53 protein-coding genes and 3 pseudogenes (1 of these 56 only partly in view) are annotated in these 55,659 nt (G+C 67.9%); 27 read left to right on the top strand and 29 right to left on the bottom strand.

Translation table 11 applies throughout. The annotated features are described in order from the left end of the window. Positions 1–395: 395 nt before the first annotated feature. Both QP609_RS11635 and QP609_RS11630 read left to right on the top strand, forming a co-directional pair. Positions 396–812: a host attachment family protein gene (locus QP609_RS11635; RefSeq protein WP_014037377.1), complete on the top strand. Its 417-nt coding sequence runs from the start codon at positions 396–398 to the stop codon at positions 810–812. 5 nt (positions 813–817) lie between these two features. Beyond that, complete coding sequence (locus QP609_RS11630; RefSeq protein WP_197621094.1) at positions 818–1,141, top strand: thioredoxin family protein; 324 nt, start codon at positions 818–820, stop codon at positions 1,139–1,141. A gap of 59 nt (positions 1,142–1,200) precedes the next feature. Here QP609_RS11630 and QP609_RS11625 read toward each other — a convergent pair whose 3' ends face one another. Further along, on the bottom strand, positions 1,201–1,446 hold the full coding sequence (locus QP609_RS11625) for a hypothetical protein (RefSeq protein ID WP_046430922.1): 246 nt from the start codon (positions 1,444–1,446) through the stop codon (positions 1,201–1,203). Positions 1,447–1,905: 459 nt separating this feature from the next. Between QP609_RS11625 and QP609_RS11620 the strand changes: the two genes are divergently transcribed. Next, complete coding sequence (locus QP609_RS11620) at positions 1,906–4,257, top strand: GH92 family glycosyl hydrolase (protein WP_180835232.1); 2,352 nt, start codon at positions 1,906–1,908, stop codon at positions 4,255–4,257. 143 nt (positions 4,258–4,400) lie between these two features. On the opposite strand, the gene QP609_RS11615 is transcribed toward QP609_RS11620, so the two are convergent. Together QP609_RS11615 and QP609_RS11610 are read right to left on the bottom strand one after the other, a co-directional pair. Continuing rightward, entirely contained in the window at positions 4,401–5,774 is a 1,374-nt protein-coding gene (locus QP609_RS11615; protein ID WP_169411121.1) for a sensor histidine kinase, read from the bottom strand. Beyond that, positions 5,767–6,441: a response regulator gene (locus tag QP609_RS11610; RefSeq protein ID WP_032962610.1), complete on the bottom strand. Its 675-nt coding sequence runs from the start codon at positions 6,439–6,441 to the stop codon at positions 5,767–5,769. The genes QP609_RS11615 and QP609_RS11610 overlap by 8 nt, the downstream gene beginning before the upstream one ends. A gap of 62 nt (positions 6,442–6,503) precedes the next feature. Between QP609_RS11610 and QP609_RS11605 the strand changes: the two genes are divergently transcribed. Genes QP609_RS11605 through QP609_RS11595 form a run of 3 tightly spaced genes read left to right on the top strand, consistent with a single transcriptional unit; the run spans position 6,504 to position 11,994 of the window. After that, a complete protein-coding gene (locus QP609_RS11605; protein ID WP_197621093.1) occupies positions 6,504–7,751 on the top strand; it encodes a TolC family protein in 1,248 nt (415 codons plus the stop codon). Next, positions 7,748–8,920: an efflux RND transporter periplasmic adaptor subunit gene (locus QP609_RS11600; protein ID WP_289213778.1), complete on the top strand. Its 1,173-nt coding sequence runs from the start codon at positions 7,748–7,750 to the stop codon at positions 8,918–8,920. Before QP609_RS11605 ends, QP609_RS11600 begins: the two co-directional genes overlap by 4 nt. Then, positions 8,917–11,994 (top strand): CusA/CzcA family heavy metal efflux RND transporter, encoded by a 3,078-nt coding sequence (locus tag QP609_RS11595; RefSeq protein WP_197621091.1) that lies wholly within the window; start codon positions 8,917–8,919, stop codon positions 11,992–11,994. Before QP609_RS11600 ends, QP609_RS11595 begins: the two co-directional genes overlap by 4 nt. A 117-nt stretch (positions 11,995–12,111) precedes the next feature. On the opposite strand, the pseudogene QP609_RS11590 reads toward QP609_RS11595, so the two are convergent. The 4 genes and pseudogenes from QP609_RS11590 to QP609_RS11575 all read right to left on the bottom strand — a co-directional run. Next, positions 12,112–12,198: pseudogene (locus QP609_RS11590) on the bottom strand (3-ketoacyl-ACP reductase); the annotation flags it as partial. A 160-nt stretch (positions 12,199–12,358) separates the two neighbouring features. Then, positions 12,359–12,436, bottom strand: a pseudogene (locus QP609_RS11585) (3-ketoacyl-ACP reductase); the annotation flags it as partial. A 415-nt stretch (positions 12,437–12,851) separates the two neighbouring features. Then, positions 12,852–12,938: pseudogene (locus tag QP609_RS11580) on the bottom strand (3-ketoacyl-ACP reductase); the annotation flags it as partial. 160 nt (positions 12,939–13,098) lie between these two features. Then, positions 13,099–13,842, bottom strand: coding sequence for an SDR family oxidoreductase (locus QP609_RS11575; protein ID WP_053495180.1), 744 nt, complete (start codon positions 13,840–13,842; stop codon positions 13,099–13,101). A 106-nt stretch (positions 13,843–13,948) separates the two neighbouring features. On the opposite strand from QP609_RS11575, the gene QP609_RS11570 reads away from it, so the two are divergent. Next, the gene (locus tag QP609_RS11570; RefSeq protein ID WP_289213777.1) at positions 13,949–14,902 is read left to right on the top strand and encodes a LysR family transcriptional regulator; all 954 of its coding nucleotides are present in this window, start codon (positions 13,949–13,951) and stop codon (positions 14,900–14,902) included. A gap of 65 nt (positions 14,903–14,967) precedes the next feature. Here QP609_RS11570 and QP609_RS11565 read toward each other — a convergent pair whose 3' ends face one another. The 8 genes from QP609_RS11565 to dkgB all read right to left on the bottom strand — a co-directional run bounded on the left by QP609_RS11565 (position 14,968) and on the right by dkgB (position 21,529). Beyond that, positions 14,968–16,335 (bottom strand): heavy metal sensor histidine kinase, encoded by a 1,368-nt coding sequence (locus tag QP609_RS11565; RefSeq protein ID WP_197621839.1) that lies wholly within the window; start codon positions 16,333–16,335, stop codon positions 14,968–14,970. Further along, the gene (locus tag QP609_RS11560; protein ID WP_046430894.1) at positions 16,332–17,030 is read right to left on the bottom strand and encodes a heavy metal response regulator transcription factor; all 699 of its coding nucleotides are present in this window, start codon (positions 17,028–17,030) and stop codon (positions 16,332–16,334) included. Before QP609_RS11560 ends, QP609_RS11565 begins: the two co-directional genes overlap by 4 nt. A 45-nt stretch (positions 17,031–17,075) precedes the next feature. Continuing rightward, positions 17,076–17,960 carry a copper homeostasis membrane protein CopD gene (copD, locus tag QP609_RS11555; protein ID WP_197621838.1) on the bottom strand — a complete coding sequence of 295 codons (885 nt, stop codon included), beginning with the start codon at positions 17,958–17,960 and terminating at the stop codon, positions 17,076–17,078. A gap of 10 nt (positions 17,961–17,970) precedes the next feature. After that, a complete protein-coding gene (gene copC / locus QP609_RS11550) occupies positions 17,971–18,348 on the bottom strand; it encodes a copper homeostasis periplasmic binding protein CopC (RefSeq protein WP_032962626.1) in 378 nt (125 codons plus the stop codon). 113 nt (positions 18,349–18,461) lie between these two features. Continuing rightward, entirely contained in the window at positions 18,462–18,785 is a 324-nt protein-coding gene (locus QP609_RS11545) for an adenylate cyclase (protein ID WP_169411111.1), read from the bottom strand. After that, positions 18,782–19,720, bottom strand: coding sequence for a cyclase family protein (locus tag QP609_RS11540; protein ID WP_126412369.1), 939 nt, complete (start codon positions 19,718–19,720; stop codon positions 18,782–18,784). Before QP609_RS11540 ends, QP609_RS11545 begins: the two co-directional genes overlap by 4 nt. Before the next feature lie 19 nt (positions 19,721–19,739). Then, complete coding sequence (locus QP609_RS11535) at positions 19,740–20,714, bottom strand: TIGR03571 family LLM class oxidoreductase (RefSeq protein WP_111206309.1); 975 nt, start codon at positions 20,712–20,714, stop codon at positions 19,740–19,742. Positions 20,715–20,725: 11 nt separating this feature from the next. Then, positions 20,726–21,529 (bottom strand): 2,5-didehydrogluconate reductase DkgB, encoded by an 804-nt coding sequence (gene dkgB, locus QP609_RS11530; RefSeq protein ID WP_164077987.1) that lies wholly within the window; start codon positions 21,527–21,529, stop codon positions 20,726–20,728. A gap of 118 nt (positions 21,530–21,647) precedes the next feature. Here dkgB and QP609_RS11525 point away from each other — a divergent pair, with 118 nt between their 5' ends. Beyond that, complete coding sequence (locus QP609_RS11525; RefSeq protein ID WP_289213776.1) at positions 21,648–22,550, top strand: LysR family transcriptional regulator; 903 nt, start codon at positions 21,648–21,650, stop codon at positions 22,548–22,550. Positions 22,551–22,613: 63 nt separating this feature from the next. Here the strand turns inward: QP609_RS11525 and QP609_RS11520 are convergent, their stop codons facing one another. Next, positions 22,614–23,090, bottom strand: a complete 477-nt coding sequence (locus QP609_RS11520) for a MerC domain-containing protein (protein ID WP_289213775.1) — start codon at positions 23,088–23,090, stop codon at positions 22,614–22,616. A gap of 32 nt (positions 23,091–23,122) precedes the next feature. On the opposite strand from QP609_RS11520, the gene QP609_RS11515 reads away from it, so the two are divergent. The 8 genes from QP609_RS11515 to QP609_RS11480 all read left to right on the top strand — a co-directional run bounded on the left by QP609_RS11515 (position 23,123) and on the right by QP609_RS11480 (position 29,746). Beyond that, complete coding sequence (locus QP609_RS11515; protein ID WP_197621633.1) at positions 23,123–23,656, top strand: DUF2796 domain-containing protein; 534 nt, start codon at positions 23,123–23,125, stop codon at positions 23,654–23,656. Further along, positions 23,653–24,348 (top strand): ATP-binding cassette domain-containing protein, encoded by a 696-nt coding sequence (locus QP609_RS11510; RefSeq protein WP_197621632.1) that lies wholly within the window; start codon positions 23,653–23,655, stop codon positions 24,346–24,348. Before QP609_RS11515 ends, QP609_RS11510 begins: the two co-directional genes overlap by 4 nt. Next, positions 24,341–25,594, top strand: coding sequence for an ABC transporter permease (locus QP609_RS11505; protein ID WP_197621631.1), 1,254 nt, complete (start codon positions 24,341–24,343; stop codon positions 25,592–25,594). Before QP609_RS11510 ends, QP609_RS11505 begins: the two co-directional genes overlap by 8 nt. Before the next feature lie 2 nt (positions 25,595–25,596). After that, entirely contained in the window at positions 25,597–26,148 is a 552-nt protein-coding gene (locus tag QP609_RS11500) for a DUF3299 domain-containing protein (RefSeq protein ID WP_142234811.1), read from the top strand. Further along, positions 26,138–26,755: a DUF3299 domain-containing protein gene (locus QP609_RS11495; protein ID WP_197621630.1), complete on the top strand. Its 618-nt coding sequence runs from the start codon at positions 26,138–26,140 to the stop codon at positions 26,753–26,755. Before QP609_RS11500 ends, QP609_RS11495 begins: the two co-directional genes overlap by 11 nt. After that, a complete protein-coding gene (locus QP609_RS11490; protein WP_197621629.1) occupies positions 26,755–27,501 on the top strand; it encodes a hypothetical protein in 747 nt (248 codons plus the stop codon). Before QP609_RS11495 ends, QP609_RS11490 begins: the two co-directional genes overlap by 1 nt. 150 nt (positions 27,502–27,651) lie before the next feature. Next, positions 27,652–29,184, top strand: coding sequence for an MFS transporter (locus QP609_RS11485; protein WP_197621628.1), 1,533 nt, complete (start codon positions 27,652–27,654; stop codon positions 29,182–29,184). Positions 29,185–29,188: 4 nt separating this feature from the next. After that, positions 29,189–29,746 (top strand): TetR family transcriptional regulator, encoded by a 558-nt coding sequence (locus QP609_RS11480; protein ID WP_032962647.1) that lies wholly within the window; start codon positions 29,189–29,191, stop codon positions 29,744–29,746. Between the two features lie 317 nt (positions 29,747–30,063). Here QP609_RS11480 and QP609_RS11475 read toward each other — a convergent pair whose 3' ends face one another. After that, positions 30,064–30,945: an AraC family transcriptional regulator gene (locus QP609_RS11475; RefSeq protein ID WP_046430865.1), complete on the bottom strand. Its 882-nt coding sequence runs from the start codon at positions 30,943–30,945 to the stop codon at positions 30,064–30,066. A gap of 106 nt (positions 30,946–31,051) precedes the next feature. On the opposite strand from QP609_RS11475, the gene QP609_RS11470 reads away from it, so the two are divergent. Then, on the top strand, positions 31,052–31,588 hold the full coding sequence (locus QP609_RS11470; RefSeq protein ID WP_197621627.1) for a peroxidase-related enzyme: 537 nt from the start codon (positions 31,052–31,054) through the stop codon (positions 31,586–31,588). 39 nt (positions 31,589–31,627) lie between these two features. On the opposite strand, the gene fdhD is transcribed toward QP609_RS11470, so the two are convergent. Next, entirely contained in the window at positions 31,628–32,476 is an 849-nt protein-coding gene (gene fdhD, locus QP609_RS11465; protein ID WP_032962653.1) for a formate dehydrogenase accessory sulfurtransferase FdhD, read from the bottom strand. A gap of 244 nt (positions 32,477–32,720) precedes the next feature. Between fdhD and QP609_RS11460 the strand changes: the two genes are divergently transcribed. Both QP609_RS11460 and QP609_RS11455 read left to right on the top strand, forming a co-directional pair. Further along, positions 32,721–35,006: an FdhF/YdeP family oxidoreductase gene (locus QP609_RS11460; RefSeq protein WP_197621626.1), complete on the top strand. Its 2,286-nt coding sequence runs from the start codon at positions 32,721–32,723 to the stop codon at positions 35,004–35,006. A gap of 481 nt (positions 35,007–35,487) precedes the next feature. After that, positions 35,488–36,027: a DUF411 domain-containing protein gene (locus QP609_RS11455; protein ID WP_014647305.1), complete on the top strand. Its 540-nt coding sequence runs from the start codon at positions 35,488–35,490 to the stop codon at positions 36,025–36,027. Positions 36,028–36,143: 116 nt separating this feature from the next. Here QP609_RS11455 and blaL1 read toward each other — a convergent pair whose 3' ends face one another. Further along, entirely contained in the window at positions 36,144–37,013 is an 870-nt protein-coding gene (blaL1, locus tag QP609_RS11450; protein ID WP_197621625.1) for a L1 family subclass B3 metallo-beta-lactamase, read from the bottom strand. A 203-nt stretch (positions 37,014–37,216) separates the two neighbouring features. Here blaL1 and QP609_RS11445 point away from each other — a divergent pair, with 203 nt between their 5' ends. Continuing rightward, a complete protein-coding gene (locus QP609_RS11445) occupies positions 37,217–37,483 on the top strand; it encodes a hypothetical protein (RefSeq protein ID WP_014647303.1) in 267 nt (88 codons plus the stop codon). 9 nt (positions 37,484–37,492) lie between these two features. Then, positions 37,493–38,671, top strand: a complete 1,179-nt coding sequence (locus QP609_RS11440) for a low temperature requirement protein A (RefSeq protein ID WP_197621624.1) — start codon at positions 37,493–37,495, stop codon at positions 38,669–38,671. On the opposite strand, the gene QP609_RS11435 is transcribed toward QP609_RS11440, so the two are convergent. Genes QP609_RS11435 through QP609_RS11425 form a run of 3 tightly spaced genes read right to left on the bottom strand, consistent with a single transcriptional unit; the run spans position 38,668 to position 42,809 of the window. Continuing rightward, the gene (locus QP609_RS11435) at positions 38,668–40,095 is read right to left on the bottom strand and encodes a hypothetical protein (RefSeq protein WP_164077892.1); all 1,428 of its coding nucleotides are present in this window, start codon (positions 40,093–40,095) and stop codon (positions 38,668–38,670) included. The two genes, QP609_RS11440 and QP609_RS11435, sit on opposite strands and share 4 nt — an antisense overlap. 16 nt (positions 40,096–40,111) lie before the next feature. Continuing rightward, positions 40,112–41,599 (bottom strand): DUF6384 family protein, encoded by a 1,488-nt coding sequence (locus QP609_RS11430; RefSeq protein WP_197621623.1) that lies wholly within the window; start codon positions 41,597–41,599, stop codon positions 40,112–40,114. Between the two features lie 13 nt (positions 41,600–41,612). Further along, positions 41,613–42,809, bottom strand: a complete 1,197-nt coding sequence (locus tag QP609_RS11425; protein WP_046430850.1) for a hypothetical protein — start codon at positions 42,807–42,809, stop codon at positions 41,613–41,615. 245 nt (positions 42,810–43,054) lie between these two features. Between QP609_RS11425 and QP609_RS11420 the strand changes: the two genes are divergently transcribed. Continuing rightward, positions 43,055–43,546 carry an EamA family transporter gene (locus tag QP609_RS11420; protein WP_153643306.1) on the top strand — a complete coding sequence of 164 codons (492 nt, stop codon included), beginning with the start codon at positions 43,055–43,057 and terminating at the stop codon, positions 43,544–43,546. A 31-nt stretch (positions 43,547–43,577) separates the two neighbouring features. Further along, positions 43,578–43,970, top strand: coding sequence for a DUF3224 domain-containing protein (locus QP609_RS11415; protein ID WP_197621622.1), 393 nt, complete (start codon positions 43,578–43,580; stop codon positions 43,968–43,970). On the opposite strand, the gene QP609_RS11410 is transcribed toward QP609_RS11415, so the two are convergent. The 7 genes from QP609_RS11410 to QP609_RS11380 all read right to left on the bottom strand — a co-directional run bounded on the left by QP609_RS11410 (position 43,967) and on the right by QP609_RS11380 (position 50,946). Next, complete coding sequence (locus QP609_RS11410) at positions 43,967–44,482, bottom strand: DUF1697 domain-containing protein (RefSeq protein ID WP_014647296.1); 516 nt, start codon at positions 44,480–44,482, stop codon at positions 43,967–43,969. The genes QP609_RS11415 and QP609_RS11410 overlap by 4 nt on opposite strands. After that, positions 44,479–45,120 carry a response regulator transcription factor gene (locus QP609_RS11405; protein ID WP_014647295.1) on the bottom strand — a complete coding sequence of 214 codons (642 nt, stop codon included), beginning with the start codon at positions 45,118–45,120 and terminating at the stop codon, positions 44,479–44,481. Before QP609_RS11405 ends, QP609_RS11410 begins: the two co-directional genes overlap by 4 nt. Next, complete coding sequence (locus QP609_RS11400; protein WP_126412333.1) at positions 45,113–46,168, bottom strand: ATP-binding protein; 1,056 nt, start codon at positions 46,166–46,168, stop codon at positions 45,113–45,115. Before QP609_RS11400 ends, QP609_RS11405 begins: the two co-directional genes overlap by 8 nt. A gap of 294 nt (positions 46,169–46,462) precedes the next feature. Beyond that, a complete protein-coding gene (locus QP609_RS11395; RefSeq protein ID WP_005416700.1) occupies positions 46,463–47,200 on the bottom strand; it encodes an MgtC/SapB family protein in 738 nt (245 codons plus the stop codon). A 30-nt stretch (positions 47,201–47,230) separates the two neighbouring features. Beyond that, on the bottom strand, positions 47,231–49,990 hold the full coding sequence (gene mgtA / locus QP609_RS11390) for a magnesium-translocating P-type ATPase (protein WP_049439576.1): 2,760 nt from the start codon (positions 49,988–49,990) through the stop codon (positions 47,231–47,233). 63 nt (positions 49,991–50,053) lie between these two features. Beyond that, positions 50,054–50,353, bottom strand: coding sequence for a hypothetical protein (locus QP609_RS11385; RefSeq protein WP_005413574.1), 300 nt, complete (start codon positions 50,351–50,353; stop codon positions 50,054–50,056). Between the two features lie 293 nt (positions 50,354–50,646). Beyond that, a complete protein-coding gene (locus QP609_RS11380) occupies positions 50,647–50,946 on the bottom strand; it encodes a hypothetical protein (protein WP_014647292.1) in 300 nt (99 codons plus the stop codon). Positions 50,947–51,292: 346 nt separating this feature from the next. Between QP609_RS11380 and QP609_RS11375 the strand changes: the two genes are divergently transcribed. The 4 genes from QP609_RS11375 to QP609_RS11360 form a co-directional block, all read left to right on the top strand. Then, complete coding sequence (locus tag QP609_RS11375; RefSeq protein WP_197621808.1) at positions 51,293–52,027, top strand: CS1 fimbrial subunit B flags: Precursor; 735 nt, start codon at positions 51,293–51,295, stop codon at positions 52,025–52,027. Between the two features lie 125 nt (positions 52,028–52,152). After that, positions 52,153–52,653 (top strand): CS1 type fimbrial major subunit, encoded by a 501-nt coding sequence (locus QP609_RS11370; RefSeq protein WP_046430838.1) that lies wholly within the window; start codon positions 52,153–52,155, stop codon positions 52,651–52,653. A 58-nt stretch (positions 52,654–52,711) separates the two neighbouring features. Further along, the gene (locus QP609_RS11365; protein WP_197621809.1) at positions 52,712–55,216 is read left to right on the top strand and encodes a TcfC E-set like domain-containing protein; all 2,505 of its coding nucleotides are present in this window, start codon (positions 52,712–52,714) and stop codon (positions 55,214–55,216) included. Between the two features lie 23 nt (positions 55,217–55,239). After that, positions 55,240–55,659: the 5' portion of a hypothetical protein gene (locus tag QP609_RS11360; RefSeq protein WP_197621810.1), read on the top strand. 792 nt of this gene lie beyond the right edge of the window; the window shows 420 of its 1,212 coding nt (coding positions 1–420); its start codon is at positions 55,240–55,242; its stop codon lies beyond the right edge, outside the window.

Raw genomic sequence — 55,659 nt, 5'->3', positions numbered from 1 at the left:
ACGCAGCAACGGGATCACAGCGCTCGCGCAATCAGCGGCCGGCGGTCACAGCAGCGTGGGGAGTGCAGGCCGAGGGCCTGCGGGCGTCATCCGCCAGGATCCAGCGCGAGGCGGTGGAACGGCAGGGCGGGAGCTATCGTGGCAAGCGAAGCGCCGGTCGGCAGTGCTTCCCACGTAACAGGTGCGCCCGTCACGTAGTGGGTCGTGTCGATCATCCGTTCATCATAGCGGCATCGGCGTGAGCATGCAGCGAAGCGGACTGATCTGCACGCTGTGTTCCATCGCGCCTGTTCATCCGCGCGCCATGCAATGACAAGTGTTGAACGAACTCTGGCCGCAGCGCTCACGCGACGCTGTCTACGGTAGCGCTGAACGCAATCGAGAAGGAGCATCGCATGACCCGTCGCATTCCCGAAGGCACGTTGATCATCGTCGCCGATGGCGGTTCGGCCCGCGTGTTCACCAACGTCGGCAGCGAACATCAGCTGGCGTTGAAGCAGGAAGGTGAGCTGCGCCTGCAGGACATCAGCGAGCAGGGCGTCTCCGGTCAGGGCCCGGCTGGCGCGGTGCCGAAGGACATGTCCATTTCGCAGCTCAACGAGGCGACGTTTGCCAAGCAGGTAGCGGAGCAGTTGAACGAAGATGCGCTCAACAACCGCTATGCACACCTGGTGCTGGTGGCAGACCCGACCACGCTGGGCCGTATCCGCCCGCTGCTGCACAAGGAGGTCCAGGCGCGCCTGCTGGGCGATATCGCCAAGGACCTGACCAACGCCCCGCTGGCGGATATCCAGAAAGCGCTGGCGGCGTAACCGGCATGCCGTTCATGCGTGACTACCCGGCGGCGGAGCCTGCGGGCGCGGACGTGGAAGCTCAGGCGGGCTGGCAGCTGCTGGAGTTCGGTGCACCCTGGTGTGGCCATTGCCAGGCTGCGCAGCCCGCACTCCAGGCGTTTGTGGACGCCCACGATCTTGTGCATTGGAAGATCGAGGATGGCAAGGGAAAGCCGCTGGGGCGTGCGTTCAAGGTAAAACTGTGGCCCACCGTGGTGCTGCTGCATGACGGCCAGGAAGTGGCGCGCGTGGTGAGGCCGGTCGACAGCGCCGACCTCGCCACCTTGCAGGGCGCATTGCCACATTGAGGGCAGCGATCGCTGCGTGCGGTGCGCACGGCGTCGAGCAGGCTCGGCTGCATCGCGGTCTAGTGATAGGTCACCTTCTCCGCTTCCGCACGCAGCTTCTGCAACAGGCACCGCCCATGCTGGCTCAGCATGACCATCGCGTTGGCGATCTGCCTGGCGTCGTAGCCCATTGGCGCGGGAGGTTTCGGCTCGGGGCCGTACTGTTCGCCGATGAGGATGGCCATGCCTTCTGCACTGTTGAGGGCATGTTCGATGCGCTGGAAGAGCGACTCCATGGCCGGGCTGAGCGGACGCGTGTGTTTCATGCGGGAATTCCTTGGGTGCGAGGGCCACCGCAAGGGTGGCGGGCGATGCGTGCTTGGAACCCGGAGAGACTGAAGAAGAACTCCGATGGCCAGACGGCCACACGCAGCGCCCGCCATAGTCATGACAGGCAGATCTTCAGTTTCATCCGGGGGTTCCAATCCCGGCAGCGGGATGTCCGCCGCGGCGCAATCCTGGGCAGATCGAGGCGCTGCGCACCAATTGATGGTTTGTCTCGCTTTGTCCCGTTCGGAAGGCGCGGTCTTTCAGAAGTGCATGTCTGGACATCCATTGCCGTATCGGCACCGATCGGGAAGCGGGAGACCGGAAGGCTATGAGGTGATTCGTCGCGCGGCCATGCAATTACGTGCAAAGCATCGTGCCGGTTCCGGCGGCCGCACTGCAGCATGCGACAGGGCAGGGCCGGTGCTAGGATCCGACTACCACCTGAATCGATCCAAATGCCGATGCCCACGCTGGACCGTCGTCTCCTGATCGCTTTCGTCGCGACCGCCATGCTTGCCTCCGGGGCGGTGCTGGCGGCTCCGTCGAAATCCGCCGCCGAACGCGCCTATGGCTCGGTCGACCCGTTCATCGGTACCGGCGGGGAAGGCCATACCTACCCGGGGGCGACGGTGCCGTTCGGCATGGTCCAGCTCAGCCCGGACACGCGCATCCAGCCGCGCGAAAAGGCCTATGGCTGGGCGGCGGGCTACCGTTACGACGACAGCAGCATCGTCGGTTTCTCGCACACGCATTTTTCCGGCACCGGGCATTCGGACCTGGGCGACATCCTGCTGATGCCGTTCACCGGCAACCCCGGGCTGGAGCGCGGCGATCCGGAGAAGCCGCGCAGCGGTTACGCCTCACGGTTCCGCCACGCTGACGAGAAGGCCGAGCCGGGCTACTACGCGGTCACCCTGGACGACTACAAGGTGCGTGCCGAGCTGACCACCAGTGCGCGCGTGGGCGTGCACCGCTATGCCTTCCCCAAAGGTGCCGACGCCAAGGTGCTGCTGGACATGCGTACCAGCATGTACGACTACCCGGGCAAGGTGCTGTGGTCGCGGGTGCGGGTGCGCGCCGATGGCACGGTGACCGGCTTCCGCGAGACGCGCGGCTGGGCGCCGGGCCGCCAGCTGTTCTTCGCGATGCGTTTCTCGCGGCCGCTGGCTGGCCATGAACTGCATAACACCGAGCAGGACATCGTCTACAAGGGCTTCCCGCCGCCGGGCGAGAAGGACCCGGCGCAGCGCGCACAGATCGAGGGTCGCCAGCTGGTCGGCACGTTCGCATTCGGCAAGCTCGACGCACCGCTGGTGGTGAAGGTAGCCATCTCGCCGGTCAGTGAGGCCGGTGCCATCGCCAACCTCGACGCGGAAGTGGCCGACTTCGACTTCGATCGGGTGCGTACGCAGGCGAAGCAGGACTGGACGCAGGCGCTGTCGGTACTCGATATCGATGCCCCCGAGCATGCGCGGCGCAGTGCCTATACCGCGCTGTACCACACGATGCTGGGGCCGACGCTGTTCATGGACGCCGATGGCCAGTACCGCGGTTCGGACAACGCGGTGCACAAGGCCGACGGCTTCACGCACTATTCGACGTTCTCGCTGTGGGACACCTACCGCGCGCTGCACCCGCTGCTGACGCTGGTGCAGCCTGAGAAGCGCAACAGCGACTTCGTCAATTCGATGCTGGCCCACCATGAGCACAGTCCGTACGGCATGCTGCCGGTGTGGTCGTTCCATGGCCTGGAAGACTGGTGCATGATCGGCTACCACGCCGTGCCGGTGATCGCCGATGCCTACGTGAAGGGCATTCGTGGCTTCGACGCCGACAAGGCATTGAAGGCGATGGTCGAGACCGCCAACTACGGCCCGTATGACGGTATCGCGCAGTACCGTGAGCTGGGCTATGTGCCGATCGACGAGGAAGGCGAAGCGGCCAGCAAGACGCTGGAGTACGCCTTTGATGACTGGACCATCGCACGCATGGCGCAGGCGATGGGCAAGGCCGATATCGCGGCCACCTTCGACAAACGCGCGGGTAACTGGCGCAACGCGTTCGACAAGGACACCGGCTTCATGCGCGCGCGCAAGCGCGATGGCAGCTTCCGTACGCCGTTCGACCCCAGCGCCAGCGGTTACGGCACCGACTACACCGAGGGCAACGCCTGGCAGTACTCGTGGTACGTGCCGCAGGACGTTGCCGGCCTGGCGGCAGCGCACGGGGGCAGCGACAAGCTGCTCGCGCGCCTGGACGAGGTGTTCAACGCCAAGGTGGACCCATCGATCTTCGAGCACATGGAAGACATCACCGGCCTGATCGGCTGGTATGCGCACGGCAACGAGCCCAGCCACCACGTGGCCTACCTCTATTCGTACGCGGGCCAGCCATGGCGCACCCAGGCGCGGTTGAAGCAGATCATGGACACCCAGTATGCCGACCGCCCCGATGGCCTGGCCGGCAATGATGACGTTGGCCAGATGTCGGCCTGGTATGTGTTCACCGCGCTGGGCTTCTACCCGGTGGCGCCGGGCTCGGGCGAGTACATCCTGGGCCGTCCGTTCCTGCCGAAGACCGCGATGCGTCTTCCGAACGGCAAGACGTTCACCATCGTGGCCGAGGGCCTGGATGACAAGCACACCTATGTGGGCAGCGTGAGCCTCAACGGCAAGCCGTTGCAGCGCACCTTCCTGCGCCATGACGAGATCCTGGCCGGCGGCGAACTGCGCTTCAGCATGCAGGCCGAGCCGAACAAGGACTGGCCGGGGCAGGACGCGCAGGCGCCGTACTCGATGAGCCGGTGATGCGCACGTGGTAGGTGCCGACCTTGGCCGGCACGCTTCACGGGTGACCTGGAACCTGTAGAGCCGAACCCATGCTCGGCTGCTTTTGGCACGGTGCCTGAGCCGAGCATGGGCTCGGCTCTACAAGGGCAATTCGACAAAGGTCAACGGAAACGCAACCCGACGCGCGCGCCACCGAGCGGCGCCGTTTCGATCATCAATATGGCGCCATGCCGCTGCGCGATCTCGGCCACGATCGCCAGCCCCAGCCCGCAGCCGTCGCCCTCGCTGCTGGCCCGGTAGAACCGTTCCGTGACGCGCGCGCGCTCGGCTTCGGCGATACCTGTACCGTCATCGTCCACCCACACCTGCACGCCCTCGGCATCCCGCTGTAGTCCCAGGGTGATCACACCGGGCACGGCGCCGTAGCGCAGCGCGTTGTCCAGCAGGTTGCCCAGCGCCTCGCGCAGCAACTGCGGATCACCCTGTACCTTCACGCCGTCGTCGGGTCCGTCGTAACCCAGGTCCACGCCCGCCACCAACGCACGGTCGGCGTAGCGCTCGACCACGCCCCGCGCCAGCGCGGCCAGGTCCAGCGACTGCAGCGGCAGTACGCTGCCATGGGGATCTTCCGAACGGCTGAGCATCAGCAGCTGGTTGACCAGGTGCTGCAGCCGCGCCAACCCGGCCAGCGTGCCGGACAGCGCCAGCTGCTGGGCCTGCGGATCCTGTTGGCGGAGTGAGCTCTCCAGCTCCACCTGCATTGCCGCCAGCGGCGTGCGCAGCTGGTGCGCCGCATTGCTGACGAAGCGCCGTTGCGCGGCCTGCATCGCGTCCAGCCGTTGCAGCAGTGCGTTGTAGGCTTCGACCGCCGGCCACAGTTCGCGTGGGGCTTCCTGCGCGGGCTCCAGTGGCGCCAGCGGGTCCGGACGCGGGCTGGCCAGCCGCCGCGCCACCTGGTTGGCATGGCGTGCAGCCGCGCCGGTACCGGACCAGGCCAGCCACGCGGCCAGCGCCAGGATCGCGGCCTGGAACGGGATGCTGGCCAGCAGCAGCTTGCGCTCCAGCCGGTGCCGCTTGCGCAGCGTCTCGGCCACGCGCAGGCGGATATCATGGCCCGGCCCAGCGCTGACCACGACCTCGACCATGCGCACCGGCTGCCCACGCAGGCGCGCGTCGTAGTAGACGGCATCGTCGCTGCCGGCAGCGATCGCGGGGCGGGGCAGCGCTTCGGGCAGGTCCCCATACAGGCGCCCGCCCGCAGCGTCGACCACTTCGCCATGCACTTCGTCAGCGGTATCCCAGGTGAACATGCGCGACACCGCGGGCGTGATCTCGATCGAGGCACGCCCGTCCTGCACCTTCACCAGCTCGGACAACGACATCGCCGAGTCCAGCAACCAGCGGTCATAGACCTGGCCGGCATAGAAGCGGGCCAACGCGAATGAACCGATCGCGCTGCACAGCAGCAGCACCAGCAGGGGCAGCCACAGGCGGCGCAGCAGCAGGCCACGCAGGCTGTGCACACGCTCAGTCACCACCGGCTTCCAGCCGATAGCCCAGGCCACGCAGCATGCGGATGCCGACGCCGGCGCGCGCCTGTTCCAGCTTGCGGCGCAGGCGGCTGACATGCACTTCGATCACTGACAGGTTGGCCTCGTGATCCCAGCTGTACAGCGCGTCGAACAGGCGCTGCTTGGTGACGGTGCGGCCAGGATGCTGCATCAGTGCCTCGACCAGCGACAGCTCGCGCGCGGTCAGTTCGATGCGCTGGCCTTCCACCTGCACTTCATTGCGGATGCTGTCGAAGCACAACCGGCCCAACCGCTTCTGCGCCGGTGCGTCGCTGCGGCGACGCGACAGCGCACGCAGGCGGGCTTCCAGCTCACCGAGTGCAAATGGCTTGGCGAGATAGTCGTCGCCACCGCGGTCAAGGCCGAGGATGCGGTCCTCCACGCCATCGCGCGCCGTGAGGATCAGCACCGGCAGTGTGACGCCGTCGTTGCGCAGGCGCGAGAGCAGGTCGAGGCCATCGACGTCGGGCAATGAAAGATCGAGCACCATCACGTCATACGGCGCGCTGGCCAGTGCAGCCGGCGCGTGCAGCCCGCGCGAAAGGTGGTCGCACAGATGGCCGGCGCCCTGCAGGGCGCGGATCAGTCCATCGGCCAGGGCGGCGTCGTCTTCGATCAGCAGGATTCGCATTGCAAGCTTCGTGCAAGGTTGGGGCAAGTTTGGCGCAAGTGCGTCACCTTACCGTGACGTGCATGAATTTCTCCCGTCGTCTTGCGGCCCTGCTGGCCGCCCTTTCGTGCGCGCCTGCGACTTCGGCGCTGTCCTTGCAGGATGCACAGCGTGCAATGGAAGCGCACAACCCGGACCTGCGCGCGGCGGCATTGGAACTGCGTGGGGTGCAGGGCGATGCGCTGACCGCTGCGTTGCGGCCAGCGGCCGAGCTGTCGATCGGCAGCAGCAAGATCAGCCCGAAGCACGGCATCGGCCCGGGGCGCTGGCAGGACAAGCGGGTGGACAGCACGCTTGGCCTGGGCTGGACCTGGGAGCGCGGCGGCAAGCGCGCATTGCGCATCCGCCAGGCGGACGCGCTGCTGGAAGTGGCCGGGCTGGACATGCTCGATACCCGGCGCCGGCAGCAGGTGGCACTGCATGAAGCCTATTTCGGCCTGAAGGGCGCGCAGGAGCGGGCGCAGATTGCCGAGGCCAACCGCCAGAGTTCGGCCGAACAGATGGCGGCGGCCGACAAGCAGGTGGCCACCGGGGCGATGGCGCCGGTGGATCGCGCGCGGATGGCGGTGGACCATCTGGCGGTGGCCGATGCGGCGCGCGAGGCGGCCCTGGATCTGCGTGACGCGCGGCATGCGCTGGGCCTGCTGCTCGGCAGCGATGACAGCCGCGACCTCAGTGCCGATGACCCCTGGCCGGATGCCAGCAGCTTGGCCAAGGTGCGCGCGTTCGATCCGCAGCAGCGTGCCGATCTGCGCGCGGCACGCTCGCGCCTGGCCGCCGCCGACGCTGGCGTGGCCCTGGCACGTAGCGAGCGCCACCGCGACATCCAGCTGGGTGTGGAGGCCGAGCGCGAGCCCACCGATATCAGCGGTGTCACCTGGGGCGTGTCGTTGACCATTCCGCTGGGCGGCCCGTCGCGCGCACGCGGCGCGATCCAGCGTGCCGAGGCCGACCGGGACAGCGCCGCGCTGGAACTGCAGCTGCTGCAGCGCGAAGCACACGCTGAACTGGACCAGCTGCAGGCCAGCGTGCAGTCCGCCGCGCAGCGCCGCAGCGATTACGAGGGGCTGCAGTCCGACGCTGCGCGCAAGGCGGTGGAGGGCATCGAACTGGCCTATCGCCGTGGCGCCGCCAGCCTGACCGATCTGCTCGACGCGCGCCGCAGCTGGCGCGAGTTCGAGGCCGCGCTGATTGATGCGCGTGCCGACCATGCCATTGCCTTGGCGCGCTGGGAAGCGGCCACATCCGTTGCTGAAGGAGAGTCCCGATGAAGTCCACCGTCGCCCATCGCCCGCGGGCGCGACATGCCATGCTGCCGGCCCTGCTGGCGCTGGCCCTGCTGGGCGGCTGCGGTCGCGAACCGGCGTCGTATACCGAGGATGCGCCGCAGGTCAGTGCCGGCCAGATCCTGTTTCCGGCCGGCAGCCGCCAGCTGGATGTGCTGCGCAGCGAGCTGGTGACCGCCGGTGCCAGCGCCAGCCTGCAGCTGCCGGGCCGGGTGGTCTGGGACGAGACCCGCTCCAGCGCGCTGCGCACCCCGCTGGCGGGGCAGGTGGCGCGCATCGAGGCACAACCGGGGCAGAAGGTGAAGGCCGGCCAGGTGATCGCCTGGATCACCTCGCCCGAGTTCGGCCAGGCGCAGGCGGAGGGCGTGCGTGGCCGTGCCGAGCTGCAGCTGGCACGCCGGGAACTGGACCGCACCCGCGAACTGCACGCGGCAGGGGTGGCGTCGGGCCGTGAACTGGACGAGGCCGAGGCCAGCTTCGCCGGCAGCCAGGCCGATCACGCGCGCGCGACCGCCTTCGCCAGGGCGTATGGCAACGGCCAGCACGTCGACCAACGGCTGCCGCTGCGCGCACCCATTGATGGCGTGCTGGTGGAGCGGCGGATGAGCCCGGGCATGGCAGTCAGCCCCGACAGCGAACAGCCGCTGGCGATGATTGGCGATCCTGACCGCCTGTGGTTGCTGCTGGATGTACCGGAGAGCCTGGCCGGACGCCTGAAGGCGGGCATGCAGGTGAGCGTGCCCGGCGCCGATGGGCAGCCGCAGCAGGCGAGCCTGCAGCACGTGGATGACTTCGTCGACAGCGAACGCCGCGTGGTGCAGGCGCGCGCCGAACTGGACAACCGTGCGCGCGGTTTCAAGGCGGGCCAGTACGTGCGTGCGCAGGTGGCAGTGCCGGCCGGGGGGGGGGTCTCGCTGCCCGATGCTGCGGTACTGCTCATCGACGGCAAGCAGGTGGTGTTCGTGGAGGAGGCCAAGGGCCGCTTCGCGCGCCGCGCCGTGCGTGCCGAGGAACTGGGCGATGGCCGCCTGTGGGTGCGCGAGGGCCTGGCCCAGGGCGCCAGGGTGGTGGTCGAAGGGGGCCTGTTGCTGCAGCAGCTGGTCGACAGTGCGCCCGCAGCCGCCAGCACCGGGACGGGGCATGCCGCGCCATGATCGATCGCCTGATTGCCTATTGCCTGCGCCAGCCGCTGATGGTGATGCTGGCGCTGCTGCTGTTCATCGGCGCAGGCATTGCCGCGTTCCGCGTGCTGCCGGTGGAAGCCTTTCCGGATGTGTCCGACACCCAGGTGACGGTGGTATCGCTGCACCCGGGCCGGGCCGCCGAGGAGGTGGAGCGCGAGGTGACGATGCCGCTGGAAGTGGCACTGTCCGGCATCCCGCATTCGGTGCGGGTGTTCTCGCATACGCAATTCGGCCTGTCGATGATCATCCTGACCTTCGACGACAAGGCCGACGATTACTTCGCGCGCCAGCAGGTGCTGGAACGCCTGCAGGGCGTGGAGCTGCCCGAAGGGGTGACGCCGGAGCTGGAGGCGATGAGCTCGGCGGTGGGCGAAATCTACCGGTACGTGCTGAAAGGCCCGCACCTGACGCCGACCCAGCTGCGCACCGTGCAGGAATGGACGATGGAGCGCAGCCTGCGCACCGTGCCGGGCGTAGCCGATGTGATCAGTTTCGGCGGCTTCGCGCGTACGTTCCAGGTCAAGCCGGACCTGGACAAGCTGCGTGACCGCGGCATCAGCCTGGGTGAGTTCGCCGAGGCGCTGGAGAAGGGCAGCTCGAACGCAGGCGGCGGCTACGTGGAACGTGGCCAGCAGCAGTTCCTGATCCGCGGCGTGGGACTGATGCGTTCGCCGGCCGACATCGGCAACGTGGTCGTGGCGCAGCGCAGTGGCACGCCGATCCTGGTGCGCGACCTGGCTGGCATCGCCGATACCGGCCTGCCCCGGCAGGGCCTGGTCGGCCAGGATGACAACGACGATGCGGTGTTCGGCATGGTGCTGATGCGCAAGGGCGAGAACCCGTCCGACGTGCTCGACGCCCTGCATGCGCGCATCGCCGAGATCGAAGCGAACCAGCTGCCGGCCGGGGTCAGCATCGAGCCGTTCTACGACCGCTCGTGGCTGGTCTCGACCACGCTGAAAACCGTCTTCAGCAACCTGCTGGAAGGCGCGGTGCTGGTGTTCCTGGTGCTGTGGCTGTTCCTGTACAACGCCCGTGCCGCGCTGATCGTGGCGGCGATGATGCCGCTTGCGCTGCTGTCGACCTTCCTTGGCCTGCATCTGTGGGGCGTGCCGGCCAACCTGCTGTCGTTGGGTGCGATGGACTTCGGCATCATCATCGATGGCGCGGTGATCGTGACCGAGCACATCGTCTCGCGATTGTCGAAGCTGCCACCTGCGGCCGACCGTAAGACACGGTTCTCGACCATTCTTTCGGCAGCGTCGGAAGTGGGCCGGCCGACGTTCTTCTCGATGCTGATCATCATCGCCGCGCACATCCCGATCTTCACCCTGCAGCGCCAGGAAGGCCGCATGTTCGCGCCGATGGCGTACTCGGTGACCTCGGCATTGATCGGCGCGCTGATCCTGGCGCTGACCGTGGTGCCGTTGTTCTGCTACTGGTGGCTGCGGCGCGACCGCATGCGCGACGGCAATCCGCTGATGGACCGCCTGACCGGCTGGTACAGGCCGGTCCTGGAGCGCGCACTGGCCCGCCCGCGTGCGGTAGTGCTGACCGCGGTTGCGCTGCTGGTCGGCACGCTGGCATTGGGCACGCGGCTGGGTTCGGAGTTCCTGCCCGAGCTGGACGAAGGATCGATCTGGCTGACGGCCACGCTCGACCCGAGCACCAGCCTGGGCGAAGCGCAGCAGCAGTCGCGGCGCATCCGTGAGCTGGTCGGCACGTTCCCGCAGGTATCGATGGTGGTGGCCAAGCTGGGACGCCCGGAAGACGGCTCCGATGCCAAGGGCGCCAACCAGATCGAGGCGCTGGTGGCGTTGAAGCCGGAGAAGGAATGGCCGAAAGGCGTGGACAAGCGACAGCTGGTGAGCGATCTGCAGCGCACGCTGGAGCAGCGCATTCCGGGCCCCGAGTTCTCGATTTCGCAGCCGGTGCGCGACAACATCCTGGAGAGCATCTCGCAGATCAAGGGCCAGGTGGTGATCAAGGTCAGCGGCTCGGATCTGGACGTGTTGAACCAGCAGGCGCAGGCGATCCTCGGCCAGGTACGCGGCGTGGAGGGCGTGGAGAGCGCCTTCATCGACCGCGACGGGTCATTGCCGCAGCTGCAGATCGAGATCGACCGCGACCGCGCCGCGCGCTATGGCCTGAACGTACGCGACGTCGACGAAGTGATCGAGACCGCACTGGGCGGGCGCCAGGTCGGCGAGCTGTGGGAGGGTGACCGCAGGTTCCCCATCACCCTGCGCCTGGACGATGCCGATCGTGACCTGCAGCGGCTGCGTACGGTGCCGGTTGGCATCGGCGATGGCCACACGGTGACGCTGTCCGACGTGGCCGACTTCCGCATGGCCAGCGGCGCGATCAACATCTCGCGCGAGAACGCACAGCGGGTGAAGGCGGTGAGCATCTTCATCGCCGGCCGCGACATGGGCAGCGTGGTGGCTGACATGCGCAAGCGCGTGGATGCCAGCGTACAGCTGCCGGAAGGCTATCGGCTGGAGTGGTCCGGCGAGTTCGAGAACCAGCAGCGTGCGATGAAGCGGCTGGGCTGGGTGATTCCGCTGTCGGTGCTGATCATCTTCGTGCTGCTGTTCGATGCCTTCAAGGACATCAGCAGCGCCGCGCTGATCCTGGCCAACGTGCCACTGGCGATGATCGGCGGCATCCTGGCCCTGTGGCTGACCGGCATTCCGCTGTCGGTGTCGGCGGCAATCGGCTTCATTGCATTGTTCGGGCAAGCGGTGCTGAACGGCGTGGTGATGCTCAGCCGCTTCGCCCAGTTGCGCGAGCAGGGCATGGACCTGCTGCAGTCGGTGGTGCAGGGTTCGCTGCAGCGCCTGCGCACGGTGCTGATGACCGCACTATTGGCGATGTTCGGCCTGCTGCCGATGGCCACCTCGCACGCGATCGGTGCCGAGACCCAGAAGCCGCTGGCGGTGGTGGTGATCGGTGGTCTGCTGTCGGCGATGCTGCTGACCCTGCTGGTGTTGCCGACGCTGTACTACTGGGTGCATCGCCGCCGCGAGGCGCGCATCGCGTGACCTACCTGTAGAGCCGAGCCCACGCTCGGCTGCTTCTGGCCTTTGCGCGAAGAGCAGCCGAGCATGGGCTCGGCTCTACAAGGGCGTCGCGCCATGCGTGGATGCCACCTGTGCGATCTATACCATCCCGCCGTTGGCGCGCAGCACCTGGCCGTTGATCCATCCGCCATCGGCACCTGCCAGGAACCCCACCGCACCGGCGATGTACTACTGGGTGCATCGCCGCCGCGAGGCGCGCATCGCCTGACCTACCTGTAGAGCCGAGCCCACGCTCGGCTGCTTCTGGCCTTTGCGCGAAGAGCAGCCGAGCATGGGCTCGGCTCTACAAGGGCGTCGCGCCATGCGTGGATGCCACCTGTGCGATCTACACCATTCCGCCGTTGGCGCGCAGCACCTGGCCGTTGATCCATCCGCCATCGGCACCTGCCAGGAACCCCACTGCACCGGTGATGTACTACTGGGTGCATCGCCGCCGCGAGGCGCGCATCGCGTGACCTACCTGTAGAGCCGAGCCCACGCTCGGCTGCTTCTGGCCTTTGCGCGAAGAGCAGCCGAGCATGGGCTCGGCTCTACAAGGGCGTCGCGCCATGCGTGGATGCCACCTGTGCGGTCTACACCATTCCGCCGTTGGCGCGCAGCACCTGGCCGTTGATCCATCCGCCATCGGCACCGCCAGGAACCCCACTGCACCGGTGATGTACTACTGGGTGCATCGCCGCCGCGAGGCGCGCATCGCGTGACCTACCTGTAGAGCCGAGCCCACGCTCGGCTGCTTCTGGCCTTTGCGCGAAGAGCAGCCGAGCATGGGCTCGGCTCTACAAGGGCGTCGCGCCATGTGTGGATGCCACCTGTGCGATCTACACCATTCCGCCGTTGGCGCGCAGCACCTGGCCGTTGATCCATCCGCCATCGGCACCTGCCAGGAACCCCACCGCGCCGGCGATGTACTACTGGGTGCATCGCCGCCGCGAGGCGCGCATCGCCTGACCTACCTGTAGAGCCGAGCCCACGCTCGGCTGCTTCTGGCCTTTGCGCGAAGAGCAGCCGAGCATGGGCTCGGCTCTACAAGGGCGTCGCGCCATGCGTGGATGCCACCTGTGCGATCTACACCATTCCGCCGTTGGCGCGCAGCACCTGGCCGTTGATCCATCCGCCATCGGCACCTGCCAGGAACCCCACCGCGCCGGCGATGTCCTCCGGCATGCCCAGCCGCTCCAGGGGGTTCATCTTCGCCAACCGCTCGATCAGCTCGGGCGATTTTCCATCCAGGAACAGATCGGTGGCGGTCGGTCCGGGCGCCACGGCGTTCACGGTGATGTTGCGCCCGCGCAGCTCCTTGCTGAGGATTGCGCCCATCGTCTCCACCGCCGCCTTGCTGGCCGCATACACGCTGTAGTTCTCCAGCCGGATGCCGACCACGCTGGTGGACAGGGTGATCAGCCGGCCACCGTCGCGCACCCGTCGCGCGCTTTCGCGCAGCACGTTGAAGGCGCCCCTGAGGTTGATGCCGATCACCCGCTCGAACAGGGCGTCGTCGGTATCGGCCAGTGGTGCCAGCTGCAGCACCCCGGCGCTGTTGACCACCACGTCGATGCCGCCGAAACGGGCTTCGATGGCGTCGAAGAGCTGGCGCACCGCCTGCGGATCGGACACATCGGCCTGCAGCGCGATGGCCTGCGCGCCGGCGGCGCTCAGTTCGGCCGCCAAGGCTTCGGCGTCGTCGCGGCGGCCCGCATAGTTGATCGCGACCGCGTGGCCATCGGCGGCGAGCCGACGCGAGATGGCGGCACCGATGCCACGGGATCCGCCGGTGACCAAGGCGACAGAGCGGGCGGGGGAGAGGGTCATGGTGGCTTCCACGGGGACACGCCGAAGTGGCGCAGCGCCATCTTCGCGAAATCGCGCTTTCGGATAATCCTGCATAATCCGCCAACATCATCCGGATAGCCGAACAATGGACCGCTTCACGGCCATGCGCGCCTTCGTCCGTATCGTCGAGCGCCGCAGCTTCACCCGGGCCTCCGAGGACCTGGGCCTGCCGCGGGCCACGGTGACCGACGCCATCAAGGCGCTGGAACAGCGGCTGGGCGTGCGCCTGCTGCACCGGACCACGCGGCTGGTGGTGCCGACGCTGGAAGGCGAGGCCTTCTATGGCCGTTGCCTGCGCCTGATCGCCGACATGGACGACGCCGAGGCCGCCTTCCGTGACGCGCCGCCGCGCGGCCCCTTGCGCATTGAGGTGCATGGCACGCTGGGCCGGCACCTGCTGTTTCCCCACCTGCCGGATTTCCTGCAGCGCTACCCGGAGATCGAACTGGAGGTCAGCGAAGGCGACCGCTATGTCGATCTGCTGCGCGAAGGCGTGGATGCGGCGCTGCGGGTGGGGACGCTGGCCGACAGCGATCTGGCGGCGCGCCGGTTGGCGATGCTGCGCGAGGTCACGGTGGCCGCGCCGGGCTACCTGCAGGCCAAGGGCGTGCCAGGCAGCATCGAGTCCCTGCTGGGCGGCCATGAAATGGTGGGCTATCGCTCCAGCGCCACCGGCCAGCTGATTCCGCTGGAGTTCCAGCAGGGCGGGCAGGTGCGCTACGTGCCGCTGCCGGTGCGGGTGCGTGTGTCCGGTGCGGATGCGTTCCTCGGCGCCGCGCTGGCGGGCCTGGGCATCATCCAGGCTCCGCGCTACCGGATGGACCCGTATATCGCGCGCGGGCAGCTGGTGGAGCTGTTGCCGGACGCGCCGCCGACCCCAAGCCCGTTGAGCCTGGTCTACCCGCGCAACCGCACGCCGTCCCCACGCTTGCGGGTGTTCATCGACTGGGTGGCCGGGGTGTTCGAGCAGGCCGCGGTTGCCGGCCAGCGGCCGGCACTACCGAAGCAGCACGCGAAGCCGTCCGACCGCACGCGGTAGTGCCGGCCGCTGGCCGACAGCTGCAATGCGCTTCATGCACCGGGGGTGCCGGCCGGCGGCCGGCACTACCGGGCTGCGGCGCCCGGCAGCACCAGCTCGAACACGGTGCCGGTGTCATCGGACGCAACACTCACGCTGCCGCCATGCGCCTGTGCAATCGCGCGGGTGATCGCCAGGCCCAGCCCCGCACCTTCGTGTCGGCCACGCTCGCCGCGGTAGAACCGATCGAACAGGCGCGGCAGCGCTTCGGCGGAAATCGGCGTGCCGACGTTGTGCACGCTGACCCTGCACGCGCCATCGGCCTCGGCCAGCCGTACCCGCACCTCGCTGCCGGCAGCGGCGTGCTTCAACGCGTTGGACAGCAGGTTGGCAATCGCCCGGTGCAGCATCAGGCGGTTGCCTTCCACGCTCGCCACACCTTCGCGGCGCAGGGTCAACTGCCGGTCCTCGGCCAGCAGCTCGTAGAACTCGAGCAGCGAATCCACCACCCCATCCAGCGCCACCGGCTCGCGCGAAGGCAGCGCGCCCGGTGCTTCGGCCTGCGCCAGGTACAGCAGGTCGCCCACGGTCTGTGCCAGCTGCTGCAGTTCCTCGGCACACGACGCCAGCGTCTCGCGGTAGGCCTCGTTGCTGCGCGGGTGCGCCAGCACCACCTGCACCTGGGTGAGCATATTGGTGATGGGCGTGCGCAGCTCGTGGGCGAGATCACCGGAGAATTCGGTCAGCCGCGCGAAGTCCTGCTGCAGGCGTGCCAGCATGCCGTTGAGGGTCTGCGCCAGCTGCTCCAGTTCGGTCGGTGCACTGCGCGCGCTCAGGCGGCGCTGCAGCCGGCCAGCGGTGATCTGCCTTGCCTCATCGGCCAGCGTGCGCAGCGGCCGCAGCGTGCGCCGCACCACGTAGCCGCCGAGCAGGCTGCTGGCCACCGCGGCGCCGATGATGGCGATTGCCAGCAGGTGGCGGAAGCGCTCCAGGAAGTCGGCGTGACGGTTGTCATCAATGGCCAGCAGGGTCACCAGCTGGCTGCCGTCGGCCAGCGTCTGGCGCAGGTGCAGGGCATGCATGCAGCGACCATCGGTGAGGATCCAGTCGTGCCGCCGTGGCGCGGCGTCGATGGGCTGGCTGCGTGCATGCTCGCGCAGCAGTGCCGGCGCAGTGGAGAACAGTACGGTTCCGCTCCCATCAACAATGTGGAAGGCGATATCCGGATGATGGCCGAGCGCCTCTGCCAACCGCGGTCCGCGCGCGGCGGCAGGCCCATTGTCAGCGAGGTCGCGGATCAACGCGACCTTGTTTTCCAGTTCGATGAAGTCCTGGGCAACAAGATCATGGCGGGCGCTGACATAGATCGCCACGCCCAATGCGGCCAGCACCAGCGTGGCCACGATGGCGAACAGCAGTGTCAGCCGTACCGCGATGGAACGACGCAGGCTCATCCGCTGTGCACGGCACCGTCGTCCGGCGCCTCCAGCACATAGCCCATGCCGCGCACGGTGACGATCAGCTTGGCATCGAAGTCATCGTCGATCTTCGCGCGCAGGCGGCGGATCGCCACGTCGATCACGTTGGTGTCGCTGTCGAAGTTCATGTCCCACACCTGCGAGGCGATCAGCGAGCGTGGCAGCACTTCGCCCTGGCGACGCGCCAGCAGCTCCAGCAGGGTGTATTCCTTCTGGCTGAGGGCGATGCGCTGGCCGCCGCGTTCGACCCGGCGGCGCAGGGTATCCACCACCAGGTCGGCGATGATGATGCGCTCGGCCTGCGGCTGTGCCTGGCCGCGACGCAGCAGGGTGCGCACCCGCGCCAGCAGCTCGGCGAAGGCGAACGGCTTGGCCAGGTAGTCATCGGCGCCCAGTTCCAGGCCCTGCACGCGGTCGGCGATGCTGCTGCGCGCGGTCAGGAACAGCACCGGTGTCTGCCACCCTCCGGCGCGCAACCGCGACAGCACGTTCCAGCCATCCAGGCCGGGCAGCATCACATCGAGAATGATCAGTTGGTACTCGCCGCTGCCGGCCAGGTGCAGCCCGTCGACGCCGTTGCAGGCGAGATCGACCACGTAGCCGGCCTCGATCAGGCCCTGGCGCAGGTAGTTGCCGGTCTTGGGTTCGTCTTCGACGATCAGCAGTTTCATGATGCGCCCATCATCGCAGCTTGCACGTGGGCTGGCTGCGCAGGCTCACGCCAACGGGTCCTGAGTACCAAGCACCGCCACGCAGGCCAGCACCAGCACGGCCAGCACCGACTCGCAGGCCAGGCTGTGGCGCAGGGAACGCAGCGGCCGCGGTTGCCAGCCGTCGTGGATGGAGGTGGCCAAGGCCGGTACCAATCGCCAGCGATGCAGCGCCGCCAACCCCAGCATGCCGACCACCAGGGCCAGCTTGAGCAGCAGCCAGCGCCCATGCGCGGTACCGGTCAGGGTCTGCACGGAACCGCCGAGATCGACATAGGTATAGGTGCCGGTCATTGCCAGCAGGGCGACGATGACCGTGCCCGGCAGGGCGAAGCTGTGCGCGGCCCGCCACAACTCGTAGGTGCGCTCGCGCAGGCGCAGGCCCTGTGGACGCAGCGCCAACTGCAGGATGGCGGCGATCGCGCCGACCCAGGCACCGGCGGCCAGCAGGTGCACGATGCCGGCCAGCAGCCGCAAGGTGCCGCCGAACCCATCGCCCGCAGCGGCGTGGCCGTTCCAGGACAGGCTGGCCAACGCCGTGGCAGACAAAGCGAGCAGGGCCACGCGGCGCAGGCCCGGCAGCGGCGTGGCGAATGCCAGCAGGGGCAGCATCGCCAGCACCGCCACGGTACGCAGCAGGCCGGCTTTACCCACCGGCGTACCGGTGAGGAACCAGTGCGCCGTTGCAGGGTCGATGTCGGCCGGTGCGATGCCGAGCACACCGGTCAAGCGGGTGATGGCATCGGTGACCACCACGGCCACCGCGATCAGGGCGAGCGCCAGCGAGACGCCGCGCGGCAGCCCCGGACGGACGAACAGCATCCGCCCGAACAGCAGCATCAGCACCAGGTACAGTGCCAGCCGCAGCGCATACGGCGAGAGCTCGGCCACGACGGCAGCCTTACTTCACGGTGAAACGGTACGTGCCAGTGATCGGGTGGCTGTCCTGGCCCACCGCGCGCCACTGCAGTGCGTAGCTGCCTGCCGGCAAGGGCTTGGCGAAGCGTGCGCGCAGGGTGTGGCCATCTTCGGAGAGCTCCTGCGCAGTGGTGGGCATGGCCATCTTCATGCGGCCATGGTCCATGCTCAGTTCGATGCGGGTGGCACGCGGCATCACCTTCTCGCTGAACTGCAGCTCGATCTGGCTGGCCGGCGCCACGGTCGCGTCGGCGGCCGGCGTCGAGCGCACCAGGCTGGGATGGGCCAGGGCCAGCGGCGCAACCGCGAGGCCGGAGACGAGGACAACAAGGGCGGTGGAGCGGAGCAGGGGACGGGCCATGCGTGGGATACCTGTGGAAGACATGGCCCACAGGGTGGAGGGCAGCGCCTTTCGCTGCCCTGACCCCTGCATTACCGATCTGTAATGTTTCGTCCGCCGGCCGCTGGCCGGCATCACAGCGCTGCCAGCGGCCCTTGCATGCGATGGAAACTGCCATCGGTGGCGGTGAACCAGGCCAGCGAATGCCCGCCCGCGAAGTCATCGACATGCACGACCGTGGCGCCATCGGCTTCCTGCCACGAAATGGCATAGACCCCGTCGCTGATCCGCTGCCACTCACAGGCGGCTTCGCCCTGCGCACCGGCATAGGCGCCAGAGACGATGGCGTACTGCACGTGGCGGCCATCGGCGCTGTAGACATTGTCGGCGGCCAGGCCGTCATAGCTGACGCGGAAGCGGCGGCCGGCGAACACGGGAAGGTCAGCGGCGGTGTTCATCGGATTGCCACCGGGTTGATGTTGACCTGGGTCGAACCGACGTACAGCGGCTGGCCGAGCACGAACAGGAATTCCCAGGCCTTGTCGCGCACCAGGGCACGGCTGTCGATCAGCTCCAGGTTGTAGATGCCACGCTTGGCCAGCATGTACTGGTTGATCGGGAACTCCTCGGCACCGTTCGGGTTCGGGTAGACCTCCGAGGCCCAGGTGTCGCCACCGAAGGCGACGATGCCCTGGTCGGCCAGCCACTTCGCCGCCTCCATGCCGATACCCGGTTCCACTTCCAGGAACTGTTTGTCGTCCTTGCCGATCAGTTCCAGCCAGCCGGTGTTGAACAGCACCACGTCGCCCTTGCGCAGGCGCAGCCCCTGCTTCTTCAGCACGGCCTGGATGTCGGCCACGGTGAACTCGGTGCCGCCGGGCACGATCGCCTTGCCGTAGTACGTGGTCATGTCCAGCACGACGCCACGGGTGACCATCGGCGGCACCTTCTCGACGCCAAGCTTGCGCACCCCGTCCACGGTGACGAAGTCGGCGGCCTTGTTGCCGTTGTAGTAGACGTTGTCGATGCCGATATGGCCGATGCCGTTGAGCTGGGTGCCAACGCCGGTCCAGGCGTTCACCAGTTCATCGTTGAAGGTGAACTTGTTGGGGCCCAGCGACTTGCCAGCCTGCTGGCCGACCTGCACGTTGTACAGGCGGAAGCTGCGGTGGCGGAACGCGGGCAGGTTCTTGTCCACCGGCACCGCCAGCGGATAGGTCTTGCCGGTCCTGACCAGCGAGACCGCGTGCTTGACCACGTCGGCGGTCAGCAGGTTGGCCGCGCCAATCTCGTCGTTGGCGCCGTAGGCAGAGGGGTACCAGTCCTCGGCGGTGGCCTGGAAGGACAGCGGCAGGGTGGCCAGCGCTAGCGCGGCCAGGGTCTTCATCTTCATGGCAAAGCTCCGGTAATTGTCAGGCCGTCGCGGGGGCGGCAAGCGGGGCATGCGGCGCAGCGGCGCCGGCGTGGGCCGGGAAGTGCGGCAGCACGTACTCGGCGATTTCGTGGAAGGTTTCGGCCAACGGCCGTTCGTTGCGGCGGAACTGCAGGCCGATGTGGTCGACACCGGCCGCCCGCATGGCGTGCAACTCGGCCAGCAGGGCGTTGCGGCCGCCGCGCAGGCCAAAGCGCCAGCGCTGCAGAGGAGCATCGGCATCGGCCACCAGGTCCAGGTGGATGAAGCTGGCATAGGGCTTGTTGCCGGCCACGGCGCGCCAGGCCGCCACGCGTTGTACATGGTCCTGCGGCGTGCCCGGGTAGGCCAGGCAGCCATCCATGTGCTGGCCGATCCACGCCGGTTGCTGCTGGGCCAGGCCTGCCACGAACAGCGGCAGGGCCGGGCCATCCGCGGGCAGCACGTCCAAGCCCTGCGGCAGGTGCGCGGCGGCGCCTTCGCGCAGCAGTGCGATCTGCTCGCGGAAGCGGCTGCCACGGCTGTCGAAGTCGCGGCCGAACAGCGGGTACTCCACCGGGCGGTCGCCACTGGCCACGCCCAGCAGCAGGCGGTCACCGCTCAGCCGCTGCACGCTGCGTGCCGACTTCAGGGTCAGCAACGGCTCGCGGATCGGCAGCACCACCGCGCCGGTACCCAGCAGGATGTGCTCGGTGATGCCGGCCAGGTAGCCGAGGTAACTGAACACCTCGAACACCTGTGCGGCATCGCCGAAGGCCGGGTCGTACACCGGCACGTCGCGTACCCACAGCGCACGGAAGCCAAGGCGGTCGGCCAGCCGTGCCAGCTCCGCATGGCGCTGCAGGTCCGGTTCGCCGGGCAGGCGTCGCGCGGCGTGTCGTGCCTGTTCGCCCAGCGGTGTCCAGTCATTGTCCAGCGGTGCTTCGATGCCGATGCTGAAACCACCGGCCTGCAGCCGCGTCAACGCATTGCCCATGGCGAGGCTCCTCAGTCCCAGGCCGGGGCCAGGCCCGGCGGATCGACTTCGCGGCCGTTGCGGTCAAGCGCGGCGATCGCGGCCATGTCATCGGCATCCAGGTGCAGGTCCTGGGCAAGCAGGTTGCTGGCCAGGTTCTCGCGCTTGGTCGAGGACGGGATGACCGAGTAACCCCGCTGCAGCGCCCACGCCAGCGCGACCTGGGCGACGGTGGCCTGGTGCTTGTCGGCGATGGCGGCCAGCACCGGGTCCTTCAGCACCTTGCCGTAGGCCAGGGTCATGTAGGAGGTGACGGTGATGCCTTGTTCCTGCAGGAAGGCAGTCAGTGCCGGGTTCTGCAGGTAGGGGCTCAGTTCGATCTGGTTGGTGGCGATCTCGCCGGCGCCGACCACCTCGATGGCCTGCCGGGTCAGTTCGATGTTGAAGTTGGACACACCGATCTGACGGGTCAGGCCCAGCGATTTGGCTTCGGCCAGCGCGGTCATGTACTCGCGCAGTTCAACGCCATTGCCCGGCGCCGGCCAGTGGATCAGCAGCAGGTCGACGTACCCGGTGCGCAGCTTGGCCAGGCTGTCGCGCAGGCTCGGGATCAGCTTGTCGGCGGCGTAGTTGTCCACCCAGATCTTGGTGGTCAGGAACAGCTCGTCGCGCGGGACGCCGGATTCGGCGATGGCCTGGCCGACCTCGGCTTCGTTGCCGTAGATCTGCGCGGTATCGATCGCACGGTAGCCGACGTCGAGGGCGTTGCGCACCGAATCGATGACGGTCTGGCCGGTCAGGCGGAAGGTGCCGACGCCAAAGGAAGGAACGCTCATGATGGACTCCAGGGACTTCGTTGAGAGCCGGTGGGCTCGGGACAGGGCGAAGTGTGGGCGCTTTACATTTGTTGATTAAGCCGTGTATACGGGAAACGCTTTTGCGCCGAGGTAAAAAATGAAAACCACCCTGGATGAGCTGAAGGCCTTCGTGGCCGTGGTCGACAGCGGTTCGATCACCGCCGCGGCCGAAGAGCTGGAGCTGACCATCTCCGCCACCAGCCGCACCTTGGCGCGGCTGGAGGACAAGCTGCAGACCACGCTGCTGCGGCGGACCACGCGGCGGCTGGAGCTGACCGAGGAGGGAGCCGCATTCCTGGAGTACGCGCGCACGATCCTGGCCACGGTGGACGAGGCCGAGGAACAGATGGCCGCGCGGCGGCTGCAGCCGGTCGGGCGCCTGCGCGTAGACGCCGCCACGCCGTTCATGCTGCACGTCATCGTGCCGTTGCTGGAGGGCTTCCGCGAGCGCTACCCGCAGGTGGAGCTGGAGCTGAATTCCAATGAAGGCATCACCGACCTGATCGAGAAGCGCACCGACGTAGCGTTCCGCATTGGCGTGCTGCGCGATTCCACCCTGCATGCGCGGCCCATCGGCCACAGCCGCATCCGCGTGGTGGCCAGCCCCGAGTACCTGCGCCGGCGTGGCACGCCCACGCGGGTGGAGCAGCTGCGCGAGCACGACCTGCTTGGCTTCACCCAGCCCAGTTCGTTGAACGAATGGCCGCTGCAGGATGCCGATGGCGGCCCTTTCGTGATTGAGCCGGCGATTGCTTCGTCCAGTGGCGAGACACTGCGGCAGATGGCGGTGACCGGGCTGGGCATCGCCTGCCTGTCCGACTTCCTGACCCGACAGGACCGGCGTGACGGACGCCTGGTGCAGTTGTTCGCCAGGCAGACGCAGGAGGTGCGCCAGCCGATCAACGCGGTGTACTACCGCAACACCGCGCTGGCCGCGCGCATCACCTGTTTCGTCGACCACGTGACGCAGACGCTCGGCCAGCGTCCGTTTGACGAATAAGGCGGGGTAGCGCCGGCCGATGGCCGGCTGCCGGGTCCCGGGGCTGCCGGCCAGCGGCCGGCACTACCGGCGGTTGTGCAGCGCGCGGCGGTTGCCGATGTGCGCGCATGCCAGCAGCACGCCACCACCAGCTGTCGCCACGCCATGCCAGAGCAGTGATTCCTTCAGCGGCAGGTACAGCGAGGCCGGCAACAGCAGGAGGGCGCCGACGCAGGCCAGCCTTGCAGGTCGCCAGCGCCCATGCCGGTGAGCCCCGGCCAAGGTGCTCGCCAAGGCCAGCGACGAGGCCAGCAGCGCAAACACCCATTCCCAGCGCGACATCATCAGCAGCACCGTCATCGCGCCATGGCCGGGGTGCTGGAACGAGCGCAGCGCCATCATCGCTGCCGGCACGAAGGCCAACAGCAGGGGCAGGGCGATGCAATGGGCGGCGCAGGCCAGGGACAGCCAGGCCCCGGCTAGATCGAAGCGGGGGTGCCAGCGTGCCGAAGCTGGCGGCTGGGCCAGGGCCCTTGCAGGCGTCGTGGGGATGCGGTCCATAATGTTACATAGTAACAATAGGAGCCTCTCCCATGAAGCGTTCTGCTGCTCTTTTCCTGCTGCTGGCTGCCAGCGCTGCACAGGCCCATGATGTCCGCCAGCTCGGTGCGCACGTACACGGCCAGGCCACCGTTGATCTTGCGCTTGACCAGCAGACGCTGGAATTCGCCCTGCAGGCGCCCGGCATCGGCATCCTTGATTTCGAGCGGCCGCCGGCCAATGCAGCCGAGCAGGCCGCGCTGGCGCGTGCGACTGCGCTGCTGCAAAGCGGCAGCTGGGTCACCTTGCCCAACGCCGCGGGCTGCCGCCTTATCGCGAACGATGCCAGGGCCGAGGGCTTCGATGCGATGGCTGCCGCGCCGCCGCCCGGTCAGCATCGCCACGCAGGGTTCAGCGCAACGCTGCGGTACCAGTGCGCCAAGCCTGCCGGGTTGCGGGCCATCGTGGTGCGCTTGCCCGTGCTGTTCCCGGGCCTGCATGAAGTGATCGTCAACAGCGCCACCGCGCACGGCCAGAACCGCAGCGTGTTGACCGCGGACAATCTGCGCGTGGTGCTGGCGCCGTGAGCATGCGACCGGTGATCGCGCTGGATGGCGTGCAGTTCGGCTATGGCCGGCGGCTGGTGCTGGACGTGCCGCGGCTATGGATCGAGCAGGGCAGCAGCGTGCTGCTGCGCGGAATCAGTGGCGGTGGCAAGAGCACGCTGCTGGGCCTGCTGGCGGGCGTGCTGCTGCCCGGCAACGGCCGCATCGAGGTCGCCGGCCACGCGCTGCAGGCGATGCGTGGTGCCGCGCGGGACCGCTTCCGCGCCGACCACCTGGGCGTGATCTTCCAGCAGTTCAACCTGCTGCCGTTTCTCAGCGTGCGCGACAACATCGCACTGGGCCTGCGCTTCTCGCGCCTGCGCAGTGCGCGCATCAGCGGGCCGTTGAATGCCGAGATCGCGCGACTGCTGCAGGCCCTGCAGCTGGACCCCGGGCTGATGCAGCGCCGCGCCGGCACGCTCAGCGTCGGCCAGCAGCAACGCGTGGCGGCGGCACGCGCGCTGATCGGCCGCCCGGCGTTGCTGCTGGCTGATGAGCCGACCTCGGCGCTCGACCGCGACGCGGCGACCGCCTTCCTGCAGCTGATGTCCGCGCAGTGCGAGGCGGCCGGCACCACGGTGCTGGTGGTCAGCCATGACGACAGCCTGCAGTCGTTGTTCGACCGCACGATCGCCTTGTCCGAGATCAACCAGGCAGGTGCCGACCATGCTTGAGCTTGCCTGGACCAGCCTGCGCAGCCGCGCGTTTAGCGTGGGCCTGACCGTGCTGGTCATCACCCTCAGCGTGGTGCTGTTGCTGGGTGTCGAGCGCGTACGCACGCAGGCGCACGAGGGTTTCGCCAGCACGGTGTCGGGCACGGACCTGATTGTCGGTGCGCGTTCGGGGCCGGTGAACCTGCTGCTGTACGCGGTGTTCCATATCGGCGACCCGACCAACAACGTGTCCTGGCAGTCCTACCAGGCGCTGTCCGCAATGCCGCAGGTGAAGTGGGCGGTGCCGCTGTCGCTGGGCGATTCCTGGCGCGGCTACCGGGTAGTGGGTACCACTGGCGGCTACTTTGAACACTATCGTTATGGTTCCGGTCATGCGCTTTCCTTTGCACAGGGGCGGCCCTTTGATGATCTGTATGACGCGGTGATCGGTGCGGAGGTGGCACGCGCGCAGAAGGTCGGCCTCGGCGACGAGATCGTGCTGGCGCACGGCACCGGCGCGGTCACGCTGGCCACGCATGCCGACAAGCCGTTCCGGGTCTCCGGCATCCTGCAGCGCACCGGCACGCCAGTGGATTCGTCGCTGCTGGTCTCGCTGCCGGCGATCGAGGCCATCCACGTCGACTGGCGCTCGGGTGTGCAGCTGCGCAGCCAGAGCGTCAGTGCCGAGCAGGCGCGCCACCTCGATCTGACCCCGACCAGCATCACCGCTTTCATGCTCGGCCTTAACTCGCGCATCGCCACCTTTTCGGTGCAGCGCAGGATCAACGAGTATCCCGAAGAGGCGATGCTGGCGATCCTGCCCGGGGTGACGCTGCAGCAGCTGTGGCAGTCGCTGGGCACGGCCGAGCGCGCACTGCAGCTGATCAGCGCGATGGTGGTGCTGCTGGGCATGGTCTCGCTGGTGGCGTTGCTGGTCTCGACGCTGCAGCAGCGGCGGCGCGAGATGGCGATCCTGCGTGCGACCGGCGCGCGGCCGGGTTACATCGCCGGCCTGCTGGTAGTGGAAGCGGTGGCAACCAGTGCCGTGGCCTGCGTGCTGGCGTTGGGGCTGCTGGTGGCCGCCAGCATGGCCGGACGCGGCTGGGCCCTGGCCACGTTCGGCCTGTCCATCACCCATGTCTGGCCGGATGGCCGCGAGCTGGCCTGGGTGGCGGGTGTGTTGGCGATCAGCGCGGTGGCCGGGCTGGTGCCGGCGTTGCTGGCCTACCGGCGCACCTTGGCCGATGGTCTGTCGCCGGGAGGCTGAGCATGCGCTGGATGCTGTCATTGCCGATGGTGCTTGCGCTGGCAGCCTGCGAGCGGCCGGTGGATACCGGTGTGCAGGCGTTGCCACCTTCGCCGGTTGTCGACCACGCTGGCGCTGCGGATGCGGCGGAGCAGGAACTGGACTGGTTGCAGATGATGCCCAAGGACGAGCTGGCCGCGCTGGAGCGCGGAGAGGGCCCGGAGGTGGAGCACAACGGCAACCGGCGCATGCCGCAGTTCGGCACGTTCCGTACCGTGGATACGGTGCTGCAGCGTCCGGTGCGCCTGCCCGGCTACGTGGTGCCGCTGGCCACTGCGCAGGATGGGCGCCTGACCGAATTCCTGTTCGTGCCGTACTACGGCGCCTGCATCCACGTACCACCGCCGCCACCGAACCAGATCGTGCACGTGGTGCTGCCGCGCCCGATCGCCATGCCGGACATGTACTCGCCGTTCTTCCTGGCCGGCACCCTGCGTGACGAGCGGCTGGATGATGATCTGGCCGGTTCCGCCTACACCATGCGCGATGCTCAGCTGAGGCCCTATGAACCGTAGCGCTGTGTTGCTGCTTGGATGCGTCTGGTTGGCAGGCTGCACGTCACCGGGCGGTGATGCCGTGGTGGCCACGCCGCGCGACAAGCCGTTGCCCTCCGCCGCGCCCGAAACGCCTATCGACCGCTGGGACGCGCTGCGGCCGGACGAAGTGACCTATCAGCGCCCGCCCCCGCAGATCGGCTTGTCACGCAATGGCATGGACGGGGTGGGCGGCCTGATCGACGACACCGGCTCGGGCACGCCACCGGGGCAGGAAATCGACCATTCCAGCCCGGATCGCGCCAAGCAGTTCGGCTCTTCGCGCGTGGTCGACGCTGTCGACGGTCGCGCGGTGGATCTGGATGGCTACGTGGTACCGCTGGGCACCAATGATGCCGGGCTGGTCGATGAGCTGCTGTTCGTGCCGTTCTACGGTGCGTGCATCCACGTGCCGCCGCCGCCACCGAACCAGATCATCCATGTGACCCTGGCCACGCCGATCGCGCTGGGCGATCTTTGGGACCCGTACCGGTTGGCCGGCCGCCTGCAGGTGAAGCGCTTCGACGCGGACATCGCCAGCGCGTCCTACGATGCCGCAGCGGCCACGCTGACGGCGATCCGCAACTGATGCGCCGGTGCTGGATCCTGGCTGCCGCGGCGCTGCTGGGCGCAATCGTGCTCCTGGCGTGGTGGCAGCGGCAGCGCGCACCCACCGCGCCGCCGGTGGTCGCGTTTCCAGCACCGGCGTCCGACGCCAGCCAGCGCATCGAACAGCGTTTGGGTGACGACCACGCGTTCCGCAACGACGTGCTGTTCCTGCTTGCGGCAACAGTGCGCGACCGCTGCCAGCCAGCGCAGGCGGGGCTGCTGGCGCGCATGGCCAATCGTGCATCGCTGCCGGTGCTGGCGGGAGTCAGCGCGGTGACCCAGCAGGATCCATCGCTGGACCGGCCGATCTACCAGTACATCCAGCATCGCGCCGATGCGACGCGGTGCGGGCAGCCGCTGCAGATGCCGTTGGCCGCTGGGCGCAGCATGGCGTTGGACATCGAACAGTACGCGCGCACCTTCCCGGACAGCTACTTCGACCCGCAGCGCAGCAGTGAACCCCGGGATTTTGGTGGACGGTCGTTGCAGCAGCGCGCTGGCAACGCCTGCAACAGCGTGGTGTATTCGGTGCTGCCGCTGGGTGGCACCGACTGGCGGTGCAGCAGCCTGCGCGCGAATGCCCGCGCGCAGGTGCGCGGCCTGTGCGAGGACGAGCTGCGGCGCCAGCACGGGGCAACGGGCGGGGAGCTGGACATGGCCGTGGGGCAGGGCATGCAGGCGGCGGTGGTAGCGGCGATTGCTGCGCTGCCGGAAGACTGCCGGTGATGATCCCGGACACCAGCCAAGACCCGGCATGAGGGGCACGGCAACATGAACATTGCCCGGACCGCAATCTGAGCCGCTGTCGCCGCCCTGATAACTATACAGGACATCCTGTATAGTTATGATCGTAATCCACCCCCATCAGGTTCTCCCATGGCTTTGTCCCAGCCCTTGGCCGGTGCTCCGGCCCTGTCGCGTGCCCGTCGCTGGGCACTGCTGTTCACCGTTGCCGCCGGCCTGCTGCTGGTCACGCTCGACAACTCCGTGCTCTACACCGCCCTGCCCACGCTGACCGAAGAACTCTCGGCCAGTGCCGGCCAGGCGCTGTGGATCATCAACGCCTATCCGCTGGTGATGGCCGGCCTGCTGCTGGGCGCGGGTACGCTGGGCGACCGCATCGGCCACCGCCGCATGTTCCTGATCGGCCTGGTGGTGTTCGGCGTGGCATCGTTGGCAGCGGCGTTCGCCGACACCGCAGGGCAGCTGATTGCCGCGCGCGCCTTGCTGGCGGTCGGCGCGGCCGCGATGATGCCGGCCACGCTGGCGCTGATCGGCCTGAGCTTCCACGAAGCGCGCGAACGCAACATCGCCATCGCGATCTGGGGTTCGGTGGCGATCGTCGGTGCGGCACTTGGCCCGATCATCGGTGGCTGGCTGCTGCAGCATTTCTGGTGGGGCTCGGTGTTCCTGATCAACGTGCCGGTGGTGGTGGTCGCGTTCGTGGCCACGCTGCTGCTGGCACCGGAAGGCCAGCGCGACCCCTCGCGACCGTGGGACCTGATTTCGTCGCTGCTGGCTCTGGCTGCACTGTCCGGCCTGGTGCTGGCGATCAAGTCACTGATCGCTACGCCGCCGTCGTATGCGCTGGGTGCAGGCGCGCTGCTGCTGGCCGCCATCAGTGGTGCGGCGTTCGCGCGCCGCCAGCAGCAGCTGCCGCACCCGCTGCTGGACTTCGCGATCTTCCGCAATCCGGCGTTCCTGGCCGGCACGCTGTCGGCGGTGTTCACCCTGTTTGCGATGGCCGGCCTGCAGCTGGTCACTACCCAGCGCTTCCAGCTGGTGGCGGGCTTTTCTCCGCTGCAGGCGGGCCTGCTGGTGTCGGTGGCCGCGCTGGGCAGCCTGCCCAGTGCGCTGCTGGGCGGCAGCATCCTGCACCGGGTGGGCCTGCACCCGCTGATCTGTGGCGGCCTGGCCGCAGGTGCGCTGGGTGTCGGCGTGGTGGCATTCGGCTTCCCGCACGGCCTCGGCTGGGTGGTCGCCGGCATGGCGATCACCGGCTTCGGCATGGGTTCGGCCATCTCGGTGGCGTCCACCGCCATCCTCAACAACGTACCGGCGCACCGTGCGGGCATGGCCTCGTCGGTGGAAGAGGTGTCCTACGAGTTCGGCGGCCTGCTGGCGGTGGCGATGCTGGGCAGCTTGAGCGCGGCGATGTATGGCGCATTCCTGCCGGTCTCGGCCGACATGCCCGCGCTTGCACGGGAAGGCTTCACCCAGGCGCTGCACGTGGCACGTGAAAGCGGGCAGGGCGAGTGGTTCGCACTGGCCACGGCCGCGTATGACCGTGGCTACCAGATCGTGCTGCTGGTGATCACGGTGGTGCTGGCGCTGGGCGCGTCGATCATCGCGCGCCTGCTGCGCGGGCGCGTCGGCAGCCGCGAGGGTGCGGCCGATCGCGTAAAATGACGCGATGAGAACCAGCAAGCGCGACCGCATCCTCGACGCCGCCGTCAACGTGATCAATCGTGATGGCGTGCGCGCAGTGACCTTCGAGTCGGTGGCGGCCGAGGCCAAGCTGACCCGCGGCGGCCTGCTGTACCACTTCCCGTCGCGCGAGGCGCTGCTGCGCGGCATCGACGAGCACCTGGTGCAGGCCTGGGAGACGTCGATGGAAACGCTGCTGGGCAAGCGTGCAGACGAAGCCTCGGCGCTGGAGCGTTACCAGACCTTCGTGCGCGTCTCGGCGCAGAGCGCTACCCGTGCCGAGCTGATGTTCATGCTCGAATCGGCCGACCCGGACGCCGATGAGCGCCCGTGGGGGCCGGCGGTACGGCGTTGGGCGCCGTTGCCGCCGTCGACCGGGCAGAGCGACCCGGCCGCGCTCGACAATTTCGTGGCACGGCTGGCCGCCGACGGCCTGTGGATCTACGAGGCGATGTACGAAGGGCAGCTGGATGAAAGCGTGCGCGCCCAGGTGGCCGAACGGATCGCCGGGCTGCTGGCGAAGCCCGATGGAACGTCCAGTTGAGCGGGCAGCCGGCGCGCCGACATCGCCCGTGGCAGAGCCGACCGCCGGTCGGCTGCCCTTCGGTCAGGCCGCGGAAATGCCGCTTCGATCGTCCGTGGTAGAGCCGACCGCTGGTCGGCTGCTCTTCGGTCAGGCCACGGAAATGCCGCTTCGATCGCCCGTGGTAGAGCCGACCGCTGGTCGGCTGCCCTTCGGTCAGATCACGAAAATGCCGCATCGGTAGAGTCGGCTGTTGGTCGACTGCCCTTCGGTCGGACAACGAACCTCCCGCGCGTCGCGCGATGGTCGACCAGCGGTCGACTCTACCCCTCATCCATTTACCCAGCCTGCGCGGCGCCCGCGGCCAGCCACGCCCTCGGCGAAGCCCCCAGCCGCTTGCGGAACGCCTTCGACAACGATGCGGTATCGGCAAACCCCACCTCGATCGCCACCTGCTTGACCGCCACGCCGGCCCGCAGCTGCGCGCAGGCCAGGCTCAGCCGCCAGTCCAGCAGGTAGCTGGCTGGCGTTGCCTGCATCACGTCCTTGAACACGGCCGCGAACGCGCTGCGCGACATGCCGGCGGTCGCGGCCATGCGCGGCAGCGTCCATTCGTCCTGCGGTGCCTGGTGCATCGCCACCAGCGTGCGTGCCAGCCGCGCATCGGACAGCCCCCGCATCAACCCGTGGCTGACGCCGGCTGCATCCGGGTGGTCGACCACCCAGCGCAGGATCTGGATCAGCGCCACCTCGAACAGGCGGTTGGTCAGCAGCCGTGACCCGCAGCGCTGGCGATCGGCTTCGGCGAACAGCAGCTGCAGGGTGTCATCCAGTTCGGTGATCGCGGCCAGCGGCACCACCATCACCGGTGGCAGCGACTGCACGATCGGATTGCGCGCGCCACCATCGAAATCCAGCGTGGCACAGGTGAAATCCGGGCCGTCCAGCGGAGCGTTGAAGAACACATGGTGCAGCGGCTGCGGATACAGCAGGAGGCTGGGTGTATCGATCTTCAACCGGGGCAGCGCGCTATCGCCCCCAGGATGACGGACTTCCATCTCACCCTGGCGCAGGATGTGCAGGAACGCACGACCGGGCTGCGGCTCGAAGACATGCTGCCCGCACAGCGGGCCACTGTGGAACAGCGCCGCCTGCACCCGGAAGCGTTCCAGCAGCGAGGAGAGTCGATCTGGCGCAGGGGTGGCGGCGCGCATGCTCATGGACGTATGGACAACATATGTGGCGAATTGAGGATGTTGCGTCCAGGGAGTCTACCTAGGATGAGCGGGTCGTCCAATCCCGGGCGCTTTCCCAAGGAGATCCACCATGTCCCGTGTCCCCCTGATCGATGCCGCCAACACCACCGCCGACCGCCAGGCCCTGCTGGGCCAGGTCCACGCTGCCTTCGGCGCCACCCCGGCCATGTTCCGCGCCGTGGCCAACTCGCCGGCTGCCCTGCAGAGCATGTGGGGTTCGTTCGGCGCGCTGGGCGGCGGTCGCCTGTCGCCGCTGCTGGGCGAGCAGATCGCCGTGGCCATCGCCAACCGCAACGCCTGCGAGTACTGCCTGGCCGCGCACACGGCATTGGGCCGCAAGGTCGGCGCCAGCGGTGAGCAGATGGCTGCCGCGCAGATCGGCCAGTCCAGCGACCCGGCCACTGCGGCGGCGCTCGACTTCGCGTTGAAGGTGGTCGAGCAGCGTGCGCAGATCGCCGACGGCGACGTGCAGGCGCTGCGCGCGGCCGGCTTCGATGATGAGCAGGTCGTCGAGATCCTCGCGCATGTGGCGCTCAACCTGTTCACCAACTACGTCAACGTGGCGTTCGACGTGCCGGTGGACTTCCCGAAGGTCGCGCTGCGCTGAGGCGTAACGGGCCGGGGGACGCAGTGCTCCCGGCCATCCTCAGCGGGCGTGGCCGTCGTGCGCCTGCAGCCGCTCTGGATGGGTATACACATTGAACCCGCTTTCCCGCGCGAACCCGACCAGGCACAGGCCGGCGCTGCGGGCCAGATCGATCGCCAGCGCGGTCGGCGCGGACACTGCCGCCAGCACGCTGGCGCCGGCGCGCACTGCCTTGCTCACCATCTCGTAGCTGGCCCGGCTGGAAATCACCAGCAGGCCGCCTTCGATGGCGTGTTCGTTGTGGTGCAGGGCGCCGATCAGCTTGTCCAGTGCATTGTGGCGGCCGACGTCCTCGCGTACCCAGCCGATGCGCCCACTGGCGTCGGCCCAGGCCGCGGCATGGATCGAGCCGCTTGCCGCATTCATCGGCTGGTGCTGCGCCAAGCTGGCCAACGCCCGCTGCAGGGCGGTGGCGGAATAGCTGCGGCGTTCGCGGATCTGCGGCAGTGGGCGCAGCACTTCTTCCAGCTGGCGCGTGCCGCACAGGCCACAGCCACCACGGCCGGGCAGCAGGCGCCCCTTGTCGGGGTCGAGGTTCGCGCCGGGCGCAGCCTCGTCCACGGTCATCTGCAGCTCGATGCCTTCCAGCTGTGGGTGGATATCGATCGACAGCAGCTGCGAGGGCGCGCTGATCAGGCCTTCGCTGAGCGAAAATCCGAGTGCGAAGTCCTCCAGATCACAGGGTGTGGCCATCATCACGGCAAAGGCGGCATCGTTGTAGCGCAGCGCCACCGGCACTTCCTCGGCCACCACGTCGACCTGCTGCTGTTGCGTGCCGCCGCGCCAGCGCTGCAACGGGCGTTGGGCGGTGCCGGCAGGCGGGGTGTGCGGCGGGATCGAATCAGGCATGCAGCGCGTCCGGACAAGGGAGAAACGCGGGCGGGCCACCGCCTGCGGTTTCGAGGATAGCGCAGTGGTTGCGCGCAGACGCGGCTGTAACCGTTGCCATGACAGGTTGTGCTGAAATCAGCCGGTGCCCTCTGGCGAAGCGCCGTGGGCCGTGCTTGACTGTGCGGCTGGTCGTGCCACTGAATGCACCGCCGGACCGCGTTGTGCCGTTCGTTGCTGCGTTCCTTCCGCCAGGTTCCCGAACATGTCCGAGCAGAAACCGCCGCGTTACAAGCCCTACAACCAGCCCGCCGGAGGCTGGGGTGCCGCCGGCGCCACGGCCAAGGTGCTGCTGCAGCAGAGTGTGATCGGCAAGGGATCGAAGGCATTGCTGGCGATGAACCAGCCCGGTGGCTTCAAGTGCCCCAGCTGCGCATTCCCCGATGCCGACGAACGCAAGAAGCTGGAGTTCTGCGAGAACGGCGCGAAGGCACTGGCCTGGGAAGCCACCCAGTTCCGCGCCGGCCGCGAACTGTTTGCCCGGTACACCGTGACCGAACTGATGGCGCAGACCGACTACTGGCTGGAGATGCAGGGCCGGCTGACCGAGCCGATGCGCTACGACGCAGCCACCGACCACTACGTGCCGTGCAGCTGGGACGATGCCTTCGCGCTGATCGGCCGCCACCTGCAGGCGCTGGACAGCCCGCACCAGGCCGAGTTCTACACCTCCGGCCGCACGCCCAATGAAGCCGCGTTCCTGTATTCGATCTTCGTGCGCGAGTTCGGCACCAATAATTTCCCGGACTGCTCGAACATGTGCCACGAGCCGACCAGCCGTGGCCTGCCGCCGGCCATCGGGGTGGGCAAGGGCACCATCGTGCTGCAGGATTTCGAGCACGCCGAGGCGATCTTCGTGATCGGCCAGAACACCGGCACCAATTCACCGCGGATGATGAGCAACCTGGTCGAGGCGCGCAAACGCGGCATTCCGATCGTGGCGGTCAACCCGATGCCCGAGCGCGCGCTGATCCGCTTCGCCGAGCCGCAGGACATGGTGCAGATGGCCACGTTCGGTTCGACCGAGATCACCAGCGAGTTCGTGCACATCCGCATCGGCGGCGACCTGGCCCTGATCAAGGGCATGATGAAGGTGATGTTCGAGCGCGAGGCGCAGGGTGAGCGTGTGCTCGACCATGCATTCCTCGCCGAACACACGGTGGGCCTGGAGGCGCTGCGCGAAGACGTGATGGCGCAGGACTGGGACGAGATCGTGCAGGTGTCCGGCATTTCGCAGGCACAGATCCGACGCTGTGCTGAGATCTACATCCGCTCCAATGCCACCGTGATCTGCTACGGCATGGGGCTGACCCAGCACCAGTACGGCTCGCGCCTGCTGCAGCAGGTCGCCAACCTGCTGTTGCTGCGTGGCAACTTCGGCAAGCCCGGTGCTGGCATCGGGCCGATCCGGGGCCATTCCAATGTGCAGGGCGACCGCACCGTCGGCATCGACGAGAAGCCCAAGCCGGCCTATCTCGACCGTGTGCAGCAGGTGTTCGGCTTCGACCCGCCGCGTGAGCACGGCCATCACGTGGTCGAATCCATCGAGGCGATGCTGGACGGCAGCGCCAAGGTGTTCATCGGCCTGGGTGGCAACTTCATCCATGCCGTGCCCGATACGCCGCTTGCGTATGAGGCGATGCGCGGCCTGGAGCTCACCGTGGGCATCGCCACCAAGCTCAACCGCGGGCACCTGGTCCATGGCCGCGATGCACTGATCCTGCCGGTGGTGGCGCGCTCGGAACGCATCGTTACGCCGGCCGGCGAGCAGTTCGTCACCGTCGAAGACGCGATGTCGAATGTCACCGCGTCGCGCGGGGTACTGGAGCCGGTCAGTGCCGAGGTGTTGCCCGAGGTCGAGATCGTCTGCCGGATGGCACTGGCCACGCTGCCGGACAGCAGGGTTGACTGGGCCGGCTGCATGCACGACTACGCGCCCATCCGCGAGCTGATTTCCGCGGTGTATCCGGAGATCTACACCGGCTTCAACGAGCGCATCCAGCAGCCACACGGTTTCCATCTGGACATTCCGCCGCGCCGCCGGGTGTGGCCCACGCCCAATGGCAAGGCCAACATCCTGGTGATGCCCGGCCTGGACGTGGACGATCCGGTGCACGATCCAGACATGTTGCGGTTGGCCACCGTGCGCTCGCATGATCAGTACAACACCACCATCTACAGCTACAACGATCGCTATCGCGGCGTGTACAACGATCGCATGGTGCTGTTCATGAATATCGAGGACCGGCTGGCGCGCGGGCTGGAGAAGGAAGCGCTGGTCAGCCTGGAGACGATCAGCGGCGATGGCGTGCAGCGCCGCATCGAGGGCCTGACGGTGCTGGACTACCCGATGCCGCGCGGCGCGCTGGCCGGTTACTACCCGGAACTGAACCCGTTGCTGCCGCTGGACTACTACGACCGGATCAGCGGCACACCCGCAGCGAAGTCGATCCCGGTGCGGATGCGGGCGATGGCGGCGGCGATTGCGTGACGCGCATCGGCTATCATCGCCGGGTGAAGCTGCCTGGCCTGCTGCTGCGATGGATGCTGCTCGTTGCCCTGGTGCTGAATGCACCGGCGCTGGCGCTTGGCTCGTCTTCGTACGGCGGGTCGGCCAACCAGGATCACTGCGCTGCACCGCACGCGGCTGCGCTGGCGGCAGCCGGCTGCTGCGATGATGCGGCCCGGGCGGCCTGCCAGAGCGGTGAGTGCGAATGCCCGCCAGCCTGCCTTGGCATGCTGGCCACGTTGAGTGGAACGCCCGCCTCGCCGTGGCGTGAGGCGCCTGTAGCTGCCCGTTCCCAGCAACGCGCATCGCCGCCGATGCCGGACCCGTTGCGTCCCCCCATCGTGTGATGTCCTGCAGGCGCTCAAGCGCCTGCCATGACTGTTCGACTCATTCTCGCCTCTGCCTGCGCCTTCGATGCGCGGGCGGCGGGCCGCGTTGCCCGCCTCAGCAAAGGAATCACTCAATGAACCGTTCTCTCTCCCTCGGCCTGCTGCTGGGCACCGTGCTGGCCACCACCGCCTGTGCACGTGCCGCCGAAGAATCCGCCGCCGCACCGGTCGCCAGCAAGGCTCCGGTGGCACCGATCCAGGCCAGCCCGGCCAAGGTCGATCCGGCCCTGCCGGTGGCCATCGTGCACAAGACCGCCAGCTGTGGCTGTTGCGGTATCTGGGTCGACCATCTGAAGGCCGCGGGCTTCCAGGTGGACGTGCGCGATACCGATGACATGAATCCGATCAAGGTCCGCCTGGGCGTGCCGGTCGGCAAGGCCTCCTGCCATACCGCCGAGATCGGCGGTTATGTGGTCGAAGGCCACATCCCGGCCGAGGACATCAAGCGCCTGCTGGCCGAACGCCCGGCCGCACGCGGGCTGGTGCTGCCCGGCATGCCGGCCGGTTCGCCGGGCATGGAAATGCCGGATGGTTACGTGCAGTCGTACACCGTCGAGCTGGTGCGGACCGACGGCAGCACCGAGCCGTTTGCCCAGCACGGGCAGGGTGGCTGATGGAAGGCGGGTGCCGGTCGTCCTGACCGGCACCTTTCGAGGCGTCTTGTGTAGGGCTGAGCCTATGCTCGGCTGTGTTTGGCCGGCAAGCCGAGCATGGGCTCGGCTCTACAGGATCAGCGTGCCGTGGCTGTTTCCTTGGCCAGCTGTGCGTCGAACTTCTTCTCGGCCGCATCCGCGTAGGCCTTGCAGGTCAGGGCGTTGGCTCCGGCCTCTGCACCCTCGGCATAGTTCCAGTTGCTGGCGCCCGGATGCGGCGTCAGCAGCAGGTCGCAGGGCAGGCCGCGCACCGTAGCGAAGCTGCGCCGGTAGTCCTCGACCAGGCGGGGATAACGGGCGTTGCCCTGCAGCTGGTAGCCCGGCGCACTCAGGCTGTCGGCGTAGGCGATGCGCACCGGCTGGCCATCGCGGGTATCGGTCCAGGTCCAGGCGGTGCTGCCTGGGGTGTGCCCCGGCATGAAGTGCGCGGTGAACGCGATGCCGCCTACGGTGACCGCTTCGCCATCCATGATGATGCGGTCGGCGCTGGCCGGCGGAAAGGTGATGCTGTCGCCAAAGTGCAGGTCGTTGCTGCCGCCGCGCGCCAGCAGCACCGCCGATTCGGCGTTGGCCGCTACGCTGGCGCCGGTACGGCGCTTCAGCTCCGCCACTGGCCCGGCATGGTCGGCGTGTGCGTGGCTGAGCAGGATCAGCCGTAGATCCTGTGCTGCCACCCCGCGTGCCTTCATGTTGTCCAGCAGGTGACCGGCCACCTGCGGCATGCCGCCGTCGAGCAGTACCGCACCGTCGGCGGTCTGCACCAGCAGCGCGGTCAGGTCCTCGGTGCCGATCTGCCAGGTGTGGTCGGCAATCTGCAGCGGTGCCATCGGCTGCAGCCACGAGGCGTCCACGGTGTAGGCCTGCAGCTGCGGCAGCGGTGCGTCGGCGGCAGTCACATCAAAGGCAAGTGTGGCAGTCAGGGCAAGGGTCGTCAGGCAAAGGCGCATGGCGGAGAGGTGTCTGGGCAGGGTCGGATGAAACTACCACGCGGGCTGGGCGGACCGTTTCGCGAATAATTCATGGCTGCGATAAGGTGCGCCGCAGCCTGCCCAGGGATTGTTCGCTGGCCATGGATTGTGAATCCACCTCCACGGGCTGGAGCGCAGAATCGGCCGCGGCTAGCCTGCTACCAGGCTCAAGGAGGTGGACCATGCACGTGCTCATGGTGATGCTGGGTGGCGTACTGCTGCTGGGGGTATTCGTGCTGTTTGGCCATCTCTGGAGCACGGGCACCTCGCAGCTGCCCACGGCGCTGATCGCCTTCATCGCCACCTGGCTGCTGGTGGCCGTGGCCAACATGTGGGTAGGGGTCAGCAAGGCCGGCTACGCGGTACGCGAGGAGCTGCCGATCCTGTTGCTGGTGTTCGCCGTGCCGGCGCTGCTGGCCGGTTTCCTGTACTGGCGCCTGGCGCGCTGAAGGAGTTCCATGAGTACCCGACTGCGCCTGCCCGCGCTGCGCCACCGCGATGGCCATCATGCCCGCGTGACCTACGAAGAACTGTTCTTCGACCTGGTCTACGTGTTTGCGGTCACCCAGCTCAGCCACCATCTGCTGCACCACCTGGACCTGGCCGGCGTGCTGCAGACCCTGGTGCTGTGGTTCGCGGTCTGGCTCGGCTGGCAGTACGCGTGCTGGGTCAGCAACTGGTTCGACCCGGAGGCGCCGCGCATCCGGGGCGTGATGTTCGCCACCATGCTGCTGGCGTTGTTGATGTCCTCGTCCATTCCCGAGGCGTTCGCCGATCGTGCGTGGATCTTCGCCGGGGCGTACGCCACGATGCAGGTCGGACGCACCGCGTTCGTGCTGCTGGAAGTCGGCCGCAACCATACGTTGGCGCCGAACTTCCGCCGCATGCTGGCCTGGGTCAGCGTGTCGGCCTGCTTCTGGCTGGCCGGCGCGGCGGCCGAGGGCCACCTGCGGCTGGCACTGTGGGCGATGGCGGCGGCCTGCGAATACATCTCGCCGATGTTCGGCTTCGCGTTCCCGGGCATGGGCCGGTCGCACACCCGCGACTGGACCATCGAGGGCGGTCACCTGGCCGAACGCTGCCAGCTGTTCGTCATCGTCGCACTGGGCGAGACGTTGCTGGCCACCGGGGGCGTGCTAAGCGACGTCGAGCACTGGAGCCTGCAGGTGATCTCGGCGGTGCTGGCCACCTTCGCTGGCACGATTGCCATGTGGTGGCTGTACTTCGGCATCTCCAGCCGCGATGCCACAGAGGCCATCACCCACGCCGAAGACCCGGGCCGGATGGGCGCCAATTTCCATTACGTGCATGCCCTGCTGATCGCCGGCATCATCGCCACCGCGGTGGGCAACGATCTGGTCATGGACCATCCGGCGGCGGCCGTCACCACGGTGTACGCCACGGTGATGGTGGCGGGCCCGCTGATCTATCTGCTGGGCAGTGCCCTGTACAAGCACGTGGTCTATGGGCGCGCGCCGCCCTCGCACCTGCTGGGCGCCGCCGCACTACTGATGCTGGGCCTGGTGTTGCCCTGGATGCACCTGCTGGCCGCCGGATGGCTGACCAGCCTGGTGCTGCTGGGCGTGGGGTTGCTGGATGCGCGGCTGAAGCGGCGCACCCGGCCGTTGCCGGGCTAGAACCCGCCGCCGGTCTTGAAGTCACCGCCGCCGCTGATACCACCGCCGCTGTGGAAGCTGCTGCCGCTGGAACTGGAGCTGGAGCTGGAGCTGGAGCTCGAACTGGAGCTCGAACCCGAGCCGGAACTGCTGGAACCGCCCGAAAGCAGGTCGAACAGGCCGCCAGAGGAGCGGGTGGTGCTTCGGCTGCTGGTGGTGCTGAAGAAGGATGCGGCGACGGTGGCCGGCGCGGCGGCCCGGTAGCTCGGCGCCTCGTAGGCCTGGCGCTCGATGTCTGCTGCCGCCTGGTAGCTCCTCCGCGCCGCCTGCAGGCTGTCCAGGCGCTTTTTCAGCACGGCCATTTCGCGGGTGTGCTCGCCTACCATCCCATCGATCTCGCCCAGGCGCAGGCGACTGCGATGGATGCGCTCGAGCACGGCATCGTCCTCGCCGGAGGCGGTGGCGGCCACGCGCCGGTACAGGTCGTCCATGCTCTTGGCCGACAGCGTGCGCGCCAGCGCGGTGAGCAGGGCGCTGCCTTCGGCATCGGTCCAACTGCGGAAGCCGTCGATCTGTGCCTGCTTGGCATCCACGGTCTGACGATGCAGCTGCTCGGCCAGCAGCGCCTGCGCTACTGCGCCCTGTGCCGTCTGCAGCTGCTGGCGCAGCGGGTCGCCACCGGCGCGGGCGAGGGCGGCATCGCGGGCCTGCTGTACCGGTTGGCGGGCCGCCTCCACGTCGTCGCGGGCGCGTCGGGCATGTTCCTGCAGATAGGGCGGAAGCTCGACCAGCGTGGCGTACTCGCGACGGGCACGGTCAAAGCCGCACAGTTCGGCCAGCCAGCCGTCGACGGTGCGCACCAGTGGCCAGCCGCGGTAGGCCGTGCTGCCGTAGCTGCGCCGGTGCAGGTACATGAAGATCGGGTCGGCCTGATAGGCGCCGGCCTTGGCGTCATGCTCCGATTGGGCAGAGGAAGCCATGCGCTCGACCGTGTCGGCACGCGCCACGGCCAGCTGCAGGTCGTCCTGCAGCGCCCTGTAGGTAGGTTCCGCTTCCAGCGTGGTGTCCACCTGGTCCTGCAGGGCCTGCCAGCGTCCGCCGGCGGCGTCGCGTGCGGCAACGGCCTCCTGCGACCGCTGCTGCAACGACTGCTCGATGTCCAGCAGCGCCTGCAGTTCGTCGTCCAGCACCGCCGCTTTGCGGTCACGGCGCTGCAGATCGGCGCTGGACTGCTGCAGCAGGTCCCGGGCCAGCATCGGCGGCGCATCGTTTGCGGCCTCGGCCTGCAGGCGCGCCAGGGCGTTGAAGTCGTCGCGGACCCGCCCGTGCAGCGCTTCCTGTTCCTTGATCAGCTCCCGGCACTGGTCGCCACGCGCGGCCAGTTGTGCCTGCACCTGGCCGATATCGGTCTCGACATCGGCAATCGCGTCGTTCAGGTCTCTCATGTCAGTTCCTTACCCATCACCATTGGGTGATGTAGCCACCGGTGGCGGGCATGCGGAACCGCGGCGACAGGCTGCCGCGCGGCTTGCTGCCGATCTGGTCGTCTTCGATGATGCCGTTGTCCTGCTTGTCGGCGGCAACCCGGTTGTAGGTGGCCTCGGGCACGCGTACGGCAAACACCGAGACCCGTTCCTCCTTGCCGGTTTCCTCGTTGCGGATCGGCAGTTCGGCAGCATTGCCGGCCTCGTCCAGCGCTTCGGTCACCAGATAGTAGTTGCGGCCACCATTGGCCTTCTCGTTGTAGCGCCAGACGCCGGTGCGTTCATCGTCACGGTTGACGATGCGGTAGACCAGGGTCTGCGACAGCAGCCCCACCAGCTGGCTGACCTCGTCCAGGGCCGGCCCGGCTTCGGCCAGCGTCTCGACCCGGATCAGGCGGGCGGCCTGCTCCAGCGCACGTTCGAAGCGCTTGCGGTCTTCGCCGGCGACACCGGTGGCGAGGCCGTCGGCCTTGAGCTGGGCCAACCGCTCGTTGAGCGCGGCCAGCGTGGCGGCGCTGCCGATCAGCTCCTTCAGGGTCGCTACCGCCTGGCCGGCCGCGGCGATGTCGCCCGCGCGCAGTGCCACGTCGCCGCCGGTGTAGGCGCGTGCGCGCGCCTGCTCTGCATCCGGCGCGAGGCGTGCCGCCTTTGCAGCGGCGTTGGTGGTATCCAGCAGCTCGCTGGCCTCGATCGCGTGGCCGAGGATGTTCACCCGCTCGGTCAGCGGCGGCAGCGTTTCCCTGGCATTCGCCAGCAGCTGCGCGGCGGCCTGCCGATGCTGCTCAACCTGCGCGGCGGCCTGCTCGCCGGTGGCACTGCCACCACTGCTGAGCCGGGTGAGCTTGTCCTTGCGCACCAGGGTCGGCTGTGCGGCCAGTGCGGCGGGAACCCCGGCGAAGCGCCGCTGTGCTTCGGCCAGCGCGGCCTGTGCGCCTTCGGCCAGTGGCTGCAGGCGCCCACCGCTGGCCGTGGCACGTGGCAGCAGCCCCTGCAGGGCCTGTTCCTGTGCCGCCAGCAGGGCGCGCGCTGCAGCAGCCTCCTGTTGCTGCGCGGCCACCTTGTCGTTCAGCACCTGCACGTTCTTCTGCACGTTGCTCTCGTGCACGAACGCTCCGAAGCTGCGTGCCATGACCAGCAGCATGCCGAGCACCAGCAGCAGGAAGGCCGCCAGCAGCGCCCACTTCAACAGGCGGGCCCGATCGATCCAGCGCCGCGCCAGCCACGCCTTCCAGCCACGCGGCGCGGTGTAGAGGTAGCGCTGGTCGCGCTGGGCCTGGATGCCGGCCTCGAGGATCTCGTCGGAGACCTCGATGCCCTGCGAGCGGTACAGCTCAAGCAGGCGCTGCTTCAGCGTCGCCTTGTCGTGGCCGCTGTCGGCCAGCGCCTTCATTTCGGCGTTGCGGTAGCGCAGCTGGTCGACCACATCCATGGTCAGCAGCGCAGCCTGCAGCTCGGCAGGGGCCATCGTCGCACTCACCTCAGCGCGACTCCGGGCTCGGCGGCGCCTGCAGCAGGGCGGCGAAGCGCTGCTTGCCCTGTTCGACATACTCGGCGATCTCGGCCGAGTCGCGGGTCGCCTGGCCGCGCAGCTGCTCGATCTCCCGCAGCGAGGTCTCCTGGAAGCGCACCACCGCATCGACCAGCTTGCGCACCGAATCGACGCCGATGGTGGCGCCGTAGCCGGCCTTCAGGCCCTCGTGCAGCACGTCATCGCCAATGTTGGCCACCGCTTCCAGGCCCTTGGAGGTGCCCTCGGTCATCGCATTGAGCGCCTGCGTGGACTCATGCAGGCCCATCTGCGTGGTGAAGGCCAGGTTCAAGGCGGTGAAGCTGGTTTCATTGGTGGAGAAGAACACCACCGAGCGCTCGTTGACGCGGCGCTTGATCTCGTGCGACTGGTGCACGCGCAGCATGATCGCCTCGGAGGTGGCGTAGTTCACCTGCAGGTTCTCGGCCAGGTCCTTGGCCAGCTGGTAGCGCGACTCCTCGGCCTGGTTGTTGCGCAGGGCCTCGTCGCGGGCCATGACCAGGCGGCCGGTGTCGGCGGCATCGGCGGCCGGATCGGCCGACTCCACGCGCTGCTGCGCCTGCTTCAGCGCCTCGCGGGCATCGGCCAGCGCCTGCTCCTGCAGCTTCAAGAGCTCATGGGCCTGGATCTCGGCATCCTTGATCGACAGGCGGAAGTCGCCGTACATCTCCAGCACGCGCGACTCGCGCTGCAGCTGCTCGGCCGAATCGCGGCTGACTTCCAGGAATGTGCGGCGGATCTTCTCGAACCGGCTCGGGATGTCGCCGCGGGTGACCTTCATCCACAGGTTCTGCAGGCGCTCGCCCATGTCGATCCTGCCGTCGCGCACCTGCTCGACCATGGTGCTGGCATCGTCACGGATGCTGTCGAAGGCGCGGATGATCTCGGTATAGCGGTCGGACACCTTGGCCGAGCTGATTTCATCACGCATCACGGCATTGAAATGCCCGGACTGCTGCAGCACGCGGGCAATGGCCACCACGCGGCCCTGGTCAAGGGTGGACAGCTGCGAGACCAGCGCGATGGCCGGTGCGTTGTTGTCCTGGGGAGCGGCCAGGCCCAGGCTGCGCAGCGTGGCCATGGCGCGGTCGAGGTACTTGATCGGCGCGGTAGCGGCCGGCGTGGCAAGGAGGGTGTTCTCGGACATTTCGACGGCTCCGGTCAGGGCAGGCAATGAGGAACCTGCCGCGCGGAACGGGCAGGTTGCTGCGAAACGAAGGGGAAGGGGAGCGGCAGCCGTGCGGCGCACGACAGGCGGGCCCGGTCAAGGGCCGACGGCCCGGTATGGGCGAGGGTGGTGTCCTGTTCAAGCATGGCGCATTCCCTGCAGATCGCCCCCCTGGCGATTCCGTCCCATTGTAGCGGCGGTGATGGGCAGGTGAAGCCCCACCGATGGCAGGGTGGAGTAGCGTTGGCGCACGCTCATCGGTTGCGGCAAGCGAGGGCTTCGTGCAGAACGTACCGCAATGGTTGCTCTGGTCGGGACTGTCCGCCGTGTTCGCAGCGCTGACTGCGCTGTTCGCCAAGGTCGGCGTCAAGGGTGTCGACCCGGACCTGGCCATGGCCATCCGTACCCTGGTGGTGGCGGCGGTGATCCTGCCGCTGGTGATGGTCACCGGCAAATGGTCCAATCCATTGCTGCTGCCGGGGCGGACCCAGCTGTTCCTGGTGCTGTCGGCGCTGGCCACCGGTGCGTCGTGGCTGTTCTACTTTCGCGCACTACAGAGCGGTGAGCTGGCCAAGGTGGCCGTGGTGGACAAGTTCAGCGTGGTGCTGGCGATCGTGCTGGCCTATCTTCTGCTGGGCGAGCGGCCCAGCCTGCGGGAGTGGAGCGGCATCGGCCTGGTGCTGGCCGGGGTGATCGTGCTGGCCACGAAGAAGTAGCAGCGTTGAACCGACCAGAGGGGAGAGCAGGATGCAGGGCGAAGCACACGGTACGTTTGAAGTGGCTCTGCGGCCGATCGGTGGCAATGACGGCCCGATTGCGGTGATGTCGATCAACAAGACCTTCGCCGGCGACCTGCACGGCAGCAGCGTCGGCCAGATGCTGGCCTTCCGCACGCCGGTGCAGGGCTCGGCCGGCTACGTGGCGATGGAACGGGTAACGGCCACGCTGGCCGGGCGCCAGGGTGGGTTCACCCTGCAGCACAACGGGTTGATGACCCGTGGCACGCCGCAGCTGAGCGTGGTGGTGGTGCCCGATTCGGGCAGTGAAGGACTGTTCGGCCTGAGCGGCACACTGGAGATCACCATCAGTGAAGGCCGCCACGACTACCGGCTGGTCTACAGCCTGCCGGACGAGATCTAGCGGAGTTCCGCTGCCATCGCCGCGAGCCGGGCGACGGTATTGAGATTGCGCGCCGTGCCCTGTGCCGAGCCGGGAATGCGCAGGCGCGAGTCGGCCATGCCGGCGCCGTAGTGGATGAAGATCTCGCGCGTGCCGAGTGCAAGCTGTTCGTCGCGCCGGCCGGTCACGCCATCAAGCGGGTCGGCAGGCAGGCTGCCGTCGAGGAACAGGGCGACCACACGGTTGCCGGCGGCATCCGGAAACGGATTGCGTGCCACCACTCCTGCGATCTCGCTGGCCGAACGCACCAGTACGCCTACCGGCTTGCCGGCATATTCCTGGAGCCGCTGGCCGAGGGCCTGGCGCACGCCCGCCTCGTCGAGCGAGCTGCGCAACACCACGTTGCCGCTGGCGATGTACGTGCGGACATCGGCGAAGCCTGCGTCCTCGCACATCGCCACCAGTTCGCGCATCGGCAGCCTGCCGGTACCGCCGACGTTGACCGCGCGCAGCAAGGCGACGTGGACGTTCATGGCGTCCCCGCCTGCAGGCGGTCGTACATGCGCACCAGGTCGACCAGGGTACGCGCGCCCATCTTGCGCATCACCTGTGCGCGGCGCACCTTCACCGTGATCTCACTGACGCCGAGGTCGCCGGCGATCTGCTTGTTGAGGCGGCCACGCACCACGCCATCGACCACCTCGCGCTCACCCGCGTTGAGCGTGTTCCAGCGCTGCTGCAGGGCATCGAGCGCCTCGCCCTCGCGGCGGCGCTGGCGGTCGATCTCGATGCCCTTGTGGATCGCATCCAGCAGTTCCTGGTCGCGAAAGGGCTTGGTCAGGAATTCGATGGCACCGTCCTTGATCGCGTTGACACCCATCGCGATGTCGCCGTGGCCGGTGATGAACACCACGGGGAGCTGCAGGCCATGGCTGCCCATCGTGCGATGGAATTCAAGACCGCTCTGGCCGGGCATGCGCACGTCCAGCACCAGGCAGGCCGGCGCGTCTTCCAGGTCGTGTTCGAGGAAGGCCTGGGTGGAGGCGAAGGCCCGCACCTGCAGGCCCATCGAGGCCAGCAGGTCTTCCAGCGCCGCGCGCACCGACGGATCGTCGTCGACCACATAGACAATGGGCGCCGGATCGGCGATGGGTGCAGTGGGCTTACGCATGGTGGACATCCGTGGCGACGGGCAGGTCGAAGACGAAGCAGGCACCGCCGCCTGCCGGTCGTTCGGCGCGGATCTGGCCGTCGTTCGCCTCGATCATCGAGCGGCTCAGGCTGAGGCCCAGCCCCAACCCGTGCGACTTGGTGGTCCAGAACGCGTCGAACACGCGCTCGGGATGCTCGGCGGGCAGGCCGACGCCACGATCGCGTACGCTGAGGCTGACCCGTTGGCCCTCACGCCGGGTCAGCAGCGACAGACGCCGGTCGCCTGCGGGTACGGCTTCCATTGCATCCACCGCATTGAGGATCAGGTTGCCGATCACCTGCTGCACCTGTACGCGATCGGCCTGCACCGGCGGCAGGTCGGCGTCCAGCAGCAGGGCCACGGCCACGCCATGCTGGTCCAGTTCGCTGCGCGACAACGCCAGCATTTCCTCCACCGCCTGGTTCAGGTCGAAGGCGCGCCGTTCCGGTGCCGCGCCCTGGGTCAGGCCGCGGATGCGGGCGATCACATCGCCGGCACGGTGCGCATCGGCCAGGATGCGGGCCACGGTCTGGCGTGCCTTGTCCACGTTCGGCGGGTCCTGCGCCAGCCAGCGTTGGCAGGCTTCGGCGCTGCTGGCGATGGCCGCCAGCGGCTGGTTCACTTCGTGGGCGATGGAGGTGGTCAGCTCGCCTACGGTGGAGGCGCGCGCTACCCGCAGCAGACGGCCCTGTGCTTCCTGCACGGCGGCCTTGGCCGCTTCCATGTTCAGTGCGAGGTAGGTGGTGATGCCGATCACCAGCATGCCGATCACCGAATTGACCAGGCCGATGCGGTAGGTGCCGAAGCGGGTGAGGAAGAAGCTCAGCCCGGTCAGTCCGATGCAGGCGATGGCAAGGGTGATCAGTCCGCGCGCGCCCAGCACGCGCGATGCCGCGAGGATGACCGCTGCGTAGAAGCAGGCAGCAGCAACCGCGTAGTCGGTGATGGTGTCGATCAGGAAGATCGCGGCCATCACGACGATCAGGGCCAGCAGCACCAGCGGGCGGCGGGGCGACAGCGATGGCATCGGGACGGCTCCCTGGCGTGGGGTGAAAGGATAGCAAAGCCGCCATCGGCAGATGCCGATCCTGGTCGGCAGGCTCTTTTGCTGTGGGTGCCGACCGTTGGTCGGCACAAGCCAGAACGATGCCTGGTAGTGCCGGCCGCTGGCCGGCAACTGCACGGTGTTGCCGGAGCTCATGAGGTTGCCGGCCAGCGGCCGGCACTACCGCAGGGATGGACACGGTCTCTGAAGGTTCTCTGCCGACCAAGGTCGGCACCTACCAAAGCGGTGCACGGTGTTGCCGGCCAGCGGCCGGCACTACTCCTCCAGGCTGGCGTTCCAGAATCCCTGCAGCACACCGGGCGTGGTCGCCAGCGTCGCAAGTACGGCGTCCAGTTCGCCGGCATCCACCGTGGTGGCATACAACACCGCCTCGATCTCCACATCGCGCTCGCCGAACGGGCGCTGGTCCACCGCGCGCACCGGGTACTGCGCCTGCTCAAGCAGCAGCAACAGCTGGTCCAGCACCTCGGCCTGCTGTTCGCGCTGGCAGACCACGTTGATCGCATAGGTCGCCTCGCTGAACGCTTCCGGCAGCGGCTGCCGCTGGATGCGGTTCACCACCGGCCGCAGCAGGGTATTGGCGGCCAGCACGAACACCGCTGCGAGCACTGCTTCGGGCAGCAGCTTGATACCTGCACATGCTCCCACCGCCGCCGATCCCCACAGGGTGGCGGCGGTGTTCAGGCCGGACACCTGCGCGCCGTCCTTCATGATCGCGCCGGCGCCGAGGAACCCGACGCCGGAGATCACATAGGCCACCACATGCAGCGGCGAGGGTGGTCCGCCGTACAGGTCATGGAAGCGCACCGCCAGATCGACGAACACTGCCGCACCCACCGCCACCAGCGTATTGGTACGCAGGCCGGCGGTGCGTTGGCGCAGCTGCCGCTCCAGGCCGATGACCGTGCCCAGCACGAATGCCACCGACAGGCTGATCAGCGAGCTGAGCGTGGCGCCGGCGTTGAACGCCGGCAGGTTGGGATTGATGTCCATTGCGTTTCTCCCTGGACAAGCGGCGGGTGCTTACTGCCAGCCGTAACGACGGATGTAGAACTTCTTCAGCGCGGTGGTCAGCACCGCATAGCCGAACAGGATCGCCACCAGGAACGGCCAGTAGCCGGCCGGCAGCGCCTGCAGCTTGAAGTAGCCGGCCAGCGGGCTCATCGGCAGGGCCACGCCGATGGCCATGATCAGGCCGGTCATCAGCAGCAGTGGCGGCGCGGCGATGCTCTGCAGGAACGGCACCTTCGGCGTGCGGATCATGTGCACGATCAGGGTCTGGGTCAGCAGGCCGACCACGAACCAGCCGGACTGGAACAGGCCCTGGTCGGCCGGCGTGCGTGCATCGAACACGTACCACATCAGCGCGAAACAGCTCAGGTCGAAGAGCGAGCTGATCGGCCCGAAGAACACCATGAAGCGGCCGATGTCCGCCGGGTTCCACTTCAGCGGCTTACGTACCAGTTCCTCATCCACGTTGTCGAACGGAATGGCGATCTGCGAGATGTCATACAGCAGGTTCTGCACCAGCAGCTGCAGCGGCAGCATCGGCAGGAACGGCAGGAAGGCCGAGGCCACCAGCACCGAGAACACATTGCCGAAGTTGGAGCTGGCGGTCATGCGGATGTACTTCAGCATGTTGTTGAACGTGCGCCGGCCCTGGATGACGCCTTCCTCCAGCACCATCAGGTTCTTTTCCAGCAGGATGATGTCGGCCGCCTCCTTGGCGATGTCCACCGCGCTGTCCACGCTGATGCCGATATCGGCTGCGCGCAGCGCTGGCGCATCGTTGATGCCGTCACCGAGGAAGCCGACCACCTTGCCCTGCGCCCGCAGCTCGCGTACCAGCCGCTCCTTGTGCAGCGGCGTCAGCCGGGCAAACACGCGATGGTGGTGCAGCGCCCGCGACAGCGCGCCGTCGTCCATGCGCTCGATCTGCGGGCCGGTCAGGATGGTGTCCGCGTCCAGCCCCACCTGTGCGCAGACACGGGCGGTCACCAGTTCGTTGTCGCCAGTGAAGACCTTGACCTCGACACCGTGTGCGGCCAGCGCCTGCAGCGCCTGCGCAGCCGACTCCTTCGGCGGGTCCAGGAAGGCCACGTAGCCGACCAGCGTCAAACCGCACTCGTCCGCTTGCGAGTAGGCGCTCTGACTGGCCGCGGTCTCCTTCATCGCCACCGCCACCACGCGCAGGCCCTGTTCGTTCAGTTCCTCGGTGGTCTGCCGCACCCGCGCCAGGCGGCGCTCGTCCAGTGGCATGTCCTGGCCGTTCTCGCGCACGGTGCTGCACACCGCCAGCATCTCTTCCACCGCGCCCTTGCAGATCAGCTCATGGTGGTCCTCGCGCTCGGATACCACCACCGACATGCGGCGGCGCTCGAAGTCGAACGGGATCTCATCCACCTTGTGGTAGTCCTGCGACAGCCGCAGCGAACTCTGCAGCTCCACGTGCTCCAGCACCGCGCGGTCCAGCAGGTTGATCAGCCCGGTCTGGAAGTGGCTGTTGAGGTAAGCGAACTTCAGCACGTCTTCCGAATCGTGACCGAACACATCGGTGTGGCGCTCCAGCGCGATCCTGTCCTGGGTGAGCGTGCCGGTCTTGTCGGTGCACAGCACTTCCATCGCGCCGAAGTTCTGGATCGCATCCAGGCGCTTGACGATCACCTTGCGCCGCGACAGCAGCACCGCACCCTTGGCCAGGGTGGAGGTGACGATCATCGGCAGCATCTCCGGCGTCAAGCCCACCGCCACCGACAGCGCGAACAGGAACGCCTCGGTCCAGTCACCCTTGGTCCAGCCGTTGATCAGCAGCACGAACGGCACCATCACCAGCGCGAAGCGGATCAGCAGCCAGCTGACACTGTTGACGCCGGCCTGGAACGCGGTGGGCGCACGGTCGGTGGCGGTGCTGCGCTGGGCCAGCGTGCCGAAGTAGGTGCGGTTGCCGGTGGCCAGCACCACGGCGGTGGCGGTGCCTGACACCACGTTGGTGCCCATGAACAGCAGGTTGTGCTGCTCCAGCAGGCCAGCCAGGCCGTCGCCGGGGTGCGCGAACTTTTCCACCGGCAGCGACTCGCCGGTCATTGCGGCCTGCGCCACGAACAGGTCCTTGGCGGTCAGTACGCGGCAATCGGCCGGAATCATGTCGCCGGCCGACAGCACGATGTGGTCACCGGGCACCAGCTCACGGATCGGCAGGTCCAGCAGGCGAGCCGGACGACGGCTGTGCAGGTGCGCGCCGAAGTACTGGTCGGCCACATCGGCGGCCTCGGTGCCCGGATTGCGGCGCAGCACGCGCGCGGTGTTGCCGACCAGCGCCTTCAGCCGCTCGGCGGCACGGTTGGAGCGGCCTTCCTGCACGAAGCGGATCAGCGTGGACAGCAGCACCATCGCACCAATCACGATCGTGGCCTTGATGTCCTCGGTCAGCCAGGACACCGCCGCCAGTACGGTCAGCAGCAGGTTGAACGGATTGCGGTAGCACTGCCACAGGTGCCGCCACCACGGCAGCGGCTTTTCGTGATCCACCTCGTTGGGGCCGAGCGTGGCCAGCCGCTCCTCGGCTTCATGCGGGCTCAGGCCATCGGCATGCGACTCCAGCGTTGCAAGCAGCTCGGCTTCTTCCTGCTGGGCAAGGGTGACCAGACCGGTGGTAAGCGCGAACGGCGCCGCTTCGGCGCTGCCCGGGCCAAAGCCGGCTTCGGGCATCGCACGACGGCGGAACAGGTTGCCTGCGCGACGGCTGCGCAGGAAGGCGTTGAACCAGGCGTTGAGCAGGCTCATGGGACGCTCCTCGAATGTCAGAGCCGGCCGCAGCCGGAACACGAACGGAATGGGTGAGACAGATCAGGCGTGGCGCATCGCCAGCACCGCCGGCGACCACGGCTGCATGTGCAGGCGCTGGCTGCCGCCGATGCACAGCGGCTTCATCGCATCGCGCAGCGGGTAGGGCAGATGGCGCAGCACGGTGATCCGCTCGCTGATCGGCAGCAGCGACAGCGCGTCGGCCACCACGCGCGGCGAACCGAGCGACAGCGAACGGGCAAACATGACCGGGCCGTGCTGCAGCAGCTGGCTGCGCAGGGCGGCAACATCGCGCTCACCGATCAGGCGGCGCAGGGTGATGTAGAGGATCTTGTAGGACATGGGGGCGATCTCCAGGCAGGCGGCGCCTGGCGGTCCCCCGTCACTCAGGCAGGCAGGGACCGGCGGGCAGGCGCCAGGAACAGGCAACAAGCGGGCATCCGGGGCGCGGTGCGCCCGGCAGGGTCGGGGTCCATCTGCGTCTCCATGAGGGGAGGGGGCCAGCCAGGGTTGCCCTGGCCAGTGGCGCTATTGTCCGCCCCTGAATGGGGCAGGCCTAGAGGCCCGTGGGTTAGCCCGGCTATACCTTGGTATAGCCGGGCGTATGCGGTGCCGATCGAGGGTTCAGTGGTGGGTCAATGCGCGCCGCTGGTCTGCTTGCAGACGTCGTACTCGCCACGGGTCAACGTCTTGTCACGGTCGGTATCGCAGGCATGCAGGCGCTCGGCCCAGTCGGGTGCCACGGCATCCACTTCGGCCAGCGTGACGATGCCGTCCTTGTCCTTGTCCAGCGACTCATACGGCGGTATCAGCTTCACTTCGGTGACGTCCTCGGCGGCGGTGGCCTTGCTCGCCTCCTGGGTTCTGGAACAGGCGCCCAGCAGCAGGCCGATGGTGATGACGAGGACAGCAGGAACGTAGCGAATACCGGTCATGACAGGCTCCAGAAGTGGGGACGCGGGCCATGGCTGTGGATGGCCACGGCCGGATATTCGGCCCGGGTCCGTAAGCGAGCTGCGAAGAACCGGCGGGGTCGCCATGCAGCGGTGGGCGCCCGTTCACCCGCACGCCCCATGCGTGCGCCAGCCGCCGATGCTGTTCCAGGGCGTGCCGTCGCGATGTGCAACGGGCCAGACCGCCGCGGCCGAGTGGATTTCCGGGTTGACCTGGGCGGAGCCACTTTGCGAGGTCGGAAATATCTGACCTTTTTGCAAGTTGTTGCATGGCCTGATTGTAAAGATGCCGTGAAACTAATCGCTCACCTCTCCCCGCGGGTTCGTCATGCAACGCGCACTCCTTCTCCTCCTGCTGGCCCTGTTCGCCAGCAGTGCCCAAGCCACGACACCACAGATCAATGTGGGCCTCCTGTTCGATCATCTTGCGCCCGCGCACAGCAACCTGCTCAAGCGCATACGCAATACCGGTGATGTGACCGCATACGTGCGCGTTGAGGTCACCCAGATGCACTTCGATGCAGACGGCAAGGTTGTCGAAACGCCAGTGGACACCGTGGCGCTGGTACGCAATGCACCTGGCGCGCACGGGGTGATCGCCAGCCCCAGCCGCCTGATCATTGCCGCCAACGGCCAACAGGCGACGCGCCTGGTCTATCGCGGTGACCGTGATGAGGAGCGCTACTACCGGCTCCGCTTCATTCCGGTGGTGCCCAGCGCCGAGGAATTCTCACTCAGCGATGCGCAGGTGCAGGAGATCACCGGGCTGACCTCGGCAGTTCGCGTGTTCACCGGCTACGGCACCATCCTGTTCGTGGCACCGCGGAACACGCGCTATGACACCCGTGTGCAGGACGGTCACGTGCACAACGGTGGCAACGCCACGGTGGTGCTGGACAACCTGCGGTACTGCGAGCGAAGCAGTCCGGATGCCTGCACGCCCGGCATCATCGTCCATGTCCGGCCCGGGCGAACCTATGCGCTGCAGGCCGACGACAGCCGGTTCGCCCGCTACGACCTGAGGGAGGGCGACGACCGCCGCAGCATCGACTCGCGCCGCTGATCGTCCGCCCATCTCCCCTTTCTGCAACGTCCCCACCGGGTTCGCCAGGCGCCCGGCGGGGAGGCTGTGTCTTCGTCCTGGCGTCGTATCCCATCGTATCCATCCACCGATCCCGGAGCATTTCCATGTCCCTGAAGAAGTACGCCCTGGCTGCAGCCGCTGCAGCCCTCATCGCACCGGCTGTCAGCCTGGCAGCCACCGAATCCAAGTCGATCACCGTCAACGTGACCGCCGACGTCCCGAATACCGCTGGCCTGCAAGTCTCCACGCCTGATGGCTGGGAAGGCCTGCCGCAGAACCTGCCGTGGGACACCGCGCGCGAAACGCTGGGCGAACTGACCGGGCGCGTCATCAACATCAAGTCGCCGGCCGCCATCACCGCCTATCTGACGTCGCCGGCACAGATGGCGTCGGCCGCAGACGTCGTGGACCTGGTGGTGAAGCTGGACAACGTGGAGGTTCCGGCAACCGCCGCCGCCAAGATCACCGTCGCCAACGCGGCCCAGGCCGCCGCCGGCAAGTCGCTTGCCTTCGCCATTGCGCCGACCGCGCCGTCGGGTGGCTACAAGCAGGGCAGCTACGGCGGCCAGTTCCACATGATCTTCGAAAGCGACATCACCCCCTGAGTTCCTTCAGGCACCCCGCCGCATCCGATGATGCGGCGGGGACGCCGGAACAGCGTCCATGCTCTCGTCCTCCAACCACCGTCGATTCCGCCTGGCCCAGCTCGCGACCGCGATCGGTGCCGTGGTCCTTGCCACGTCAACGCAGGCGGCCGGCCTCGCGCCGGGCGAGCTGCCCAGCCTGCAGCAGCAGCGCGAACGCATGCCGGCCGAATTCCGCGAGCACCTGTTTGGCAACCCGCTCACCGTGCGCGTGGAGCTGGACGGCCAGTATCTGGGTGACGCCGAGGTTCTGCTGCACGAAGACAACCGGGTGCAGGTGATCGGCTTTGGTGACAGCCACGAAAGCCGGCTGGCACAGACCGAGCGTGCCCGCTGGGGCGAGCAACTCGCTGAACCGATGGCGCTGGGCGTATGCAGGCAGCAGTGCCGGGGCATGGCAGCGCTGCACTACAGTCTGTCCAACTCGCTGCTGAGCGTGCTGACGCCTGCCGGCGCGCAGAAGGAGGGGCGCCACATCGCCTTGCCGGACGCGGGCGGCCGGGGGCTGGTCGTGCGCAACAGTCTTGCCGTGCACGGCGGCCAGGAACAGCAGGCCACCGTGCGCTACAGCGCTGAACTGCGCGGCAGTGCCGGCCACTGGAGCACGGTTGGCAGCTACCAGTACTACGCCCAGCCCGGCAGCAGCGAGCACTACCTCAGTGCCCTGTATGCCCAGCGCGAACTGGGCGATCACTTCGTTCGCGCCGGCTACTTCCTGCCCACCTTCGAGGGCATTGTGCGCCAGCCCCGCGCGCCGGGTACGCAGAACGATACGGCGCTGGGCCTGATGTTCGGATCCTCGGACGTACTCCTGGCCGATACGCGAAGCCCCAGTGTCTATCCCGTCTATGTCACCGCCAGCGGCGAAGGCGTGGTGGAGATCTATCGCGACGGGAACCTGCTGTCCACGCAGGCCGTCAAGCCCGGCATCCAGGAAATCGATACGCGCCGGCTACCCGGCGGGATCTACGATGTGGAACTGCGGGTGGTCCAGGACGGCCGCGAAGCGTCCCGCGAAAGCGCGTCCATCCACAAGCCCAGCCGCTGGCAGGATCCCAGCCGCCGCTGGCGCTACAGCGCATTCGCAGGGCAGCAGCGCGGGCTGCTGGCCAGCGCCGGAAGCACCCGCGAGGGCGGCGCCGCGGCCGGTGCCGTGGTCAATTACCTGTTGCATTCCCGTGCGGTGGCCGGGGCCACCGTGCAGCGGATCGGCGCGCGGCATGCGGCGGGTGTGTCGATGGACTGGCAGGCCAGTGACCGCTTCAGCACCTATACCAATGTCTATACCTCCAGCGACGCCGGGCGCGGCGTGGACCTGCAGGGCCTGTACCGCTATCGTGCCGGCTCGGTGGTGGCCAACCATGCGCGCGGTTGGGTGGAGCAGCGCGAGCGCGTCGTGGCGGACGCGAGCAGCGCCCCACGCTGGGAGACCCGCGGCGGCTGGCAGGACACCACGGCCATCTCGATCACGCATCGTTTCGGGCACCGCGACACTGCCAGCCTGCGCGTGGCCCGCAGTTCGGGCTTCACCCGCGGGACCGGCATCGATGTCTCGTACGGGCGCCGGGAGACGGTGTTCGGCAAGCATGATGTCAACTGGCGCGTTTCCGCCTATGACCGCCCCGGCGCCCGCTACACGGGGTACCGGCGGCAACGCGGAATCGACCTGACGGTGAGTGTGTCGCTGGGCAGCGATCGACGCAGCTACAGCGGCAGCCTGGGCAGCCGCACCGGCGAAGCCGGACGCCGCGACACCTATGTGACCGCGACCGCCACACAGCGCGTGGACGGCGCCGTACTGCAGAGCGTGAATGGCACGGTCACCGCCGAACGGGGCGGGCTGGGCGCAGGCGCGGGTGCCTCGCTGCAGAGCGCGTTTGTGGAAGGTGACATGCAGGTCTACCGCGGCGCGGCGTCGGGTCGCATCAGCGGCACCGCCAACCTCGACAGCACCGTGGTCATTGGCGGTGGGCGCGCCGCCGTGCTGGGGCAGGGGCGCGGCAGAAGCGCCGACACCGGGCTGATTGTCGATGTCCGCAGCGATTATCCCGATCTTGCCCTGCGTGCGGACGACAGTCACGGTGGCGGCGTTGCGCTGCGCCCGGGCCGCAACTTCGTTCCGGTGGCCGCGTATCGCGCAGGCCACGTGCAGTTCGATTTCCAGGGCCGGCATGCGCCGTCGGCAACGCTGCAGCCCTCGGTCGTCAGCTATCACCTCAACAAGGGCGGCGTGATGCATGCCACGCTGGACGTGCTGCGCACCTTCACCGTCATGGGCCAGGTACTGGATGCAGACGGCAACGGAGTGCGCGGCGTGCAGGTGATCAACCACGCCGGCCGCAGCGTCAGCCAGGAGGACGGCTTCTTTACCCTGGAACTGAGCGCCCGTGCGCCGGTGGTGGAGTTGCGTTACCCCAACCTGGTCAGCTGCACGCTGACGATGGAGGAGGGGCGCTACCCCAGGGAAGGGGATGTGTTGATGGTGGGCACCGTCGGATGTCCAGCCCCACTGGCAGGTCCGTGAGCGAACGCAGGAGAAACTACGTCATGGCAAACACTGTACTTCGTTCTCGAACATTCCAATCATCCATCGCACTCTACCTCGTTGGGCTCCTGCTGTTCCTGCCGCTGCCGCCTGCGCGTGCGGTAGATCTGCAGATTACCGCGGAGTTCAGGCCGACGGCGCTTGATCCCACCCACAACCGTTTCGTCAATACCACACCGCAATCAGGGTACTGTGCCCAGCACTCGGGCTACTGCAAGCCAGGCGACTTCACCATCAACACGGGCCTGAACGTCAGCCAGCGGCGGCTGTTCGGGGGGGGTGAGGAGGCGCGCGAGAAGTGGTACCTCGGCGCCGATGGAAACTGGCGCGACGTGACGGTTGTCAACGCCGCAGGCCATGAACTGAAGGCGCGCATACGACTGTTCCTCGTCGGCATGGAGTGGGGTTTGGCTCACGATGGC

Source organism: Stenotrophomonas sp. 8(2023) (genome assembly GCF_030345295.1).
GTDB classification, from domain to species: Bacteria; Pseudomonadota; Gammaproteobacteria; order Xanthomonadales; family Xanthomonadaceae; genus Stenotrophomonas; species Stenotrophomonas muris.
Note: the sequence above shows the minus strand (reverse complement) of the source record. Positions and strands in the feature narration are given on the sequence as shown.

Coding starts and splice junctions, on each gene's coding strand:
- QP609_RS11495 (WP_197621630.1), top strand. CDS start 26,138: ATGAACCGTAGCGCTGTGTTGCTGCTTGGATGCGTCTGGTTGGCAGGC.
- QP609_RS11595 (WP_197621091.1), top strand. CDS start 8,917: ATGATCGATCGCCTGATTGCCTATTGCCTGCGCCAGCCGCTGATGGTG.
- QP609_RS11610 (WP_032962610.1), bottom strand. CDS start 6,441: ATGCGAATCCTGCTGATCGAAGACGACGCCGCCCTGGCCGATGGACTG.
- QP609_RS11560 (WP_046430894.1), bottom strand. CDS start 17,030: ATGAAACTGCTGATCGTCGAAGACGAACCCAAGACCGGCAACTACCTG.
- QP609_RS11505 (WP_197621631.1), top strand. CDS start 24,341: ATGCTTGAGCTTGCCTGGACCAGCCTGCGCAGCCGCGCGTTTAGCGTG.
- QP609_RS11540 (WP_126412369.1), bottom strand. CDS start 19,720: ATGAAGATGAAGACCCTGGCCGCGCTAGCGCTGGCCACCCTGCCGCTG.
- QP609_RS11365 (WP_197621809.1), top strand. CDS start 52,712: ATGCTCTCGTCCTCCAACCACCGTCGATTCCGCCTGGCCCAGCTCGCG.
- blaL1 (WP_197621625.1), bottom strand. CDS start 37,013: ATGCGCCTTTGCCTGACGACCCTTGCCCTGACTGCCACACTTGCCTTT.
- dkgB (WP_164077987.1), bottom strand. CDS start 21,529: ATGAGCGTTCCTTCCTTTGGCGTCGGCACCTTCCGCCTGACCGGCCAG.
- QP609_RS11460 (WP_197621626.1), top strand. CDS start 32,721: ATGTCCGAGCAGAAACCGCCGCGTTACAAGCCCTACAACCAGCCCGCC.
- QP609_RS11445 (WP_014647303.1), top strand. CDS start 37,217: ATGCACGTGCTCATGGTGATGCTGGGTGGCGTACTGCTGCTGGGGGTA.
- QP609_RS11500 (WP_142234811.1), top strand. CDS start 25,597: ATGCGCTGGATGCTGTCATTGCCGATGGTGCTTGCGCTGGCAGCCTGC.
- QP609_RS11410 (WP_014647296.1), bottom strand. CDS start 44,482: ATGAACGTCCACGTCGCCTTGCTGCGCGCGGTCAACGTCGGCGGTACC.
- QP609_RS11630 (WP_197621094.1), top strand. CDS start 818: ATGCCGTTCATGCGTGACTACCCGGCGGCGGAGCCTGCGGGCGCGGAC.
- mgtA (WP_049439576.1), bottom strand. CDS start 49,990: ATGAGCCTGCTCAACGCCTGGTTCAACGCCTTCCTGCGCAGCCGTCGC.
- QP609_RS11490 (WP_197621629.1), top strand. CDS start 26,755: ATGCGCCGGTGCTGGATCCTGGCTGCCGCGGCGCTGCTGGGCGCAATC.
- QP609_RS11430 (WP_197621623.1), bottom strand. CDS start 41,599: ATGGCCCCTGCCGAGCTGCAGGCTGCGCTGCTGACCATGGATGTGGTC.
- QP609_RS11400 (WP_126412333.1), bottom strand. CDS start 46,168: ATGCCATCGCTGTCGCCCCGCCGCCCGCTGGTGCTGCTGGCCCTGATC.
- QP609_RS11600 (WP_289213778.1), top strand. CDS start 7,748: ATGAAGTCCACCGTCGCCCATCGCCCGCGGGCGCGACATGCCATGCTG.
- QP609_RS11455 (WP_014647305.1), top strand. CDS start 35,488: ATGAACCGTTCTCTCTCCCTCGGCCTGCTGCTGGGCACCGTGCTGGCC.
- QP609_RS11515 (WP_197621633.1), top strand. CDS start 23,123: ATGAAGCGTTCTGCTGCTCTTTTCCTGCTGCTGGCTGCCAGCGCTGCA.
- QP609_RS11420 (WP_153643306.1), top strand. CDS start 43,055: ATGGCAGGGTGGAGTAGCGTTGGCGCACGCTCATCGGTTGCGGCAAGC.
- QP609_RS11485 (WP_197621628.1), top strand. CDS start 27,652: ATGGCTTTGTCCCAGCCCTTGGCCGGTGCTCCGGCCCTGTCGCGTGCC.
- QP609_RS11525 (WP_289213776.1), top strand. CDS start 21,648: ATGAAAACCACCCTGGATGAGCTGAAGGCCTTCGTGGCCGTGGTCGAC.
- copC (WP_032962626.1), bottom strand. CDS start 18,348: ATGGCCCGTCCCCTGCTCCGCTCCACCGCCCTTGTTGTCCTCGTCTCC.
- QP609_RS11545 (WP_169411111.1), bottom strand. CDS start 18,785: ATGAACACCGCCGCTGACCTTCCCGTGTTCGCCGGCCGCCGCTTCCGC.
- QP609_RS11570 (WP_289213777.1), top strand. CDS start 13,949: ATGGACCGCTTCACGGCCATGCGCGCCTTCGTCCGTATCGTCGAGCGC.
- QP609_RS11480 (WP_032962647.1), top strand. CDS start 29,189: ATGAGAACCAGCAAGCGCGACCGCATCCTCGACGCCGCCGTCAACGTG.
- QP609_RS11370 (WP_046430838.1), top strand. CDS start 52,153: ATGTCCCTGAAGAAGTACGCCCTGGCTGCAGCCGCTGCAGCCCTCATC.
- QP609_RS11520 (WP_289213775.1), bottom strand. CDS start 23,090: ATGGACCGCATCCCCACGACGCCTGCAAGGGCCCTGGCCCAGCCGCCA.
- QP609_RS11440 (WP_197621624.1), top strand. CDS start 37,493: ATGAGTACCCGACTGCGCCTGCCCGCGCTGCGCCACCGCGATGGCCAT.
- QP609_RS11425 (WP_046430850.1), bottom strand. CDS start 42,809: ATGTCCGAGAACACCCTCCTTGCCACGCCGGCCGCTACCGCGCCGATC.
- fdhD (WP_032962653.1), bottom strand. CDS start 32,476: ATGCCTGATTCGATCCCGCCGCACACCCCGCCTGCCGGCACCGCCCAA.
- QP609_RS11565 (WP_197621839.1), bottom strand. CDS start 16,335: ATGAGCCTGCGTCGTTCCATCGCGGTACGGCTGACACTGCTGTTCGCC.
- QP609_RS11575 (WP_053495180.1), bottom strand. CDS start 13,842: ATGACCCTCTCCCCCGCCCGCTCTGTCGCCTTGGTCACCGGCGGATCC.
- QP609_RS11475 (WP_046430865.1), bottom strand. CDS start 30,945: ATGAGCATGCGCGCCGCCACCCCTGCGCCAGATCGACTCTCCTCGCTG.
- QP609_RS11435 (WP_164077892.1), bottom strand. CDS start 40,095: ATGAGAGACCTGAACGACGCGATTGCCGATGTCGAGACCGATATCGGC.
- QP609_RS11470 (WP_197621627.1), top strand. CDS start 31,052: ATGTCCCGTGTCCCCCTGATCGATGCCGCCAACACCACCGCCGACCGC.
- QP609_RS11385 (WP_005413574.1), bottom strand. CDS start 50,353: ATGTCCTACAAGATCCTCTACATCACCCTGCGCCGCCTGATCGGTGAG.
- QP609_RS11405 (WP_014647295.1), bottom strand. CDS start 45,120: ATGCGTAAGCCCACTGCACCCATCGCCGATCCGGCGCCCATTGTCTAT.
- QP609_RS11375 (WP_197621808.1), top strand. CDS start 51,293: ATGCAACGCGCACTCCTTCTCCTCCTGCTGGCCCTGTTCGCCAGCAGT.
- QP609_RS11605 (WP_197621093.1), top strand. CDS start 6,504: ATGAATTTCTCCCGTCGTCTTGCGGCCCTGCTGGCCGCCCTTTCGTGC.
- QP609_RS11380 (WP_014647292.1), bottom strand. CDS start 50,946: ATGACCGGTATTCGCTACGTTCCTGCTGTCCTCGTCATCACCATCGGC.
- QP609_RS11535 (WP_111206309.1), bottom strand. CDS start 20,714: ATGGGCAATGCGTTGACGCGGCTGCAGGCCGGTGGTTTCAGCATCGGC.
- QP609_RS11635 (WP_014037377.1), top strand. CDS start 396: ATGACCCGTCGCATTCCCGAAGGCACGTTGATCATCGTCGCCGATGGC.
- QP609_RS11415 (WP_197621622.1), top strand. CDS start 43,578: ATGCAGGGCGAAGCACACGGTACGTTTGAAGTGGCTCTGCGGCCGATC.
- QP609_RS11625 (WP_046430922.1), bottom strand. CDS start 1,446: ATGAAACACACGCGTCCGCTCAGCCCGGCCATGGAGTCGCTCTTCCAG.
- QP609_RS11395 (WP_005416700.1), bottom strand. CDS start 47,200: ATGGACATCAATCCCAACCTGCCGGCGTTCAACGCCGGCGCCACGCTC.
- QP609_RS11620 (WP_180835232.1), top strand. CDS start 1,906: ATGCCGATGCCCACGCTGGACCGTCGTCTCCTGATCGCTTTCGTCGCG.